This window comes from Clostridium hominis, from assembly GCF_014287825.1.
Lineage (GTDB): Bacteria > Bacillota > Clostridia > Clostridiales > Clostridiaceae > Clostridium > Clostridium hominis.
This window is the reverse complement of the sequence record NZ_JACOOO010000025.1, coordinates 115,343-173,013: the sequence shown is the minus strand read 5'-3', so window position 1 is coordinate 173,013 and position 57,671 is coordinate 115,343. Positions and strand designations below refer to the sequence as shown.

Genomic DNA, 57,671 nt, shown 5'->3' with positions numbered 1-57,671 from the left:
AATCTACGATTTAGTTATATTAACTTACTTATAGAAATATAGAGAATAGTAAGTTTACTATCACCTTCAGATAAGCATCTCCAGGATGTCCTTCAATATTTCTTTTCTCATAGGCTCTCACCAACCCTACTCGCTTTGGATACTTAGTAAATATCTACTCTTCCCTTCAAAGATTTTAATTTTATATACATATTACACTTATCAAAATAAATTGTCAAACCATTTTTTAATATTTGTAATTTTTTTATATCATCTGTTTTTTATAGTTTAATAACAAAATAAAAAAAGTAGCTAATTATAAGCTACTTCGACTTTGGAGCGGGTAGTGGGAATCGAACCCACCTTTCCAGCTTGGAAGGCTGGAGTATTACCGATATACGATACCCGCAAATTATGGTGGAAACAACAGGGATCGAACCTGTGACCCTCTGCTTGTAAGGCAGATGCTCTCCCAGCTGAGCTATGCTTCCATTTTAAGTTATACTTTGGTGACTCACCGGGGAATCGAACCCCGGACACCTTGATTAAAAGTCAAGTGCTCTACCGACTGAGCTAGTGAATCACAGTGGTGCGTGTTAAGAGATTCGAACTCCTGGCCCACGCCTTAGAAGGGCGTTGCTCTATCCAGCTGAGCTAAACACGCATCATAAATCTTTTGTGCTTTTCCCAAGCACAAATAGTATGATATCTCATTTTTCCTAAATGGTCAACACTTTTTTATATGTAATTTTTACCACATGTTAAATTGCTATAAATTCGGCCATATAAGATACAGATTATAGTAGCCCAATTGTTATGAAAAAAGTAATAAACTAACTGTAATAACTACCATACCAGCTGCCATTCCATCAATAGATAAATTATGCCACCATCCTCTCTAGCAGCCGGCAATAATTCATCTAATGATATAAATACCATTATTCCTGCCGCCATTGAAAATACTATTCCCGACACTTCATCATTAATAAAAGAACGTAATATTATATAGCCAACAATCGCTCCTAAAGATTCTGTTAATCTTGAAGCAAAAGAATATACAAAAACTTTTTTTACTTTAGCTCCTGCAATAGTACAATTTATTAAATCCCAAAGAAGTTGTTTTCTTTTAATGACTATTTATAAATTCCTCTATATTATATCCATATTTAATTTTTTATTTATGTTTTATATTTTCATACAAAATAGAGTAGCAAAGCTCTTATTATACAAGATTTTTTGCTACTCATTTTAAATTTTTATTTTTATTGTATGTTATCATATAACCTACTTAACATAACCTTCTTAAGCTATAATTTTTACTGGATTTATTAAATGATTCTATTTCTAATTTTCTAAAATTTTTTAATCATACCTCATTTACTTAAAATTCCATCATCAAGATATAATATCTTATTGCTCTCTTTAGCAACATTAGCATCATGAGTAATCATTATTATAGTGTTTCCAGCTTTATTTAACTCTTTAAATAAAGATAAAATTTCTCTTCCAGTTGTTGAGTCTAACGCCCCTGTTGGCTCATCAGCTAAAAGTAATGCCGGTTTTGTAACAAGTGCACGAGCTATCGCTACTCTTTGTTGTTGCCCTCCTGAAAGTTCATTAGGCCTATGTTCTATTCTATCCTCTAATCCAACTCTTCTAAGATTTTCTTTTGCAATTTTCATAGCTTCATTACGCGACATACCTCTAATTAAGAGTGGCATCATTACATTTTGAAGAATATTATATTGAGGTATTAGATGATACTTTTGAAATATAAAGCCTATATTACTATTACGTACTTTAGCTAATTCATTGTCATCACATTGGTGTATTGCAATATCTTCAATAAAATATTCACCAGTATCAGTAGTATCCATACAACCAATAATATTCATTAAAGTAGATTTACCAGAACCTGATGCCCCAAGTATTGCAATAAAATCACCTTTTTCAACTGTAAAATTTATATCTTTAAGTACATGTAATGAATTTTCTCCTATGCTATAAGATTTATTTACGTCTTTTAAAGTAATAATATTATTCATATGTTTATTCCACAATCTCTACATTTGAAACTACAGGTGATTCTTTTGTGCCAGTTGCATATATTCTTATGACTGTTCCCTTTTTGATTGCGCTAAGTTTTGATTCACTAACTGTTCTTGAATCAAGTATTGTTGCCCCTGCTGAAATTGTGAATGTCTTAGTTTCTCCTGTATATTTTAATTCTAGTTTTGGAGTATTAGACTCAGGTAACTCTGCATTTCCGCCTCCACCATTTCCTCCACTATTTCCATCACCTTCATTTGGATCAAATAAAGCATCGTTAGGAGCCGTATCTGTTGCAGAAAGTCCTGCACCTAATTGTCCAGATATTTGTGCTTGTTTATCATCTTCCTCATTATTTCCATCTTGATTTTCTGCAAGCTCTAATTCAATTTCATTACCTACTATACTTTTTACCTTTCCAAAGTACATAATACGTTCTGAATTTTCATTACTTCCACCATTACTTGCATCATTACTTTCTACATTGTTATTTTGCTCTGCTTTTGGTGGATTATCGTTCTTTGAAGAACATCCTATAATTGTTACTGTCATTACTGCGCATATTACCATTGCTAAAACTTTTTTCATTTTAAAATCCTTCTTTCTTTTTCAATTTTTTTATTTATTCATAATTTAAAGCTTCAATTGGTTTCAATTGAGCTGCTTTGTATGCTGGATATAATCCAAATACTGTACCTGTAACAAGTGCGAAAGCTAATGCAATAATCTTCCCACTTAATGATGATGATACAGGTACATCTGTGTATTTCATAAGTGGCATCAGATAATTACTAATTAGCACACCTACAATTCCTCCAAATAAACTTATGATTACTGACTCTAAAAGAAACTGAAGCATTATATCTTTCTTTGAACTTCCAAGAGCCTTTAATATTCCTATTTCTTTCGTACGTTCTTTTACTGATACAAAGAGAACATTCATTATTCCAATTCCACCAACTACAAATACTATAGTTGCAACAGACATAAGTAATAAATTCATTGTTTTGGCAGATTTTGTAGCTGCCTCAATTCTGCTCCCTGCATCGCTTAATTCATACACACTACCATCTTCTAAAATATAATTAAGTGTATCTTTAATTTCTGTCATTCCTTTTTCGACTAAAGATATGTCTTTTGCAAGCGCTACAATCTGAGGAGTAATTCCTTGATCAAATATAAAAGCAGCTGCTGTTGAGAATGGAACAAATATACTATCGTCTGGACTTATACCTTGCATTCCATCTCCTGTTCTTTGAAGTACACCTATAATAAAGTAGGTTCTATTTTCTATTCTAATTTCACTTCCAATGGCATCTTCTGGTTTCATAAAATACTTACTAGCAAGTTCGCTTCCTATTACTACAGCATTAGTACCATCTTCAACGTCAATATCTGTTATATCTTCTCCATATTCAATCTTTAAATTTTATACTTCTGAATATGACTCAGTCACTCCTACAACTGAAAGTTGTTCTTTTCTACCATTTATCGTGGTCTCTTTATATGAATTCCCTCTGAGATAAATTGATGAAAGAGTGGTGCTTTCCTCTAGAATTTGCTTCATATTCTCAATTGTAAGTTTTGGTATATTATCCATATCAGTTTCAGCGCCTAAAGCAAAATTAGGATTTACATATATGGTTTCTGCACTTAATCCACTAAACTGTGACATTACCTCTTCTTCTCCACCACGTCCTATTGCAATTACCATTACAATAGTAACAGCCCCTACAATTATTCCAAGAGAAGTTAAAAGAACCTTTGCTTTTGTTTTCATTATATTAGTGTATACGATTCTTAAAATTTCAGAGAATCTCATATTATTATCCTCCAATAACTACAGTATCGCCTTCGTTTAAACCACCAGTAATTTCAGTATTTTTACCATCTGAAAAACCTGTTTGAATTTCTACTTCTGTAGTACTTCCGTCTTCATTTTTTAACTTTACAAATTGCTTTCCATCTTTTAAAACTATTGCTTTATTTGATAACATAATTACATCTTTTACTTCTTTTATAATGAATTGAGCTGATACAGTCATCCCCTCTAAAAGTTTATAATCAGTTGGTTCTAATTCTACAGTTGCAGAATATGTTGTTGAGTTACCTTGTGAATTAGATTTTAAATTTAAATAAGTAACTTTACCTTTGAATTTTTCATCTTGATATGTTGATACCTCTAAAGTTACCTCTTGCCCTACTTCAATATTTACAATATCATTTTGTGAAATAGTCAACTCTGCAGTAACCTTTGCAGATTCTCCTATATCTACGATTGAAACTCCAGCACTTATTTTATCCCCTACCTTAGCATTTATAGCAGAAACTATTCCATCAGTATTGGCATAAAGTATTGGTGATTCCTTTAATTTGTTAATTTTATTAATTTCCTCTTGAACTTTATTTACTTCCTCTTGTGCAGAAGCAATAGCTCCATCTAAACCATTTATGTTAATATTATTTATCTCGCTATTAGCTGTATATTCATTTGATTCAGATTCAAGTTGTTTTTGACGATCAGCTTCTAAATTACTTAATCTCTTATTGGCCGAATCTAGCTCTCCTTGAATAGAACTTTGTTCTGAAAGTAATGCAGATTCTTTTACCTTTAATTCTTCAATTTGAAGATTATTTTCTTCACCTTTTGCTGATAACTCATCTATTTGTTTTCTTACTTCCTCAAGTTGAGTATTAACATTCGCTAATCTATCATTTAAATTATTAATATTATCAACTAATCCTCTTTTCTGACTTTCATATTGTGATTTAGTTCCTTGTACTTTCTCATTCCATGCTTTATCATTGCTTAACACTGTTGATCTCTTACTACCTTCTGCTTGTTCAAGTGCTAATTGAGCTGTATTTAAATCCTTATTTAGCTCTTCAAGTTTTTCATCTAAATACTTTTCAGAAATACTTACTAACTTATCACCTTTTATAACATTTTGCCCATCCTTAACAAATACTTCTCCGATAATTACTTCCTCATCAAAGTTATGCTTTACTCCTTCAAACTTTAATGAACCATTACCCTTAACCCCTGCTGTTATATTTCCTCTTGTTACTTTATACTCTCTTTCTCTTGTTTCAAATTGATTCGCTTCATTTTTCTCTTTATAAGAATTAACTCCTACATATATGGTCCCTGCTACTATTACTAATCCGGCTAAGATAATGCTAATCGTTTTTTTTGATAACATCTTACCTTTCTTAAACATCTTCATACTATCTCTACTCCTCCATACAGCATTTCTATAACTAACTGTCCTGTTGTTTATGTTTCAATCTTACATAAACTCTGGTTAAGAAATGGTTAAGAAAATTAAAATATAAAAAAAGAGTCAGTGTAAAGTAATTCACCAACTCCTTTTTATAGCTATTTATTTCTTAAATGTAAATCTTATTACTAATATGTTTTTAATTTATTAAAGGTAATGTTATTTCAAATATACTTCCACCTTCTTCATTCGGGAAATATCTTATTTCTCCACCATGCCTATTAACAATATCTTTAGTTATTGCAAGACCCAATCCTGCCCCTGCTATTTTACGTGAACGAGATTGATCTACACGATAAAAAGCATCGAAAATATGCTCTACTTTATCTTCCGAAATACCAATTCCATTATCTCTAACTCGTATTATACATCTACCATTATCCTCTTCTGTAGATATAAATACATTTCCATATTCATTATTATACTTAATGGCATTTTGTATAATATTACCTAATGCATGAGTAATCATAGTATAGTTTCCCTGTATCGAAATATTATTTTTACTTAAAGAAATACTTATATTCTTATCCTTTATTTCCCCTTCTAGATCTCCTATAATTTCTTCAATCATAATATCTAAGTTTACTATGTCGTTAAATTCATATTCTTTTTGTGCTGATAAAATAAATAAGTTATTTACTAAACTTATCATTCTTTCAGTTTGTTTTCTAAATATTGCTACTGTTCGTTTATAATCATCATCACTAGGTTCTTCATCTATACTTAAAATATCTAAATTAGTTTTTAAGGCTGTTAAAGGTGTCTTAAGTTCATGAGCAGCATCTGATGAAAATCGCTTCTGACTTTCAAATGCTTTATCTAATCTATCTAACATAGTATTAAATGAATGTGCTAATTCACCAATTTCATCCCCACTATTAACTCCAGATACTCTTTGTGAAAGCTTATTTTCATTTATTATTCCAACTTGACTGCTTAATTCTTTTACTGGCTTTAAAATTTTCCCCAAAATTAAATATATAAATATTGAACCTATAATAATAATTATTACCATATATACAATTGCAGTTGCTTTAAACATATCTACGGCCTTAACTGTTTCTGTCACACCTTCAGTAGGTATTTTACCTACATCACCCCTATTATTAAATGGGCTTATTAATGAACTTCCCCAATCATAAGGATTTTTGACTCCAATCTCACCATTACCATCATTTATTACTTTATCTTCTGCCATATCTTCTGATCCATAACTAGAATCATAAGTTAAATTATCAGTCCTAGCCATTATTCTACTAAAACCTACGTTTGCATTAAACACTGATACTACTGTTAATACTACAGATATAACAATCATAATTATAGTTGTTATAAAAGTAAGCTTAATCCTTAATGATATATTTTTAAAGGTCATTATCTTCCACCTCATTTATTATATAGCCTGCTCCTCTTATATTAGAAATAATATCACTATCTGAATACTCACTTAACTTTTTTCTTAAATTACTTACATGTACCTTTATAGAATTTGAAAACATACTGGCATCTTCTCCCCAAATATGTTCTATAAGCTCCTCGGTACTTACTGCTCTTCCCTTATTAGCAATTAAATACTCAAATATGGCAAACTCCTTAGGTGCTAAATCTAACCTTTCATTTTTATCTGAATATACAGCTCTAGCAGAAGTATCAATAATCATATTTCCACATTTAATCTTAGATGTACTTTGAGTAAATGACCTCCTTAACAAAGCTCTTACTCTCGCTACTAACTCCCCAAAATCAAAAGGCTTCACAAGATAATCATTAGCTCCCATATCTAATCCCTTAATGCGATCTATATACTCAGAACGAGCTGATAAAATTAATATCTTTATTTCTTCATTATCTTTACGTATTCTAGAAAGTATATCTAACCCATCTATAGAAGGAAGATTTAAATCAAGAATTACTAAATCATAATTATTAATATATACAAGTTCTAAACCTTCTTCTCCATCACTAGCAGTATCTACTACATATCCAAGCTTTCTAAAACCATAATCTAATGCATTTAATATATCTTCTTCATCTTCTATTATTAATAACCTCATATATATCACCTTCATTATCTAATATTCACATAATATCATATCATTATTAAGGTTAAGGATTAGTTAAATTCTCTAAAAAGTATATTTGCCAAAAGGTAAAATTTATATTTGATAATAATAATTATTAACTATATAATATTATTAAATAATCTTACTGAAAGGATATGAAAAGATGGAAAGAAAAGATTTAAAAGATAAAAAAGAAACTGTTGAGGTTCAAGCACCTCAAAAAATTAAATATCAATGCTTGCATACAGAAGAAGCTAGAGAGTGTACCTGCATAAGAAGTAAGGGATTAGTTTTAAAAAAATAAACCTTCCTTAAATAAATATTCATTTTATTCAATAATCACTCTAAAATGTAAGGTGTGGATTTATCCACACTTTACATTTATGTAGTCCCTATTTATTAACTATAAACATTTTATATCTATAAAAAAAGTATAGTTTAAACAAAAACTATACTTTCATATACTAATCCTGACGTACTAAATAGCTATTTTCATCTTGATCATGGAACGTAAACATACTTCCGTATGGCATCTTCATTATATCCGTAACTTTAACTCCATTATCTTTTAGTTCTTTATATGTAGCATCTATATCATTAGTACTTAATATAATTGATGGATGACCTAAATTAGCATTAGGAGCTTCCTCTTGATTATTTACATATATAGTTATCTTCCCTATTTTGTTTATCATAACATTGCCTCCTATTTTTATTAAATATAGATTACTAAATTTATATTTAATATTTTAATATATTGCTTGGTATTTTCATAATAATATTCTTTAAACTTTTTTACTACAATTATTTTATTATATAAAATTTGAGGATATCATATAGACACCCTCGATATACATAATTGTATTTAATTATTACTGAGCTGACTTTGCAGCTTGAATTACTGCATTAATATATCCAACAGTATCTGCAAGAGTTGCTCCTGATACAGCATCTGTTACTTCTTCATTTGTCTTAGAAGTTGTTTCTTCTAGTTCTGTTAAAGTCTTTCCATCTACAAACTCTTGAATAGCATTTAAGTTATCTGCAAACTTTACAGTTGATCCAGCTTTTTCAGCCATTGTAGCCGAATACTTATCGCTATTTTGACGTTTTGAAGCTAAAACTTTACCTTCTACTACGTTTTCTGCTAACCCTTCTGTACTATTTGCAACACCAGTAGTTCCATCTGCAGCCATGAATTGATATTCATCTATGTATGATAATATAACTTTATCTTTATCAGTTAATGCTGAAGCTACAGCAAATGATTTTGTTCCATGAGCTGCAAAATATGTTTGAGATAATTTTAAATCTTCAACATTTCCATCAAATTCAACTCCTGTTGTTCCTTCCGCTTGCTTTGCAGCTTCTAAAATTGCTTTAATATATCCTGAAGTATCAACTAATGTTGCTCCTGTTACGGCATCTGTTACCTCTTCATTTGTCTTATTGTTTACTAAGTCTTCTAATTCAGAAATTTTCTTTCCTTTAACAAAATCTTGAATAGCTGCAAAGTTATCAGCATACATAACAGTTGACCCAGCTTTTTCAGCTATAGTTTTAGAGTATGACTCATTATTTTCAATCTTTGAAGCTAAAACTTTACCTTCTACAATATTATCAGCCATTCCCTCACTATTTACTACTCCTTGAGCTGAATCTGCATTCATGTATTGGAATTCATCAAGATACGCATCTACTATTTCATCTCCACTAACTACTGCTGTTACTAAAGCAAAAGCCTTTGTTCCATGTGCTGCAAAGTTAGTTTGTCCAATCTTCAAAGTAACCTTTTCTGATGGTGTTTCTGTTTGAACATTGCTAGTTGCATCATTTTTAGAACCGTTGCTTTGACAACCAACCATTCCAATTACTAAAGCAGCAGCTAAACATAGTCCAATAATCTTTTTTGCCTTCATTTGTAAATCCCCCTAAAATATAATCATTATATTTTTTATTAATTCTTACTACCAAATTATACGACTCTAACATTTATTAGTCAATAACCGCTATTACTTAACTATAATTTTCCACTAATCTTTGATATTTTTTATTAAATGATTTGTTTAGTAATGTTGGATAAGTTAGTGCAATAAGTAGCGTCGAAACTCCCCAACACAAAGGATTAGTATATGTCATACCTGTAAATCCTAATGGATAAATTAGATAATAAGCCGCAAGTGCTCTAATAAAAACTTCTAAAATACCTACTCCTAGAGGAACAATCGCTTGTCCAACTCCTGTTAAAACAAATCTAATTACAAAGTTCACACCTAAAATAATATAGAAACAAGAGGTAAATCTTACATATTGAATACCTAGTCTTATAACTTCACTTTCATCTTTTCCGACAAATAAAATCATAAAAGTTTCACCAAAAAAATAAACTATTAAGGCTGTAATTATACTAATCGTAATAGTAATTTTTAGACAGCTTTTAGCGCCTTGTTTCACCCTATCAAAATCATTACTACCATAATTTTGTGCAGTAAAAGTAGATATAGAAGTACCAAATGCTGATAATATTTGTAGCATTAAAGTATCCATCTTATAAGCAGCTGTATATGCAGCCACTTCATTATTGCCAAGAGTATTTAAAGCTGATTGTACAAATAAGAAACTTATTGATAAAAGTGATTGAAAGAATGCCATAGGCATACCAACTCTAATTTGCTCTTTAATTAATGACATATCTAATTTATAATCATCTTTTTCAAAAGTTAATACATCAAAAGACTTACGCATATAGAAATAGCACAGTATACAGGATATGAATTGTGCTAATACAGTTGCTATCCCAACCCCTGCAATACCTAAACCTAAAGACACTACAAAGAAAATATCTAATACTACATTTAATACTGATGAAATAATTAGAAATACTAAAGGAATAAAACTATTTCCAAAAGCTCTAAGAACTGCTACTTCATAATTATAAATTGCAGTAGTAATAGCTCCAATAAATAAAATACTAGAATAAACTAATGCACCATCTATAATATCCTCTGCAGTATTGATAAGTTCAAATAATGCCCTATTTAACAATAAACCAAGAACAGTAATTATAATAGAAATAGCAATTGTTAAATATAATCCGTTTATAATGCTTTTTCTAGTGAGCTTTTTTGCTCCAGCTCCAAACTTTTGAGCAACTACTACAGATAATCCACCAGTTAATCCAACTATTAATCCAATCAATAATTGAACAACAGGGCTTGTGGCTCCCACGGCTGCAAGAGCATTAGTTCCTATAAATCTCCCAACAACCATTGTATCAACCATGCTATATAGCTGTTGAAAAACATTTCCAATCATTAATGGTATTGCAAAAGCAATTATAACCTTATATGGCTTACCTTTAGTCATATCCATTGTTGATGAATTAGTAAACCTATTTTTTATTGTACTTATCATTTTATAATTCCCTCCTATTTATGGAATTCTTCAATTTAATTGAAGCACTATTATTACCATGCTATAATTAGGATAAACTTGATAGTTAACTATCAGTCAACACAAATTTAAAGTGAGGAAAATTAAAAATGTATTATACAGTAAACGATATTGCTAAAAGAACAGGACTAACGCCTTATACTATTAGGTTTTATGCGAAAGAAGGTTTATTCCCTAATATAAATAGGAACGAAAATGGAGTTAGATTATTCGGTAGCAGGGAACTTCACTGGATTTATTTAATAGAGCACTTAAAAAGAACAGGTATGACTATTAAAGAAATAAAACAATATATTGATTGGGTTACAGAAGGTAATAAAACTATATCTAATCGTCTTGACTTCTTTAAAGAAAAACGTTTAGAAGTAGAACAACAAATCCAAGAGTTAAATAAAACTCTTAATTTCATTGTTTATAAAGAATGGGAATATACTAAAGCATATGAAGCTGGAACAACTGATGTAATCGAAGATATATCTGATGATATGATAACTGATGAACTACGTAAAATTAGAAATACTATTAATATTGAGCGTGAATATTTAGAAGATAAAGGAGCTATATAGATATGCCTCCTTTTCTACTCTTTACAAAGAAAATTTCTGACACTAATTATCCATTACAAATATTAAAATAACATTGTAATAATTTAACCTTCTATTTAAGTTACTTCTGTACAACTGATTCCCTAGTAAGTAATAACACATTAAAAAAATTTAAAAATTCAAACTACACTATTATAATTTCAACCAATACAATTATGTAAAAAAAGTGCAATCTCTCTAAAGAAATTGCACTTTTTATCTATCTTAACTACTTATATATTCACTTAAATAAACTTCCCCTCTCAGATAAGCTGACCCTTCATCTTTTCGAATGAAATCATAACTTAACCTCAGGTTAGCATAAACCTTTTGCTAGCAAACCTTCTCTTCACTTAACGAATCTTTATCATTTTTATCTACTTCATCTGAATCAACATCAAGCTCTGCTTTACCAGTATATAATTGATAGTATCTTCCGCCTTCTTCTAATAGTGAATCATGGTTTCCTCTCTCAATTATTTCACCTTGTTCAAGAACCATTATAGCTTTAGAGTTCTTAATAGTTGAAAGCCTGTGAGCTATAACAAATACAGTTCTTCCTTCCATTAATTTATCCATACCTTCTGCTATAAGTTTTTCTGTTCTTGTATCTATAGAGCTCGTAGCTTCATCCATTATTAAAACTGGTGGATTAGCAACTGCTGCTCTTGCAATAGCAAGTAATTGTCTTTGACCTTGAGATAATCCTTCACCATCACCAGTAATAACAGTATCATATCCATGTGGTAAATGTTTTATAAATGTATGGGCATTTGCAAGCCTAGCTGCTTCCTTAACTTGTTCATCAGTAGCTTTTAAATTACCATATCTAATATTATCAGCAATAGTTCCTGTAAATAAGTGTGTATCTTGAAGAACTATTCCTAATGATCTTCTTAAATCGTCTTTCTTAATATCTTTAACATCTATTCCATCATAAGTTATAGTTCCTGAATTGATTTCATAGAATCTATTTATTAAGTTAGTAATTGTAGTTTTACCTGCACCAGTTGAACCTACGAATGCAATCTTTTGACCTGGTTTTGCAAATAGACTTATATCCTTTAATACAGTCTTCTCTTCATTATATCCAAAGACTACATCTTTAAATCTAACATCACCAGTAAGCTCTCTAAGCTCAAATCCATTAGCCATAGTAGTTCTATAAATAGATTTTAAACTTCCATCAATATCAGCTGCCACTTCATTAACTGGAATCTTCCAAGCCCAGTGTCCTGTATATTCTTCTGACTCCTCTAAATTTCCGTTAGCATCAATTTTTACTCTAGCTAAAGTAACTTGGCCATTATCTACTTCTTCCTCTTCATCTAAAGCGGCAAATATTCTTTCGGCACCAGCAAGAGCTGCTAAAATCATATTTACTTGTTGAGAAACTTGAGCTATTGGGTTAGATACTTGCTTTGTATATTGAAGATAAGATACAAGTGAACCTATATCAAACATTCCTGCAATAGTAAGTAATCCACCAGCACAACAAGTTACTGCATAATTTGTATGAGAAAGGTTACCAAGCATAGGCATCATAAATCCAGCAAAAGTTTGAGCTCCAGTTGAAGCTTTTCTTAGTTCTTCATTATGCTTTTTAAAGTCTTCAATAGCTTTTTCTTCATGACAGAACACTTTAATAACTTTTTGACCTTCTATCATTTCTTCAACATAACCATTTAACTTACCTATATTCTTTTGTTGCATTCCAAAGTAATATCCACTCTTAGCTCCAACCTTTTTAACTAAAAATATCATCAATCCTAAGAATGTAGCTGTTATTATACACATTACCGGACTTAAAACTATCATCATAATTATAGTTCCTATAAAAGTAAGTCCTGAAGCCATAATATTGGTAAAACTATTATTTAAAGCTTCGTTAATATTATCAATATCATTAGTGTAAAGACTCATTAAATCTCCATGTGTATTTCTATCAAAATATTTTAATGGAAGACTTTGCATCTTATTAAATAAATCTGTTCTTATTTCACTTATAGTCTTTTGCGATATATGAACCATGATTCTAGCATATCCATAAGCTGCACCTGCTCCAATTAAGAAAATACTTCCTAGTAAAACTAACATCTTAGCAAGACCTGCAAAATCACCTGGTAATATATAATTATTAACAAGAGGCTTTAAGAAGTATGAGCCTGATACCATAGCAACTGAGTTCATAACTACAAGAATCATAACTAAGAATAATAATCCTTTATGTTTGCCTACATACTTTAATAAAGTTCCTATAGTCTTTTTCATATTTTTAGGCTTTGGTCCTCCTGGTACTTTACCTCCTGGCCCCATCTTTGGACCACCTTGTGGCATTTTATCCTTACTCACGTAAACCCACCCCTTCCTGTTGAGATTTGTATACATCTTTATAAATTTCACTATTTTCCATTAACTCATCATGAGTTCCAATAGCACTTATCTTACCATCATCTAAAACTATAATCTTATCTGCATCACATACAGATACAACTCTTTGTGCAATTATAATCTTTGTAGTATCTTTTAAATCCTCAGAGAATGCCTTTCTAATCTTAGCATCTGTAGCAGTATCTACAGCACTTGTACTATCATCTAAGATAAGTACCTTAGGGTTTTTAAGAAGAGCTCTTGCAATACAAAGTCTTTGCTTTTGACCACCAGATACATTAACTCCACCTTGTTCAATGTGCATTTCATATCTACCTGGTAATCTATCTATAAACTCACTTACACAAGATGATGTAGCTGCGACTTCTATCTCTGCTTCTGTAGCCTCTGCATTACCCCATCTTAAGTTTTCATTAATTGTTCCAGAGAATAAAGTGTTCTTTTGAAGTACCATCGCAACTTCATCTCTTAGAGTTTCAATATCATAATCCTTAACATTAACTCCACCTAAATAAACTTCACCTTCTGTAACATCATAAAGTCTTGGTATAAGCTGAACTAAGCTTGTCTTACCTGAACCTGTTGAACCAATTATACCAACAGTCTCACCTGCTTTAATAGTGATATTAATATTATCTAAATTGTTTTCTTCACTTTCATCTTCATACTTGAAGTTAACATTTCTAAATTCAATATCCCCATTTTTAACTTCCATTATTGGATTTTCTGGATTCTTTATATCTGGTTCTTCTTCTAAAACTTCTAATATACGCTCTGCTGATGCAACTGATCTTGAAATCATCATAAGGACCATTGCAATCATCATAAGAGACATTAATATTTGAAATGAATAAGTCATAAAGCTTGTAAGCCTACCTACTGTTAATGTGCCTTCATTAACCATGTGCCCACCAAACCAAAGAATACCTATGATACTAGAAAATACAACAATTTGCATTATTGGCATGTTTAAAACTACTAATCCAAAAGCACCTTCAGCTGATTTAATCAGATCATCATTAGCATTCTTAAACTTTTCTTTTTCTTTCTTAGCTCTAACAAAAGATTTAACAACTCTAATACCAATTAAATTTTCTTGAACTATAGTATTCATGTTATCAATTTTCTTTTGCATAGCTTCAAATCTAGGTCTAACTGCTTTTATAATAAGGGCTATTGATATAGCTAAAATTGGCATAGATACTAAGAATATCATTGCAAGTTTAGGACTTATTGTAACCGATAATATACAAGCACATATAAGCATCATAGGCGCTCTAACTAAAAGCTTAATTCCCATTGTTACTGAGTTCTGTATAGTGGTTACATCCGTTGTTAAACGAGTAATAAGTGATGCTGTACTAAACTTTTCAATATTCTTAAAAGAATAACTTTGAATCTTTATATATTCAGCTTCTCTTAACTCAGCACCAAATCCTTGTCCAGCTTCTGCTGCAAACTTAGATAGTCCTAATCCAAAGCATAGTGATACTAAAGCCATTCCTACCATAAGTAATCCCATCTTAATTGTGTACCAGCTATCACCAGAAGATATACCAATATCGACTATATTTGCCATTACTAATGGAATTAATAATTCGAATATAGATTCTAATGCTGCACACATTACTCCTAAAATTAAAGGAGTTTTATACTTCTTCATATACGGAAGTAATTTCTTAATCATTTAATTCACCTCTTCTTTACTAACTTTTAGACTCCACCATTAACTTTATTTATTATTAAATATTATTGCTACCTTTAAGCTTAAAATCCTCCTTCTTAAATCTCTATATCAGTGAAGTCTTTTATAATAGGAGATTTTATACTTTAATATAAAATCTTTATAATAACAAGCTAACAATACATAGCAAGCTATGTATTCAAGTAAAAATATAAAGTTACTCATCCATATTATTAATAACTTTATTTAAAAGAGTCCTTAAAGTATTTAATTCGTCTTCAGTCATATTTTTAGTTAATTTCTTTTCAATATAATTAACTCCAAAATCCATGCATTCATGAATAATTCCTAATCCTTTATCTGTTAATGTCAGACTTTTATATCTTGCATCTTGAGAACTTGGGATTCTTGTAATCATTTCTTTTTCTTCTAACCTTTTAACTATTCCTGTCACTGTTGGATTACTTAAATCTAATTCCTTTTCAATATCCTTTTGAAAAATGTCTTTTCCGTTATCTTGCCAACGAAAAATAATCCATAGTACCTTTTCTTGAGTTGCTGTTAAGTTAAATCTAATAAGATTTTTGTTAATATCTTTTATTATTTTATTGTCTATTAGCTTAATAAGAAATCCTATATCATTTCTTCTTTTACACTTTCCCATAAGAATCCTCCAAGAATACATAGCATACTATGTATTTTATATCACTATATTATTAAAGTCAACGGATAATGTTACTCCAAATTATTAACAATTTGATAACTATTTTCTAAACGCTTTTGCTATATCCAACAGTAAACTTTTACACTCCTTTTTAATTTTAATTTGTATTTTTTATAATATACCCTTTATTCTAATGAACAAAAATATTAAATTCTAATTAAATAAAAACTCCATTAATTAATAAAATTAACTGGAGCTTTTCTCTTTCTTAATATACGCTTAATAAACAAATAAATAAATTCCAAACCAATGAAGTATAGCACCTATCATAACAAAAAAATGCCAAATAAAGTGAGAATATTTTTTATCTCTTGTAAATGGAATCATTCCAATTGTATAAATAACTCCTCCAATCAAAATCATCCACAATAATGGCATATTATTTTTAAACCAATCTGGTAGAAATATTAAGCCACTCCACCCAATTATGAAGTATAAAGAAAAATGTAACCATTTAAATCTTCCTGGTCCAAAAATACTAAGCATTGTAATGCCCCAAATAATTAATGCCCATTCTATACAAAAAATTACTATACCAAGTGCATTTCCCCAATATACTAAATATAACGGCGCAAAAGTACCTCCTATCAAAAGATAAATAGAAGAGTAATCAAACCTTCTCCATAAACGTTTTACAGTAGAACCACTTTTAAACGCATGATATAAAGTACTCATTAACATTAAAATAATTAAACTAATTCCGTAAAAGCAAGTTGCCATAATCTTAAGTCCGGTATCCGATTTTAATAAAAGCAAAATGAATCCTGCTATAGCTAGCCCTGCTCCTACACCATGAACTACTGCATTACCAACTTCCTCTAATATTGTAAGCTTTGGTGGCTCATTTAGTGTTTTTATATATTCCTTTCTATTTTCTTTCTCTTTATTCATCCACATATTCTTCTCCCTACATCATATTGAATATTACATATATAGCTATTTAAGCTTAACTCTACCTAAATTATATACAATTACAATTTTATTATGAATAAAAAATATACCTTCCATTATTTAATTTACAACTTGTAATAACATTAATTATAAATTATAATAATATTTCTTAATTAATAAATTTGGCATAGTAAAATACTTTACTATGCCAAATTCTTATATAATTATTTATTACATTTTATAATTTAAAAAATCATCTATATTTTTATCTTTGTAATAAGCACCTACAATAATGAAGGTTATAATTAAAATTACCGTTACAATAATTCCACCTTCAGGTCCAAAAGTTCCTCCATTAAAGAAACTATTACCTATGTTATCCAACTGGTATATTCCCATAACATCGTTTCCGCTTACCTGAAATCCTAATACATATCCTTGGAAGTAATTCCATGTAATATGGAAGCCTATAGGCATCCATACATTACCCGATTTCATAAACATATATCCAAAAAGAATTCCTACTAAAAATAGATTTATTAAAGCTAAAAGACTTATCCCACTATTACCCAAATGCATTGCTGCAAATATTACTGCTGATCCCCCTAAAATTATATATTTATTTCTTGCTTGTTTTAATACTGACATACAGTAAGCTCTCCCAAATATCTCTTCACCAAAACCTACTGCAATAAAAGCTATTAACCCACTGAATAATTCATATGAAATATTAGGCTTTGATAAAGAATTTACTAACCTTACCTCACCTATTAAAAGCAAAACAACACCTACAATAGTTATTGTAACAGCCCCTAATAATAATCCAACTCCAAGTTCCTTATAACCTTCTTTTAAATTTGTTAACCCCATAAAAGTAATCCTCTTCTTTTCAAAAGCTTTCCATATAATCATACTAGATGCTATTAAAGCAAGATTTTGCAATATTATAGCTATAGAAAAGAATAATGGACTATTTTCAATAGCAGATAATTCTACTATGTCGCCCTTTGTTGATACTACTATCCCAAGTATTATCCCTACAAAAATAGATACTACATTCATCAAAGCAAACATTAGTATTAATGTTAACGATATTTTCCATCCACTTCGTACTTCTCCGTACTTATTTTTAAACATTCTCATATAACCACCTCTTTTTATCTATAACTCTTATTATGAACCTTTCATAATAATAATTTTACTATATTTACCAATAAATTGGTATAGTTTTAGATTTATTAATTCTAACGTCTACCCTTCTAATAACCCCCTATATACTACATCCAAATAATTCAAAAGGATGCTAATAACTTAGCATCCTTGATTTTTTAATATCATCTTTTTAATCTTTTATAAAATTTATTCGCTATAAAAATAATAACAACTAAAAATAATCCTATAAATATAAATTTGTTATTATCATTTTTCCCAGCATTTTCAACACTTTCACTTGCTATAGTATTACTTTGCTCATCCTCAATTATATTTTCTTCTATATCTTTCTCATAAGCAATAACTACTTCGTCATTATCCTCATTAATAATATCTAAATCATTCTTATAATTTTCTTCATCATTTATATTGTTTTTATTATAAATGTCTACCTCTTCTATTTTTTCAGATTTATATGAATTATCTAAGTATAATAACTCTATACTTTTTTCTTTTTTCTCTTCACTTATTTCTTTTTCTGTAATATTTTCATTTATATCTCTATTATCTTTTAAATTTTCTTCAGTAGAACTATCTAATTTTAAAGTTTCGTCTTCTGCATATAAATTTACTTCATTATTCTTAACTATAACTTTACATGAAGCAGTTTTATCTAAAATAGTTGCAGTAATGATTGATTCTCCTTCTTTAACAGCCATAACTTCTCCATTATCAACTATAGCTACTTCATTATTAGAACTTTCCCATAAAACTTCTGAATCATTTATGTAGTCTTTTGGATAATAAACTAGATTTAATTTGTACTTTTCTCCAATTTCTAAAGTTATTTCATCTTTATCAATTAATATATTTTCTAAAGAAACTTTAGGTAAAGCTAAAGCCATATTTGGTACTCCACTACCAAAGAACCAATCTACTCCTTTTTCTCCTATATCAATAGAATATTCTTTTATAAAATTTTCAATTTCAACCGGCTTCAAATCTGGATTATTTAGTTTTAACATGGCAGCTATTACTGAAATATGTGGTGCTGCCATAGATGTTCCATTTTTATACACATAACTTCCACCTGGTGCTGCACTATATATCCCTACCCCTGGTGCTGCTACATCTATATTAGGTCCATAATTAGATGTATATGCTTTATTATTATTATTGTCTATAGATGATACTATTATTGCTTTGTCTATATGAGAAGGACATGAGTTTATTGTATTAGCATTATAATTTCCTGCAGCATTTACAACTGTAACTCCTGCATCAACAGCCTCTACAATCATTTCTTCTATAAGCTTTGAGTGAACTCCTGTAATAAATCCTAAGCTTAAATTTATTATATCTACACCAGAGTCAATTGCATATTTTATACTATTTCCTACACTTGATATAGTGCCTCTCCCAATATAATTTAACGCTTTTAAAGGCATAATCTTAATATTACTTATATTTCTTGTAGCATCAGCTATTATACCAGCAACATGTGTTCCATGTCCTTGAAAATCATCATCATATGGATCATCATCATTATTTACAAAATCATAGCCTGTGGTTAATAGCTTGTCCTTAAAAATTGGATGGTTATAATCTATACCACTATCAATTACAGCTATAGTTATTATATTTTCCTTATTTTCTTCTTTAATATACTTACTATATTTATCAATAGCTAAATATTCTATCCCCCACGAGTTATATGTATTATTTTCTTCTTCCCTACCTTCAATTATGTTGTCTTCACTTATATCTATGTACATATCTGGCTCTACAAATTCGATATATTCTTTATCCTTTAACTGCTCATAACAATCAATGGCTTTATCTATTGAATCAAAATGTAAAGTTACTATTTCATCATCAATATAACTTGAATCTATAACACCATAGTCATTAAAATTTATCAATTCATCTGTTTTAACTATTAATGACTTACTTTTAAAGTCATCATAACTATAAATATGATTATGATGACTCTCACTTTCTATTGCTTTAACATTTATTGTTGGAAAAAGCATAAATATAAACATAATTGAAAGTAAAAAAATACCGCCCCTTGTCCACCTTGTCATAATTTTCACCTGATTCCTTATTTTATAAGTATATTTTAATAAAATAACTCATTTAATGTCAAATAAAAAGAAGATCTACTTAGATCCTCTTTTCTTTATTCACACTATTCCTTTAATTTCGCTCATAAATGACCTTATCCATTATAATGAGTTACAGCATCAAAACTTTTTATAAATTTCCAACCATTATAAATATCATTGCTTTCGAATAAAGCTTTCTTGTTAGAACCTTCTCCTTGTCCTAAAGTTAATTTATAAACTCCCTCTTCAAAAACTACAGAATCTATTTTACTTAAATATTGTACATCATCAGTCATAGTATCCCATTGAATATTTATCTCTTGCCATGTTTCCCCTCTATCAATAGTAGCATATAGAATTGGATTATTAGACTCAGAACCTCCATCAAGGGAGACTATTCCTTTTTCAATATCTACAAACTTCAATCCTGTTAAAGTATTACTTGTATTCTGCAGTGGCATATCTTGTTTAGTCCAAGTAGCTCCACCGTCACTTGTAACATATAAAACTTTTCCTTCTCCAGTTCCCATGCTCCAGTCAGTTCCAAAAGCCATATATCCCTCACTATTGTTGATAAATCCAATACATCTTCTTGTAATAGGCTTTTCTAAATCCAGAGTAAAGTCAATATTTCTCCAGTTAGCTCCATCATCTTGAGAAAATAAAATTTTAGGATCCTTACCATAGATAAAAGCAATAATTCCACCTATATCATCAGAAATATAAAAACTATCTTCTGGTATTTCTATTCCCATTCTATAGAAGTCTAATGTCTCATTAATATCTTCTTCTGACAGAGGTATCTCAATCCAATTCTCTCCATAATCACGACTTACTTTTACATTAGGTCCATTAATATAATAATCCTTTTTCATATAATTATTTTTATTACCATATAGATCTTCTGAATTAGCAGGAGAGCAACTATACATAATTCTGTTGCCACCTAAGTATAAGTCAACACCATCAGATAATGTAAATATTACTGCTGTATGGCCATCACTTATTCCACCTTTTCCTGATTTATATTCATTAAAAGTCAATATAGGAAAAACTTGATTATTTCCTTCTTTTATAATAGGTTCTCCTTCATCAGGTTTTGTATTAGCACTATAGCTTACTTCATATTGTGGAAAGTCTAATTTTGAAATTTCCTGGGAAATAGGCAGTTTTTTTAGTTCTTTATCAAGATAAGAAATTTCAGAGTTTTCGTTGAATGTTTGTGGTAATGTAGTACTTATACCTGAAGCTAGGCCTGCATAATTAACTACCTTCCTTTTCGAATCATATGTAAACCTATATGTCCCAATATATTCCTTTGATTCATCATATCCATAAATTAGAAGATTAAAATCATCAAGAATACCTTCCTTAGATACACTCCCCTCAAAACTTTCTATAGATAATGTACTAGGTAAAACAGTATGTTCTCTAAACATCTCTTCTAAACCTCTAAATCCTTGTTTTTGCAAATTATAATCTTTTATCTTAAACTTATTATCTCCTTCGACAAAGGTTTTATCTTTATTTCCACAAGAAACAAAGCCTAATAATAAAATACTTAAAGTCAAAATTCCAAGGTATCTAAAATAACTTCTCATTCCAATCCCTCCTTTATAATTTGGTATCATTGAAGAAGTCAATCTTCTTTCATCACACTAGCGCCTTTTTCCTATTTACGTAAACAAATCCTTTCCTCTGCTATCATGCACTCTTCGTCATTTACGAGGTGAATCCTTTCACTTTTGCTCATTAAACTTATCCAGTGCTTCTATAACTTGCTTTTGTCTTTCCTTTGCTTCTTCATAATGTTCTCCAAGTGCATATGAACTTGGCGCTTGTGGAAGCCCTGCAAGTAATGTACTTTGTTCATAATCTAAATCTATAGGCTCTATACCAAAATAATTATTACTAGCTTCCCTTATTCCATAATTATTATCACCATAATAAATAATATTTACATAAAGCTCTAAAATATCATCCTTACTATAGTTTTCTTCTAAAGCAAAAGCTAGAAACATCTCTGCTATCTTCTTTAAAAAGTTTTGATCGTTATCAAAATATAGATTCTTTGCAACTTGTTGAGTTATGGTGCTTCCACCTTGAAGTAATTCTTTTTCTTTAAGATTAACTAATACAGCCCTTAACAACGATTTAAATTCTATAGCTCCATGATCATAAAACCTTATATCTTCTATTGCAACTATGGCATCCTTAAAAGTATTGCTTATATTATCAATATTTACATAGGTTTCTGAACTCCTAACTTCATTAACCTTATCAACTAAACTTATATCTCCTATAGCTTGTTTGTATTTGCCATATCCTGCTCCTACTATCATAGCTCCTATTAAAATTATCACCGTTAATATAATTCCTATTAAAAAACTTATAAATTTCTTCATACTTATCTCCATATAACCCATTTTTTATCTCTATTTTACCATATTTTTTGTTTTAATAATATTATAGCTATTTATAGCTTTACTTATCTTGGCTATAAGTTCTTTTGCTTCCTCTCCGCCATCTATCAGAGGTATCTCTTCTCCACATTCTACACCTTCTAAGTTTTCACTTAGCTTTCCTATATCTTTTGTTAAAACTACTAAGATATAAGGATTTTTCTCATATATAATTCCTCCATCATGAAAGTATCTATAATAGTTACCAAACTTATGAGCTATAATTTCTCGTTCTAAATACTTATCTATCCTATCATGACAACAGCTTTCTTTAAGCAAATCAATTATTAATGAATACTTATCATCTGAATAGAGCTTATAATAAATTTCCCCTTGCTCTCTTGCTGTAGTTAAATTTCCAACGGTTATATCTTCTCCTGTTAATCTAGATATGTATTCATTAATATCATAACCACAAACTCTATTCAACATATTATTAGCTATATTATCTGAATATCTTAAAGATAACTCTAACGCTTCCCTTACTGTTACTCCGCCTATTTCTTCATTATATTTTAATATTCCTGTACCCTCTTCATAATCTTCCTCGCAATATTCTATGACATCATATAAATTAATTTCTCCCTTATTAACCTTATCTATTACCTCCATAGCTTGTGGAACCTTCGTTAGACTTGCAGCTATAAATCTTTTATCATTGTTAAAATAATATTCTTTACTTCCATCCAACTTACAATAATATATAGCAATATTGTTCTTATAATCACCTGCTATCTCTTCCACCATATTTTCTATATCCTTATTAAAATTTTCAACTTCTATTTCATAATTAATATTAAAACCACTTAAATTTAAACAAAAAAATAATGGGCATAATAACAATTTAAATAACATAATATTACCTCACTTATATTATTTATATAATTATTATTCCCATCTTATTTTACAATACATCATTTAAAGTATATTTTGAAAACTCTTCTATAAAATTTTTAAGTGCTCCTGCGGATATAGCCTTAAGCTTACATCCTGATTGCATAAATGGACATAGTTCCGGTTTATTGAAACATTCAACTATATTTAAGTTATCTTCCGTGAATTTTAAAACTTCTCCAAGATTAATATCTACTGGTTCTAATCCTAATTGAAGTCCACCACCTCTACCTTTTGAAGATATAATATACTCTGTTTTAGCTAACTTATGTATTACTTTTTTAATATGATGCTCAGATGCGTTTAGTTCTTGAGCCAATTCTTCTACAGTACATAATTTACTTCTGTTATTTGCTAAATATATCAATGCCCTAAAAGCATAATCAGTAAATTTTGATAATTGCATTTTTATCTCCTCTTCCTTTGCTATTTCTTCATATTATATCATATAAATTTTTTTATAATTCTATTTACTTAAATTAAAATAAAAAAAGCTATATGTATTCTAAATTAAATTCCACACAGCTTTTTTATCTATAATGCTAACTTTGATATTCCAAAACCATTATGTCTTGACATATATCTTATAGCAATATCTTCTACATAAACTTTTATATTTTCACTTACTTTAACATAATAACCCAACTTTGATTTCTCCATAGATAAAGATTTTTCACTATTATATTATTGCTATGTAGATATATTTGTGATTCAAAGATTTAAGTTAACATATCATATTCATACTGACTTTATTAAAATCTAACTCTTGTATTTTAGCTTATCACATGGCCTTTTTCATCTTATCAGTTTTTACCTTATTTCTCTTCTTATACATCATTCTTTTTTTATGCTTCCATAAGAAACGCTGAAAAATAATCCTTACCCTTTCTGCCATATCTATATCTCCCCTTTTACTATCGATATAAAAATTTATTAATATATCTTAGTATCTATATAAAGTTATTATACTACATTTTGTAAATATTTTCCATATAATATTAATTTTTTATTTCCACCTTATAAGATCCTAGATTTTACTAATTATTTTTCACATCGTATGTAAAAGCTACACTAATCCAAATTAATTATCACTATATTTCAAAAAAATAATTATTAATTTGCTTTTTACATATAAATATTATAGTATACAACTATAAATAAATTTACAAACAATAGAAGGAGTGTTTACTATGTCAGTACATTTAATTACTTATTATATGCAACAAACTCATACTCATCACCATGATGATAACTGTGATTGTAGCGAAAGTCACGATCATAGCAATAGCTGTAGCTGTGGTGAAGATCATACTCACGATCATAATGAAAGCTGTGGTTGCGGTGAAGAGCATCATGAACATGATGAAAACTGTGGCTGTGGTGGAGATCCAGATTTTGATTTAGTTTGTACTATAGAAACTTTAGGAAAATGGGCTCAATTTACACCTACTGGATTCTTAGTAGTTTCAGACTTAAATTCTGACCAAATCTTAGAAAAACTAAGCCCAACTGTAGGTGCTAGAGATATAATATTTGTAACAAAAGTAGATCCTCACGATGTAGCTACAACAATTCCACAATGTAAAGAATGGATACTTTCAGTTACTGAATAATTATAAATAATCCTTCGGTTATTATTTTTAACCGAAGGATTTATTAAAGTTAACTTAAAACTAATAATGACTTCGGTAGTATTACTTTTCCACCAAAGTCATCTCTTTCTCTTTACTTATACAATTTTAATCTAATCCTTTTTTACTCCAATAATTAAACGCCTCTTCTTCTAACTGTTTAAGTCGTGTATAATAATCTGGAAATTCCTTTAAATGTGCTAAAGCTATTTTTCCTGTCAGTATTGGATCATTTTTAGTTACGTTACATTCAGAATACTTTGTTCCATGTTCTAACTCAATATTAACGCCAACTGTAAATTCATCTAAATCAAACTTTTCTTTAGTAAAATCAATCTTCAAAGCTCTAGCTATAAGTGCTGCATCTTCCTTAGTAAATGATGGCTCATTATTAGATTCTCTTTCATACTTTAAGGTATATGATATCTTTTTTCTAATCTTTTTTACTTCAGACTTAGTTTTACTCATTTTAAATCCTAATTAAAATTTCTTATCATTACATCATATTCCTATAAAATACTATTGGTACATTATTCCTAAAATAACAACTTCACTTATTTAAACCTTTATCTTATCACTAATTAACTCCTCTTTTATTGATCCCAAACAATATGTTCTTAATATAAACATTATCTCACTATAATTTTTACGCTTTGCATAAATTGTTTTATTCCCTTTTTCCATCTCTAACTCAATCTTTATTGATAATTTTAAAAATGCCTGCTTTAGTGTAACACCTTTTATCTCATTAAACTCAATAACTTCCCCATCACTTAATAAAATTCCTTCTGATGAAATCCTAGGTTTTAATATAATCTTAGCTATTATTTGTATAAAAAGTCCAACAAATATAATTAAACCTAAATAGTTAATAAATCTCTCATCACGGCTAAGGCTATTAAGATAATCAAAATAATTATTTATCTGCGATTCTTCTAAATAATATTGATAGTACTTTTGTTGTTTATAATTAGAAATGCTAGACATTATAAAAGTTCCAATACATATTATTTCATTATATATAGGTTCTCTCCTTAGGTTTATATAATTTGAATTTATTAATTTACTATTATCAATCCATCTAATAATGTTCTTCATAAATATCATGCCTAAAGCAATAACAGCACATATCCCAGCAAAAAAACTATATGTGCTATTATAACTCCCAAACATTATTAATACACATACTATTAAAATTCCATACAATACCATATATCTTTTATTCATACTACCTCTCACACTAAATTAAATTTCTGATCTACATATAGAATCTTCCTCAATATAAACACAGGAATTTGTCACTAGTATATTTCTTATCTCTGCATATTTCTCTTTTGTGCTTTTTACTATCCTATACCCTTTATCAAAATATATTTTAATCTTTCTTGTATTCCCTATCATAGATGATTCAACTTCAATTTTTTCTATTCTATCAAAAGTAACTAACATACCTTCAGTAAATAATATTCCCTCTGATGATATCTTTGATGGACAAATAAACTTACTTATAATCCCAAATACTATAATTAAAATCATAACAACTATAAAGAGTAATATAATTATAGACAAGACATTTATATTGCTAATAAAATAAATAAAACTATCTAATCCTTCTTTTCCTGTTTCTCTATATATAAAAGCTTTCTCAAGAGAATATAAACTTAAAACGCCCCATCCTAATACAAGAAAAAGAATTATATCTACAGCCATATTTTTCTTTAACTTAATATATCTATCCCCTATAATTTTATTATTTTGAACCCATCTTATTCTATCCTTTACTAAGATTCCAATAAGAATAATAGTGGAAATAATTATAAAAGCAGCTTTTATTTTTTCATTTTTAATATACCCTACACTCATTCCTACAGCTGCTCCTAGTAACCCATAAATAACCCTTTTAACCTTTTCTCTCATAATAATTTTCTCCTATTTATACCTCTATACCATTATTTTCTGAGTATGACTTAATGTTATTTCTGTTTCTATAATATCCCCATTTAACAGCTATAACAATAAAAACTAATAAGATTAAAATTGCTCCCCCACATATCATAAATAATTCCTCTGGAAGAGCAATTATAATTGGGTCAATCCTAGGATCAAAAATCCAATAATCATTTCTAAAAAATATCTTATGAAACATTGTAAATGCCCACGAAAAATCTATAAAATAAAGAACTACTATTCCTATAAAGAATATTATTAATAGATTTGCACTATTATTAAAGTTCTTTAGTAACCCTCTAATATTTATCGAACCCTTTTTATATTTATTAAAAATAAACCATCCAGCTAATGCAATTATAAAAATAGCGACAATTATCATTAAAGCTATAAATATCTTCTTAACTTCATAAAAATGAACTTCGCCATAGGTACTCATAGCAAAATTGTCAAACCTAAGCTTGTCTACAAATGGATTTTGAAGATAATTAATCAATCCCCTATATTCCCTCATCAAAGCTTGTTCACTTAATCCTGTTATAGTAGTTAAATCATACTTTTTAACTACTAACTTATATATCCATGTAGAATTTATAATTGTTATTGCAGCTATACATATAGCTGCAATACTTGAATATATTATCCAAGCAAATTTCGCCAAGTTTTTTATAATACTTTTTTCTTTTTTTATTATATTAACATTTGATTTTTCCATACTATCTCCCTATACTTCTTTCATCTGTTAACATAATTATATCACACTTACCACCTTAATCCATTTTTTCTTTAATGATAACATTTACATTTGCCTTGATTATAAATTTTTAATATCCTGGATATTTCATCCACCAATCTCCATCATCAGAATATCCTGTTAACAAATCATCTGCAACTTTAGTTATGACATCATATAATTCTAACTTACTAGTCCATTTTCTAGGAATTTTATTTAAACCTAAATGTGCACCTACAATATTTCCTGTCATAGCTCCTGTACTATCACTATCTCCACTATGATTAACTGCTGCCATTATTGCTCCTTCAAAATCATCCTTATATCTCAATGCGCAAAAAACTGCTATGGCTATTGCCTCTTCAGCTATCCAACCTTGTCCTAATTCTTTTATGCACACTTCGTTACTTTTTTTGCCCATAGATAAATTAATAGCTTTTTTTAACAAATCTACCATTTCCTCACTGTTATAATATTTAGAAAGTTCAATTAATGTATCTTCGACCGAATGAGCTATATCCATTCCAGACATTATACTAGCTATAATATAAGCAAAAGCTCCTGCTGATAAGTGTCCTATAATATGTCCATGTGTTATTGCTGAACACTCCATTCCTTTATTAAAAGCAAACTGTGGTCTATAAAATAGTCCTACTGGTGCTACTCTCATTACACACCCACATCCTTTGCTGTCATTTAAAGGATTATCAACCGTTCCCATTTCCCTATTTCTTAATGCTGTTAAACAGGTCATCCCTGGCGCTCTTTTTACATATAACTCTTTTTGCTTAATTAAATAACCATCATATATATTTAAAGTATCATCTGCTGGATCACCTTGAGTATATAGCCACCTTAAATAGGCATTATATACACATTTTCCAGTTTCACTTACACCTTTGTTATATCCTCTAGTTTCACCTCTTAACAAACCTTCCGCAGTAAATAAAGTCATCTGAGTATCATCAGTTACTTCTGCCCTTCCTCTTCTTCCTATGACCAGAGAACTTATTCCTCTATTCCCATACTTACTTTTTATCTCTTCTAAGGACATAAATTCAACAGGCCATCCTAAAGCATCGCCTATTGCTCCTCCGATTAAACATCCTCTATAATATACCTTTGTTTTTCGCACTAGATTTTCCTCCTTTTTTTATTGAGAGTTTATTAATATGTACTTATATGTCATCTACAGTGAAGAGAAATATCTAACTTTATTTAAGGAAATTATTTCTCTTCACTTTTAAAACTAATTAATTTTTTCAAAAAACCTTTTAATATATGGATATGGAACAAACTCTCCTTTTGTTATCATTTTAAAAATTTCTTTTTTGGTAGCCCATTTAATTTCACTAACTTCTTCTACTTGAAGTACACATTCATTTAAATCTACCTCTTGATGAACTAACCAAACATCACAAAAATTATCACCTCTATCTAAGGTAAACATAACTTTTCCATAATCCATATTAGGTTCTATTCCAAGTTCTTCACCAACTTCCCTTACACATGTTCTATAACTATCTTCCCCTGTTATTGAGGCTCCACTTGTTAAAGACCACTTGTTAGGGTTGTACAACACTGTACTAGCTCTTTTTTGAATTAAAAATTGTCCTTTACTATTCATTATCCAAACATGTACTGCTAAATAATATTCTCCTGGGGTAAGCTTATCTCCTTTTAGTACGGTTCTTCCTAACTTTCTTCTATCTTTGTCATAAACATCCGCATATTCCATTAACAAGCCCCCTTTTTAGTATTATTATTCAGTATAGTTTCAAATATTTCCTATTATTAATCCAAAAACTTAATTTAATAACTTAATTATCTATTTATCCGAAATTCTATACATTAAAATAATAAAATAGAAATGCCTTCAGCATAGATATCAATCTATGCTGAAGGCATTTTTTATATTTCATCTATAATATTATTTGCTAATAGTCGTTTCTCCATCACATTCCCAATGAAGTTGATATTTACATTTTTCGCAAGTTATTATTCCTTCTGATTTAACCTCGGCTCCCTCTGTTACTATCTCATTACATTTTGGGCATATTACTTTATCCATAAACTATTTCTCCTTTTATATACATAACTTTTTTCTTTAGCTTAATTATTGTCCACATTTAATTAATTCTATACTAAGTATATAGAATTAATAGTTTTTATCTTTATAAGGTAAATCTATAATGTCCTGTAATTGGTTGCCATAAGGTATATTTCACAAGCATGTTTTCCTCCCTAACCGGTTGCCCCCCATTATGAATTATGTATGGTACACCATCTTTATTTCTTTTATCAGAAATTATTGCTATATGAACATATTGTTCACCATAAATAACTATGTCTCCTGGTTGCCACTCTTCAATATCATAAGGATCTAAAGTTAAAGCTTCAGCATATCTATCAAAAAACACTTTTAAGTTAGGTACTCTTCTAAAGTCTATATTTTTATCTGGAACACCTTCAACTCTTGGATATAATTCAACATTATCCTCAATATCTTTATCAACCATGTCTTTTAAAGAGTAACCAGCATTTTTGAATGCTCTCCATATAACATCAGTACATACCCCCTCTTCATCAGGTGGATATCCACCCTCATAATATGCACTATGATATTTAGGTTTATTTTTAGCATCAATTCTTGCACCTGTAACTATATCTGTGTAATCATCAATACCATTCCTATTATAATCATTATTACTTTTTATAGTCTCTATACTAAAATCTTCAGCTGTATAACTTTTTTGAGGCAATAAGTTCAAAAAATATAATACTCCTAATATAATAATAGAAATAATAAATATAATCGTAATTGTGACATATTTTATAATTTTCTTCACATTTAAAGTAATAGCTCTCTCCTCCCATGAATTGTTATAACTTTCCTTATTTACATTATATATTAAAATAACGCTTTTTAACGTTACAGAATTATTACAATTTATTAGTTAACAAATTTGCTTATTTTTGAGTATATTTTATTACTAGAAAGTGTTTTAATTAATTATTCATTTGTAGTTTAGTTTACCTTTATCTATTATGTTTTTAATGTTTCTTTTGCTATTTGTAAGTTAAATTTCACTATGTTATAATAAATTAATTTATTTTTAAGGGGGAATTTTTCTAAATGGACGGTAGCCCGAGTGGTAACTTTATTCTTATTTTTATCTTAGTTATGATCAATGCATTTTTCGCATCTGCTGAAATGGCAATCGTATCTATTAACAAAACCAAAATAACTTTATTAGCTGAAGATGGCAATAAAAAGGCCAAGCTATTATTAGGTCTTTTGAAAGAACCTAGTAATTTTTTAGCTACAATTCAAGTTGGTATTACTTTTGCAGGCTTCTTTGCATCTGCATCTGCTGCAACTTCAATCTCATCTAGACTTGCTGATTTTTTATCTAGCCTAGGTGTGCCGTATAGCTCAAATATAGCAATTTTATTAATTACTTTATTGATTTCTTATATCACATTAGTTCTTGGTGAATTACTACCTAAACGAATAGCGCTTCAAAATGCTGAAAAAGTTGCTATGTTTACTGTAATGCCTGTTATCTTTATTTCAAAGCTTACTAGACCATTTGTGTGGTTCTTATCTGCATCAACAAATTTACTTTTAAAAATTTTAGGTGTCAAAACCGAAGGCCTTGAAGAAAAGGTATCAAGAGAAGAAATCAAGAGTTTAATCGAGCTTGGTGAAGAGCAAGGAGCTTTAAATGAAACTGAAAGAAATATGATTGATGGAATAATTCAATTTGATGATATATTAGCAAAAGAAGTTATGACTCCAAGAACAGAAACATTCTGTCTTGAAGTTAAGTCAAGTATTAAAGATAATATAAATACTATTTTAGAAGAAAGCTACTCTAGAATTCCTATATATGAAAATGATATAGACAATATAGTTGGTATATTATATATGAAAGATATATTTTCTAATGTAGTTAATAATGGAATCGAAAATTTATCTATAGAATCTATAATGAGAAAACCTTATATGGTACCTGAAACTAAAAATATAGATCATTTACTTAAAGAATTAAAATCAACAAAAAATCATATGGCTATATTAATTGATGAATATGGTGGTTTCTCTGGAATTGTTACTTTAGAAGACTTAATAGAAGAAGTTATAGGTGAAATTTCAGATGAGTATGATGATAATTATTCAAGGATAAAAAAACTTGACGATAAAAACTATATAGTAGATGGACTAGTTACCATCTCTGATATAAACAAGTATTTAGATCTTAATTTAGAATCTGAAATTATAGATACAGTAGGTGGATTAGTTCTTGAAAGTCTAGGTGTAGTTCCAAATGGTTTTATAGATAAAGAAATAACTATTGACTCTATAATATTTAAAATACTATCTCTAGACCATAAAAGAATTGATAAAATTCAAATTACACTATCATAAAAATTAGAAGTTGCCTTTAAAGCAACTTCTTTTTAATTCATATTACTATTTTTCCTTACTTATAAAATAACCTATAGAAATTAAAAACCACAAAGTTTTAAACAATTTTCACTGTTAAACCTTTGTGGTTAAGACTTTTACCTACTTCTATTAAACAAGCTTTACGCTTATAAATTAATTGTAATCCCTATATTATCATATGTCAATATTAATTATCTTTTATTTTTTTATCAATAAAGTTAACTAGACTTTCAACTTCTCTATCTGTTCTAGTAGAAACCCTAAATATATTAGAATTTTTATTTATACTCATAGTATCCTCAACAACTTTTTCATCATTAAAATCAAAATATTCCATCATATCATACTTATTTAAGACTAATACATCACTTTCAGCAAATAACAGTGGGTATTTTTCAACTTTATCGTCTCCTTCTGGAATACTTAAAACAGCTATCTTTAGATTTTCTCCAATATCAAATTCTGCTGGACAAATAAGGTTACCTATATTCTCAACAAATATAATATCAATATCATCTAAATCAAAATAGTCTAGAATCTCTTTTATTGATAATGGTGCTATATGACATGCCCCACCTAGATTTAATTGAACTACAGCTATACCAAGTTTATCAATTTTCTCTGCATCCACTTGACCAGCTATATCCCCTTCAATAACTGCTATTTTATACTTTTCTCTTAACTTTTCGATTAACCCTATTATTAAACTGGTTTTTCCTGTTCCGGGAGACCCCATAACATTTATTAAATATATTTTTTTCTCTTTTAATATGTCTTTAATCTCATCTGCGCATTCTTCCGTATAATCTATCCCTTGATGTACAACTCTTATATTCATATATATCTCTCCAATGCAATATAATAACCTCGTGGTTATATTTTACTTTAATTCCATAATATTATATACTATTATATAGCCTTATATTTATAAAAACAACTAAATTATTACATAGTAATTATATCTTCTATTCTTAACTTTTTATGGAGGTACTATAATGATCGTTGCTATACTTGATACAAATGGTGCTGGCTTAGGGCAAAGTATAATAAAAAAAATCAAACAAGAAATATGCGCTGATATTAATATAATAGCCTTAGGCACAAATACCTTTGCCACATCTAAAATGGTCAAGAGCGGTGCACATGTAGGAATTAGTGGAGAGAAGGCTATCTGCGCTTTCTGTAAAAAAAATACTGCTGATTGTATAATAGCTCCCATAGGTATTTTATGTAATGGCGAAAAAGATATGGAGCTTTGTCCTTGTATATGTAAAGCAGTTATAAATATGGACTGTACTAAGTATATCCTTCCCTTACAAAGATATAATTTATATATACCTGGTACTCGAGAACTTTCAATAAAAGATATTGTAGATGAAATAATAGACGATATAAAAAGTAAGTTATAATATTATAGACTGTATCAAAGCTAATTACTATTTGATACAGTCTATTTATTTAACTCTTATCTAATATATCCTACCATGTTCATTGCTTTCATTTCTTTCAGATTAAATGATTTATAAAACTTATTATCTACTACATCATCTATATCTGTTATAACCATAAACATTCTTACGTTAGAATATTTTTGCATAATTGTTTTAAAAAGATATGTTCCAATACCCTTCTGTTGATATTCTGGATCAATAATCAAATCTTGTACAAGCAGCACATGTTCTCCATCACCAACACATCTTATAAAACCAATTAATTTATAGTCATCAAAAGCTCCAAGAAAATATAAAGAATTATCAAAAGCTCGTACTAATTTTTCATCATCTTTTAAGTAAGAATTCCAAGATTCTCTTTTATATATTTCCTTTATTTCTTTAATCATTGTTGCGTCAATTTCTTTATAGTTAATCATTCCGCTCCCTCCTTACCAAATCAACTACACCATTTGTAACATAGATAAACTAATTACAGCACTTCCACAAAGTAATACAAGATCACTTAAATGATATCTCTTATGCACAAAGTAAAGTGTTGCTATAGCTAAAATCATAAGAAGTAATGATATAATACCAGCTATTCCTAACCCTGCAGTTACCTTCATACCTTCTATCATCATACTTAACGATGTTGATAGAAGCATACCACATACAACAGGCAATATAAATTGTTTTACCATAATAAGTGCTCTTGAATCTTTTAATGCATCATACCCAAGTAATACTACTATTGAAACTATACAACAAGCTCCTACTGCTACAGACATTGCAAATATAGCTAATAGCCATCCATATAATACTCCACTTAAGCTTCCACCTAAAATAAAACCTACACCTGCTGCTATCTTAACTAGTATAGGTCCAGGAAGTGCATTTGCTATCGCAACCACTTTATTATAAAAGTCTCCAGCATTAACCATTCCACTTTGTACAAATATTCCATCTGCTACTGAAACATAAGCTTCTCCGCCCCCAAATGATGTAACTGTTGATATAGCAACATCCCCTGCAAAAGTTCCTATATTCCCACCTGAAGGAGCTAAAAACATTAATACACTAAATAACACAACTGGTATAACTATAAACAATGCAATTGCAATATATGCTTGTTTGCTTATTTTAAACTTTGATTTTTCTTTTTTTTCAATTTTATTATTATCTCTTACTATTGCATAGCAGGCAAAAATCGCCATAGCTACTATAAGTATCTTTGATATCATACCACTATTAGTAATAAATCCGTTTTTACCATTTATAAATGCAAAAACTAACGAAATACTTGTCCCAATTATTATTGAAGCTTTAGTTCTTATTAATCCTACAAAAAGAATCATAAAAAATGATATTATCATCAAATTTATAGTTGATATATCGAATAGGATAAAGTTAAGTCTTCCTAAATCTTGTCCTAAAAATGATGATATAAGCTGTCTTATTTCTTTTCCACCAGTCAAAATGAACGCCACTATACAAATCATAATATAGTAATTTTTTATACCTTCTTTTTCACCTGTTTTAATTACTTTCAATATGTAAATCAAAAGTAAATTTATTATAAATACAGATATCCCTACTGAAGCAAACTCTATATAATGAGCAATCTTCTCACCTGCTATTGAAAAAAGCGTTAAGAGTACTAAAGTTAATATTACTCCTGGCAGTGTAACTGCATACGCGCCTAATATACTTCCTACACCTCCGCACCTTTCATATCCGGCAACTGCTCCAAGTTTTACCGGAAGTGCTCCTGGTGTAATATTAGCTATAACTGTATGTTTAAGATAATCCTCTTCATTAAACCATCCTTTATCTTCAACTATCTCTTTCTCAACTACTGGTATTAAAGCACTACCCCCTCCAAAGCCAATTATACCAATCTTAAAAAAAGACGCAAAAATGCCGATTAATTTCTTTAACATTTTAGCAACCATCTCCTCTGCAAATAAATCCTCACTCAATCCTTCTCCAATTATATTTTAATATATTTACTATTTTTAGAATTTCATAATATTAGGTTTTATTGTTAATATATTAGGAATTTACAGAATAAAAGTGAAAAGTCGACTTCGTCGAGGTGAAAAAGCTACTATGTAGCGGGGAAAAGTTAACTACGTTAAGGGGAAAATGCTACTATAGTAGCAGAAAAAAGCATTTCATCTCGTTAGAGATCTTTTCCCTATTTCCATAGGCAATGTTTTCTCCTCAACTTTAGTTGTCTTTTCCTCTTTGACGAAGTCAAACTTTTCACCAAAGTGCTTCACACTTTATTTATTTTAGATATCTAGCCTTCATATCTTCTAAAGTAACCTTTTCTATTTTAGGAGAATATCCTACTGACCCAAAGTGTACAGTAAGACTTCCTAATATCTCTTTAACTCCTCTTTCCATAAGTTCAACTATTGTCTTAACATCATCACTTGGAATTTCTCCACTTGTCATAGTTTCCATTATTGGAGTTAAATACCCCCTTGGATCAAACCCGCTTGGTTTTTCAGTTAATATTTGATATATCTCTTGTAAATACTCTACTTCTCGCTTTTCAGGATTATTATAAAAGTATTCTCTTATATTTCTTGTTACCGCAAGTCTTATATCAGTATCAACATTAATCTTAGCTATTCCACAAGGTATAACCTTTTTTATTTCATCTACAGAAATACCTCCAGCATTTTTAATATCTCCACCATACTTATTAACTTCATCAACTATATATTTAGGAACTGTTGATGAACCATGTGAAACTAAAGCTCCTATAATTCCTTCGTGTCTTAAATTTTCCATAGATGCTATAGCTATTTCTTTTCTTAGCTTAACATTCTTTCCTTTATTAGCACCATGCATAGTCCCATAAGATATAGCTAAAGAGTCTACTCCTGTTCTTTTGAAGAATTCAACAACCTTTAATGGATTAGTATAAGTTGATTCAGCTGAAAATACATTATCTTCTACTCCAGCTAATACTCCAAGTTCTCCTTCAACTGTTACTCCTCTTTCATGAGCATAGTCAACCACTTTCTTTGTAAGAGCAACATTTTTCTCAAAATCTAAGTGAGAACCATCTATCATAACAGAAGTATATCCTGCATCTATAGCTACTTTAACAGAGTCAAAATCCTTACCGTGATCTAAATGAATAACTATTGGAATCGGAGAATTTTCTCCATATTTTTTCACTGCATCAACTACTCTCTTTGCTCCTCTTGCTTTATCCTCTAAAGTAGAGTTAAGAAAGTCACATCTCCCCCCCATAAAGCCATTTGCAAAATCAGCTCCTTGAATTATAAGAGGTGACCTTAAAATTTCATGAATTTCTATAGCAGCTTTTATTTGGTGTACTGAATTCACATTATATGCTCCTTGAGCATATCCGTTTTTAATACAGCTTTCTAAGACTGGTCTTAATGGCATTATTGGCATAACTTATATTTCCTCCTCTTTCATAGCAAGATGAACTGCTGCTGTTTTAAATGTTAATGGAAGTGCCAAAATATTGGGGTTATCTCCAACATATTTTCTTGCATCTCTTAAAGCTTCTTCAAAGGTAGCCCTAGTCTTCATTCCCATTCCTCTAGCATATCCAGGCTCTTGAGCACCTACTATATATATTGCTGATGTATTCATTTCTGCAATATGTCCACAAGATATCATTGAAAATGCATGGAAAGGATGGTATGCATAAGCATATCTATATTTATCTATATATTCTTTTTTAGTTGCTAAATACTCACCGTATTGATTTAAATCTGGTAATGTATTTGCATAGTTTTTTTGGAACATTTCATAAACTTCTCTATATGCTGGGAATTCTTCATCATGGAAATATCCATTACAAGTTGAAGAACATATAACAACACAGTTATCGCTAAGTATCCTCTTATGTCTTATAATTTGAGCTGATATTGCTTGCATCATAAGAATTGGATTAGTTCCCATACCATTACCATAGTGGAAGAACTGAGGCATACCAAAGACTAGAACATCATATTTCTTTTCTGCCCAATGCACATAAGTACGTTTATTAGCAACCTCCCAAGATAACTTTTGAATTTCCTTTGCATATCCTGTAAATACATCTATTTGTCTTGAATTACTATCTAAAACTGCATCACAAGTAAAGAACTTTTTACCCATACACTTTTCCATATGTTGTCCAATTTCATCAAACTTAGTTCTCATTAAACTCTTATTGCTAACCGGAGTAAAATCACTTCCATGCATTACATCTGGTACATGATGAGATGCTATACTTCTCCAATGAGTTATCCCAGTTGAGCAGTGTTTATATCCTCCTGAATATCCTCCATATGGGTTGCCTTGAGCATGTCCAATTAACACTGCTAAATCTGCATCAAAAACTTCTTTATTCATTATTACCTTATCACCACGCTCTGTGCATCCAAGATCAACTAAATTATCATAATTTTCACTATCGTGATTAACTATTTGTCCACTATACCAAAAAGCATTAAATACTTTATCTCCTAAAATCCCCCTTATTTCTTCCTTAGTATTTTTTCTATGAAGGCCATTACTGCAAATAAGCTTTATATCTCTCTTTTCAACTCCAGCCTTTAAGCATTCATCTATAATTATTGGAATAGATACCTTTCTATGAGCATCTTCCTGAGTTCCGCCCTTAACTCTATCAGGGAAAACTATAACAACCTTTGAACCTTTTTTTACTTGCTCACTTATTGGTTCGATTCCTATAGGATTTAAAATTGATTCCCTAGTTCTTTCTTCTATATTATCCATTGGTTCAGGATCCTTAACTGTAACTCCTGGTATAAATACATCAGTACTATCTGGTAAATTTGCTTCCATAACTCCATGACCATATTCAAATTGTAACTTCATAAATTCTCCTCCTAAACTTTATCCATAATTATATTTAAATTTATTTTTAACCCTTACTTAAATACTTCTCAATTGACAAATTCAATTTTATCACTTGCTAGAGGCACTTTCCCCATAAACTCTGCTGGCTAATTATATTTATCTATAATAACTCTTAAATCTTCAACACTAAATCCTATGTCTCCAGTAAACTTAGTAAGTGCCACTAGTCCACCATCTATAGTTTCTATCTCAGATATCATCTTTGCATTTTCTTCTTTTAATCCTCCACCATAGACTACAGCTAGCTCTTTTCCTAAAATCTCTCTTGTAACCTTTTTTATATATGATGAAACAAAAGCTATATAATCGCTATCTGGCGGAATTTTTCCTGGTCCTATTGCCCATATAGGCTCATAAGCAATAACTATATTAGTACTATCTAAATAATCTTTAACTCCGACTAATCCTCTTTCAAGTTGACCTTTTAGTACTTTTTCAACATTAGGCTTAACTTCTTCTAAAGAACCTAACCCTCTCTGCTGAGCAGTTTCACCTATACAAAGTAATACATGCATATTTCTCTTTAAAGCAGCTAGAACTTCTTTATTTATCAAACTATCTACTGCATTAGCTAACTTTTCCCTTAAAACTTCATTTCTAGTTATATTAGATTCGAATGCTTCTATTATCTCTTGCTTATCTCTTCTCTCTTCACAGTGTCCTATTATTACTCCTTTACATCCTATATTAGCCGCAGCCGCTGCTGGTAAATGAGTTGTTAGCGCTCCAAAGTTACCATCCTTTTCTACATCAGTTCTATAAACACCTTGAACTCCTATACCTAATGTTCTTATTCTTTCATCAGGATATCTTTTTAATCTATCAATAGCTGGTATTATATAAGCTTCCGGCAACATATATACAACCATCATATCCTCTAAAGTACCTAATCCAAGTTCTACACTTTTATCCACTATCTCCTCAATCCAAGCCTTTGGATTATCCACATTACAAACACCACCTAAATCCTTAGGTACATCAAACCTTTTAAGATTTACGAATATTTCTCTCATATCTTCTTCCTCCTTTAAATTTTTTCTTTCCTTGCTCCTAAATTAAAGTCTGTAAACTCTTGTATTCCTCTACCTATAAGAGGCTTACACCAGTCTATAAATCCTTCAGTTACATAGTTACCTCTTTCATTTATAAACTCTTTAGGCAACGCTTTTTCATACATCATAACTTCATTTATAGGAATTAATGATGTCTCACACTTATACGGTTCTGTTGAAATTCTATTAAGCCCTACCATATACCCTGTCTTTCCTTCTACTGCTGCTTTTACTGCAGCCCTTCCTGCTTCTATTGCCTCATTAACATCTACTTCTGACTGCATAGTTATTGATGCTCTTCCTAAAATTCCTGGTTTTTCACTTCTAGCTTTTATTCCTAACTCTTTTATAACCAAAGTGGCAAGATGAGTTCCTACATCGCCAAAATAAGTTGCCCTTTCAGTTTTAAATATAGGCTCAACTATAGGATTACCATTTTCATCTTTTAATCCCTCACTAGCAACTACAACTACTCCTCCATATTTCTCATGTAATCTCTTTACATCTGCTAAAAACTCTTCTTTTACAAATGGTCTTTCTGGTAAATAGATAAGATGTGGGGCATCTCCTTCTTTCTTTCTAGCTAAAGCTGATGATGCTGTTATCCATCCTGCATTTCTTCCCATAGCTTCTATAATTGAAACATGTATAGGTAACGACTTAACATCTTCACCAACTTCCTTCACTGATGTTGCCATATATCTAGCAGCACTACCAAAGCCAGGAGAATGATCTGTAATTGATATATCATTATCTATTGTCTTAGGAATACCTATAACGTTTATTCCTGATTCCTTTGCTACTTCGTATATCTTTCCACATGTATCCATGGATCCATTGCCACCATTAAATAAAACATATTTAATGTCATATTTCTTAAACACTTCTAACATTCTTGCATACTCTTTTTCATACAATGGAAATCTTGAAGTACCCAATGCTGATGCTGGTGTTTTAGGTAATAAATTTATTTCCTCTTGTGATTCATCCCTAAAATTTATAAAATTCTCTTCTAATATTCCGCTACTTCCTCCAATTGCACCGTATATAGCACCTATCTCATCATACTTCTTAGCCTCTTCTATTGCTCCATACAGTGATGCATTAATAACTGCTGTAGGTCCTCCTCCATGAGCTATAAGCATATTACCCTTCATATTTAATCTCCCTTCTACCATCTATATATTAGATTATTTTCTCACCTCTATACTGTAGGTGAATAACAATTAATAATCTTTAAATTCTCCCCTTCTAATGCAAAACTTCTGTTATATTCTGGTATGAAAATTTCATCACCTTTTTCTAAAATCATATCTTTATCTAAATAAGTTAATTTACCTTTACCATCAATAACTGTAGCTATACAAAACTTATCTTTCTCTATATAAACCTTCTTATTTATTTCAAGCTTTTCCATAGTAAAGTACTCTTTATATTTATCTCCTATTAATTCAATCTTTTTAAAGTTTTCTTCTAAGGTTATTTTTTCTTTCAAAAAATATCTAACTCTTAGTTCATACTCATTTATCTCTTCATAATTAAAACAATCTAACATTTTTTCAATGCCCAATCCATTATGAATCATCTCTTCTGAAATTTTCATACCATCTAATCTCTGTCTTTCAACTCTCATTGTAAAATCCGTTGGTTCTTGAATTTCTATAACAAGACATCCTCCACCTAAAGCATGAGGTACTCCACCAGGAATAAAAATTGTATCTCCCTTATTTACATAAATTTTATGCATCATACTAATCATTCCTTCTATATCTTGTTCTAGAAACGCTTGTCTCCATTTCTCTCTTGTTACTCCTTCTTTGAACCCTAAATATATATAAGCCCTATCCTTTATATCTTCTCTTATATCAAGTATGTGCCAAGCTTCGGTCTTTCCAAAATCTGAATTTAAATACTTTTGGGCATAATCTTTATTAGGATGAACTTGAATTAAAAGCCTACTAAAAGAATCAATAAACTTTACCAAAACAGCCATTTCTACTCCGAAGCTCTTTATATGCTTTTCACCTAAAAACTCCTTAGGATATTTATTTATTAAATCTTTTAAAAGATAATCCTTATCATTAATAACACACTTACTTAATCCATAATTACTATCTTTTTTATCATTAAAAACTTTAGTTGTAGATGCAATCCACGATTCTGACATATATCCATCTCTTGGACTTTTTACTAATTGCAGCTTATCTAAAAGGAATCCTCCCTTAAAAGGTCTTTCTATTCTATTATGCTTTAACTTTATAGGTTCAATAGACAACATCTTTATTCACCTCTATGCATTTTCAAATAAATGCTCTATATTTAACTCTCTTATTTGTTTTACTATTTCCTTAGTTCTACTTAGTCCAAACTTCTTTAACAAACTTTTTATTTGAGTTTTTACAGTTACAACTTCAACACATCTTATCTTTGCTATCTCATCTATTTTCTTATTTTTTAAGAATAATTTAATTAACTCTCTTTCAGCAGGAGTAAGCTTTGATATATTATTTATAAAAAATAACAAACTCTTTTCAGTTCTACTTAATCTAAAAAGTTCATCTCTCATTTTAGTTTGTATTCTAGCTTCTAAAATCGGCTCTCCTTCATAAGCTTTTCTTATATGCTTCAAAATAGTATCGTACTCAGCAGACTTAACAACATAATCTACAGCTCCACTAGCCATAGCAGTTACAATCATCTCATCAGTATCATGAGCAGTTAAAAAAATTACAGGAATCTCTGGATCAAACTTATGTATTTCCTCTGTAGCTAAGATACCTGAGTTTAAAGCATCCATCTCGATATCCATAAGTATAATATCTGAACTAACCTCTTTAGCTAATTTAACTATTTCAGCCTTTGTATCAGCAGTGCCTACTATTTCCATATCATCTTGACTTTCTATAAGTTCACAAAAATCATCTCTTATGATTTCAAAATCTTCTGCAAGTAATATCTTAATTTTAGACTCCATATTTCCCCCTCCAGATCTTATCTACCATACTTTGGAAGCATAATATAAAATGATGTTCCTTCACCTATTTTGCTTTCCACCCTTGTAAATCCAAAATGATACTTAGCTATTTTTCTTACATAATACAATCCCATCCCCCAATTTTGATTAGTATTTTTATCTGTAAAAAATGGTTCAAATATCTTCCTTTTTAATTTATTATCTATACCTATACCATTATCTTTTATAACAATAACGTTATATAACCTTTCAGATTGAATTATAATCTTAAGCTCTTTTCTCCTATCATCTTCACACCTTAGAAGTGCCTCATAGCCATTAACCATTAAGTTATAAACTGCCTCACTTAAATGATTAATATCTGCTAATATTGTATTATTAGCCTCATATTTAACTTCAACATCTTCTGTTGGATATTTTTGCGCAAACTTTCCATATGACCTATTAATTACCTCCTCTATTTCAATAGGACATAAGTTTATACTCTTAGACTTAAAAGATTTATGAAGTTCTTCCATTCTCTCTGTCATCTGCTCTGTTAAAGAAGATAGTTTTCTTGAGTTATCTCTTAACTTTTCAATATCTATGTCATTTATATCCTCTACATTAACTAAATTATTTATATTTCTACTTAAAACCTTAAGGGCTATAAGTTGATTTTTAATCCCATGTATAAAAATACTAACTACTTCACCTGCAGTATTTACTTTTCTTTTCATAAGCTTGTCTTCATCTTTATCATCATAATTAATATGAGTATTAACTAAGTTTATAGCTCCGAAAATTAATAATGCAGTAACTATACTAGAAATTATTATCCAAATTGCAAAGGGTATTCTCGGATTAATATAGCTATATTTTCCCCAAAGATACTGATATCCATAAGGTTGATAAATATATACTGGACTATCTATCGCAAATAATATATAAAATATAGTTATACTTATTTGAGCTATAACTATATAAGCAAACTTACGCTTTATGAATCCTATAGTTATTTTTCTATACTCATGTATAAATAAAAATAATGCTATCCCTATATATATAAATATCCAAAACAAAGTTAAATCATTTAAAAATTTTTGTAGCTGTAAATGGCCTTTAAACCATACCCTATAGTTAGCTGGATAAAATATAATAAGAAAAAATATTGATGGCAATGTAGCTAATTTGTAAATATACCTATTACTTCTAACCCATTCAATCATTGAATAATTAATAGCTATTAATAGTAAGAATAATGGAAAAAGACACCTTCCTAATACTACTAAATATCCGATTGTATCTAATGATATCGCAGTAAATCTTAATCTATGTTGAATAGCTTTAGTTATAAACAGAAATATTTGCTGGTAACTAGATAGTCCTCCTGATTTTGCAAAAAATAAAATTAATCCTATAAACATCAAAATGCAGCTTATATATAATCCTGCTATAAGAAAATATAATTTATTTCTATCTAATATAATAATTGATACAGAAATTATTGCTAAAAGCATTAAAATTATAATTAACATACACAATACCCCATATTATTCCAAATTATATAATATATTGTAACATCTTTCTAAAGGTTTTCATATGTTAGTTATAAATTTAGCACTTTATGTATTAATATAGAGTATGGCTATTAACCACACTCCATATTTAAATATTATTTATTAATTTAATCCTTCATAAGCTTCAATCATTATGCTTGAATCAAAGTAATCTGTTACTGGAACTTCTTTTTCAAGCTTTCCATCTTTTATGAATAAGTCTTGTTGTGCTTTATACCATTTTTCAACTTGCCCATCTTTACATCCATCATATACTTCTTTAGAAGTTAACCAATTACCTTCTCCAGTAGCTGCAAGAATAGTAGCCTCTTCTACATCAATTAATTTTGCAACAAGCTTAGCGCTTTCTTCTACATTACCATTTCTATAATCCATAGCTTTTAATAAGCCTTTAGTAAATCTAACTAAAAGATCTCTGTTTTCACTAGCATACTTTTCAGTAACAACCCAACTCGATGGGAATACAAAGCTTTCTATAAAGTCTGCATTACCAGCAAGTCTTATTATATTATCAGCACCTAATTCATCCCTAACTGTAATAGTATATGGTGACCATATAGATACAGCATCAACTTGTTTAGATACGAATGCAGTAACAGCACCTGCCATTTCCATATTAACTACATTAACATCATCCCTAGTTAAACCTACTGACTCAAGTGCCAAGTTAAGAATAACTTCTCCTGATGTACCTAATTGTGTTGCTATAGTCTTTCCTTTTAAATCTTCGATTTTTGTAATTCCTGACTCCTTATTAACTAATAATTCATCAGCTAAACTTGTACAATCTAAGGCAAACAACTTAACTTGGCCTTGACAAGCTAAAAGATGGGCACCATGTCCAATATATCCAACATCTATATCACCTGAAACCATAGCTGAAACTTCTGGTGGCCCTGCTGTAAATTTAACTAACTCGATATCAATTCCCTGCTCTTCAAAATATCCTTTTTCAATACCTGTAGTAATTGCAGAAGCTCCTCCCATATTGGGATGGTAAGCAACCTTCATAGTAACTTTTTCTAATGGTTTTTCTGCTTCTACTTCACCATTGGTTTCTTGATTTTCTTCTGTTGATGGCTTTTCTGTACTTTCTCCACTCTCTTTATTAGAGCTTGAACATCCTGCAAATAACCCTGTTGCAATTACCCCTACCGCTAATAAACTTAATAGCTTTTTAATTTTCATTCTCCTTTTCCCCCTTAAAATACTCTTTGTTTTTTTATTTAGCATACTCAAGATACTCATGGTATACTTGAGCCCAAATTTCATTTTTTAATTCAATAAATTCTGGCGTCATCTTTGTTTCTTGATTTCTTGGGTATGGAATGTTTACATCAATTACAGACTTTATACGTCCTGGTCTTGCACTCATAACTATTACCTTAGTTGCTAATATTATGGCTTCTTCAACATCATGAGTTATAAAGAAACATGTCTTTTGTTCTTTTTCCCAAGTATCTAATAACTCTTGTTGAAGTTGAGTCCTTGTTTGTGCATCAAGAGCTCCAAAAGGTTCATCCATAAGTAAAACCTCTGGATTAACTGCATAAGCTCTTGCTATTGCAACTCTCTGTCTCATCCCCCCTGATAACTCTTTTGGATATGAGTTAGCAAAATCCTTAAGACCAACTATATCTAAATATCTTGCTACAGTTTCATTTATTTCTTTCTCTGGTAATCCTTTTAGCTTTAATCCAAAAGCTATATTTTTTTCAACTGTTAGCCATGGGAATAATGCATACTGTTGGAATACAACTCCTCTTTCAGGACCTGGCCCCTCAACTAGGTTACCATCTACATAAACTTCACCTGAAGTTGGAGTATCCAAACCTGCCAATATATTTAAAAGAGTGGATTTCCCACAGCCTGATGGTCCAACCACACATATGAATTCGTTTTCCTTTATTTCAAAAGAAACTCCATTTAATGCAACTACTTCTCCTCTTCTTGTGTTAAATACCTTTTTAACATTATCTATTTTAACTTTTACGCTTGGTGTGTTTCCTGCCATCCTGTTAGTCTCCTTTCTAAGAATTTAACGAACTTTTCTAAAGTAATCCCAATTACTCCTATTATAACTATTCCAAGTAAAACTATATCCATTTGGAAATATAAACTTGCTTCTTGAATCATTGTTCCAAGTCCAGCTTGAGCTCCAGTAAGCTCTGATGCTACTAAAGTTGTTAATGCTGCTGCTAGTCCTAATCTTATTCCTACTAAGATAAAAGGAAGAGATGCAGGAACAACTACTTTTAAGAATATAGTTGAGTCTTTAGCCCCTAAAACTCTTGCAGCCTTTATAAGTGTTGCATCAACATTTCTAACACCTTGATAAATTGATACAACCATTACTAAAAACGAAGCAATAAATATAACTATTATCTTTGATGATTCACCAATACCAGCTCCAACAATTACCAATGGTATATATGCTATTGGTGGGATAGTTCTTATAAACTGTATCCAAGGTTCCACTATATTTCTAAATACTTTGTACCATCCCATTAAGAATGCTACCGGAATTGCTGCTATAAGCCCAAAAGAAAATCCACCTAAAACTCTAAATAAACTTTTACCGATATGTGTCCATATCTTTCCTTTTTGCATTTGAGTAATTAATGCACTAATTACTTCTGTTGGTGATGCAAATATAACTCCTCCTGCTTCAGTCATTGAGATAAGTTGCCAAACTAATATTGCTAATAAGAAAGATATAAGCACCCAAATCCTATCATCGATCTTATTTATAATTGTTGAAAATTTGTTTTCTGAGCTTTTACTCTTTTTAACTGTCATATCCATAACTATCCTCCCTTTTAATTATACTGACCCCTTTTGTAAACATTTACCTTATGGTTTAATTTTACAATTGCATACCATTTGGGACAAGTATGATATTTTATCATACTTTCTCCCCTAAGCTATTTTCCTAATCTTTCAAACATTCTCTTCTTATAATTTTCTACTCCCATCTGATCAAAAGGATTAACTCCAAGAAGCTTGCCAGATGCATAACAGCTTATTTCAAACCAATAGAATAATTGTCCTAAAGAGTATGCATTTAATTTTGAAATATTAATGTTAACTATGGAAACTCCGCCATCTTTATGAGCTTCAATAGTTCCTTCATATGCACATCTATTAATACCATCTACTGTAAATGAATTAAGGTAGTCAAATTTATCCTCTATATTACTTTTAGGAACATCTATATCAACATTATTTTCTATAACATCAATAAATGTTTCCATTAAATTTCTCTTTCCAGATTGAATATATTGCCCCATAGCATGAAGGTCTTCTGAATAATTACATGAACTTGGGAATAGTCCTTTATTATCCTTTCCTTCACTTTCTCCAAATAACTGAACCCACCACTTTCCAAAATATCTTAGACCATGCTCAAAATATGATAATATCTCTATATCTACATCTCTCTCACTTAGATAATTCCTTAATGTTGCATATATAAAAGCTTCATTTTTATCGTAAGATATACTCTCAAAATGCTCTTTTAAAGCTTTTGCCCCACTTAACATTTCTCTAATACTAATACCGCTAACTGCAATAGGCATAAGTCCTACAGAGCTTAAAACAGAATATCTCCCACCAACCTCTACTGGAAAAGGTAAAAAAGTATATCCTTCTTCTATGCTAAGCTTATAAAGTCTTTCTCCTATTGTTCCAGTAGTTATTATTCTCTTTGACATTTCTTCTTTAGAATAAACACTTTCCATATAACTTCTAAGTATCCTAAAACCCAATCCTGGTTCTAAAGTTTCAAAGTTCTTTGCAATAACATTAATATAAATTGATTTGCCCTTGATTTTCTTTAACATATGATTTATATAGTTAGGTGATAAATTATTTCCCATATAAATAATCTTAGGATCCTCTCCTTTATATAGAGCTTCTATGGCAGCTCTTGAGCCACCATTTGAACCTCCTACACCAACAACTATAAAAACATCGGCGTTTTCTCTTATTTCTTTAGCTTTTGCTTCAATTTTCTTAATAAGTTCTTCCTCTTGAAGCTTATCAATATCCATCCATCCTAAAACCTTTTCTTTATCATCTTTATACGAACATATTATAGGTTCTAAAATCCCTTTACTCTCATTTAAATACTTTTCAAAGCTCTCACTACTAATTATTTCTTTAATATAGCTTGTATCTAATGAAATATTTATATTATCTCTCATATACAATTTTCCCCTTAACTACTGTACAAATTGGAGTTAACTTATTATCTAAAATAACAATATCCCCATCCTTACCTACAGCTATTTCTCCCTTATTATCTAAACCGAGTACATTAGCTTGATTTTTAGTTAAAAATCTAATTACATCTTCTAACTTTCTGCCTGTAAATTTAATTAGATTTATTAATGCTCTATCCATAGTTAATGTGCTTCCAGCCCTTGTTCCATCAGAAACTAGCTGAGCATCTCCTTCTTTAACAACTATGTCATTCACTCCTAGCTTATACTCCCCATCACTTAAGCCAGCTGCCATAATAGAATCAGTTATTGCTAATATTTTTTCATCACCCTTTACTTTAATAATAAGTCTAACTATTCCTGGATGAAGGTGGAATCCATCACATATTATTTCTGAGTAAATGTCAGATTCTAAAGCAGCTCCTATAGCTGATGGTCTATGTTGATGAAGTGTTCCCATTGCGTTAAACACATGAGTTGAACTTGTAACTCCAGCATTTATACAACTTAAGCACTTATTATAATCTGCTCCTGTATGTCCCATGGAAGCTACTATGTTATTTTCTCTTAAGTAAGCTACTAATTCCTCTACCCCTTTATTTTCTGGAGATATAGTCATATATTTAATATTATTTTTACTAGAATTTATATAATCCTTTATATTTTCGATAGATGAATCTTGAATTAAGTATTCTGGCATGGCACCTTTATATTGAACACATAAGAATGGCCCTTCCATATGTATTCCTAAAATCTCTGAGCCATCTGTACCTTCTTCCTTTGCATCAGCAATTTCACTTAATAATTTACACATAGTTTCATGAGTATCTGTCAAAATTGCTGGTAGAAAGCTTGTAACACCACAACTTGCAAAAAACTTACTTAACTTATTTAAATCGTCTTTTGATGCATGATTAATATCAATTCCATTTCCTCCATGAGTGTGAATATCAATAAATCCAGGAACTACAACTTGTCCATTAGCATCTATTACCTTTAATTTATTTCTATCAACTTGAAAATCACCAATTCTACTTATAGCTCCATTTATTATTTCTAAATTTCCTTCAACGTACTCTTTTCCTACTAATATTTTTCCATTCGTAATAATTAAACTACTCATAAATTCACCTCATTAAACTAGTATGGCATCTTTGCTGCATTTGAAGTTAGTGTTATTTCAACATCAGCATGATCTCGTAATAAAGATAATGGACACGCTGCTGTTCTTTCTCCAAATATCCCTTCCCTAACTATTGCTCCATGCCAATCTCTAAAGCAATATAGTTTAATCTTTCTTGCGCTTAAAATTTCCTTCATCCCTATTGTAATACACATCTTAGGCATATCTTGAATAGCTCCTCCTAAAGAGCCAACTGCATTAATTGTTCTAGTTTCTCTTGAAATATTTAATACTCTTGTAGTACGATTTTTAAACTCTTCAGCTGTACACACTTCATTTGGTTCTGGTGGTTCATTAAATGCTATATGTCCATTTATTCCTATTCCACCAAAACATATATCTACTCCACCTAACTTTTCGATTGTTTCCATAACTTTTTGCTCATTCCCTACCTCTGGGAAAATCCTTTGATTTTCTGGCATTACCAAATCCGAATCTATCTTTGAGTAAACTGACTTTTCCATAAATCCTCTAAAGCTTAATTCATGATCTTTCGAAATAGGAGTTTTTTCATCTATCATATACTCGTCCATATTTATAAACCACACATTTTTCAAACTTATCTTATTCTTATTTACCAATCTAACAAAGATCGGATATTGACCTGTAGGTCCTACTGGACATATAAATACCGTTCTTCTTCCTTCTTTATTATTTTTATTTATTTCCTCTATCATTTCTAATGCCATTTCATAAAACACTTCTCCAGCATCCCCTAAAACCTTTACATTAATAACATTATTATTTACTAACTCTTCAATAGTCTTCTTATACATAAATATCCCCTCCATAAAACTAAATATATCCTATAATAAAATTGTACTATAGTCTCATATTAATAAAAGTAGTAACTTTTTTCATACCTTTTTACAAAATAAAACAGACTAGCTTATACTATATTAGCTAGTCTGTTTTTTACAATATATTATATTTTTATGGAGTATTTCCCTCTGGTGGTATTGTATTATTATTTTGGTTTTCTCCTAAATTAGAGTTAGATTCTCCACCTTCATTATTTCCATTATTAGATGTACTACTATCTTCCGAACCATTAATATCCCCAGGATTATTTTCATCAACTGGAGGTACACTATCATCTGATGGTTCCTCTGGATTAGCTGGTAATTCCGGCTGTACTACTTCCTCTTCAACTGGCTCATCTATTACTGGTTCATAATATTCTTCTTCATAGTAATAACTCTCATCATAACTAGTACCAAAACCATCATATTCGAAATAAATACTTTCATCTTTTTCTGTAGATCTATTTAGTATAAAATCTGGTAAATAATCTTCAAAAATGAAATCATTAAGTATTACAGCATTTTGGTATCTATCCATTTTTATAACCCAACCTATTCCTTCAATCTTCTCATCAGAAGATAGTTCTGGAACTGGTATACTTAATTGTTCTGTAACTAAGCTTGGGAACTTAAATACCGTATAGGCTAAATCAAGACATTCATAAATATCGATATTCGTTCTAATGTAATTAAGCATCTTACTTGCTATACCAAAATATTTAATTGGATTTGTTTTCTGTAGCTTTTCAGCAACTTTAAAAAGAACTTCTCTCTGCCTTTCTGTTCTTTCAAAATCATCTCCAACACCTTTTCTTATTCTCGCATAAGATAATGCTTGCTTACCATTTAATATCTGAAGTCCCGTTTCAGTTACTGGGCAATCATTACCTCCAGTAGCTTCTCCTATGTATTTGTTTAATTCATGTAATTGATATTGCTGAACATCAACCTCTATTCCACCAATTTGATCTATAATAGCTTCAAATCCTACAAAGTTAATCATTACATATTTTTCTATATTAATGTCATAATTATACTTTATAGTCTCCATTACAAGCTCAGGTCCACCTAATGAAAAAGATGAGTTCATTTTATTTTCTCCATAACCTGGTATATAAACTAAAGCATCTCTATAAAGTGATGTTAACTTAACTTTTTTATTGTTGCTATCTAATGTTGCTATTATCATTGAATCTGACCTTTGATCTCCTGAATCAAAATCTAATCCATCAACTCCTATTAATAAAACATTAGTAATCCCATCAACTGTCTTATACTCAACAGTTTCTTCTTTTTCAGGATTTTTATTTTCAGTCACAGCTGACTTTTCAACGGGCTTAGTAGCCCTATATATCTTGCTTCTTACATAAAAATATCCTGAAGCAACAAACACTATTAAGGCTAATAATGCTGAAAAAACACCTATTATAACCTTTTTTCTATTACTTAACTTCCTTTTCTTTTTTCTCTTACTATCCTTTGTTTCTTCTGAATCCAAAGTACCCCACACCTCCACATTTCATATACCTTCCATTTTATACTAACTTTATATAAATATACAATATTTTTTTTTAAATTTCAAATTTAATTCACATAATAAATAATTTGTTCGCTACGCTCATAAAGGGAGATATTGCCTTTGTTAAGAGAAATATTTACTTACACAAGAATAAATACCTACGGCATAGATACTAATCTGCCGTAGGCATATTTCTTTAAAATAAATATTAACCTTCATCTGTCCGAAGGACATATTTCTCTACATTTGAAAATATACATTTCTTCGCTGTAGCATATTTCTCTTAGCCTTAGCTAAAATTTCTCTTGTAAACAACGGGAACAATATTTTTCTACTCTGTTCTTAATGCTTCAACCGGATCTTTTTTTGCTGCAATTTTAGATGGAATTAATCCTGCTATTACAGTTAATACCATACTTATAACAACAAGTATAACGCCTCCTTCAACTGGAAGTTTAGAAACATCTGATATATTAGCAACTGACTTTATAATCATATTTATAGGTATGTTTAACAGAACTGTTACAAGGATACCCATTGCTCCTGCTGCAAATCCAACTATTAATGTTTCTGCATTAAACACTCTTGAGATATCTTTCTTTGATGCACCTATACTTCTAAGAATACCAATCTCTTTAGTTCTTTCTAATACTGAAATATAAGTTATTATACCTATCATTATAGATGATACTATTAATGAAATAGCAACAAAAGCTATAAGTACATAACTTATTATATCTATAATAGAGGTAACAGAAGACATCATAAGTCCAACCATATCATTATAAGTTACTACATATTCATCTTTACCTTGGTCAATCTTTTCTTCGTTATAATCTGATATTATATCTTCTATAGACTCTTTAGCTTCAAAATCTTTAGAATATATATTTATAGTTGACGGGTTGCTTAAATCTACACAACCTAATAAAGATAGATTATCTTCATATGTTGCTTTAGTTGAATTATTTTGTTGTTTCATAAGCGCTGATAATTCTTCTTGAGAAAGGCTTGCTAAGTATGCTTTCTCTTCGTCTGTTAATGTAGACATATCTATTTGTGAATTTGTAGAATCATTTTCATCTGTTTCAAACTTTAATCCAGTAAATACATTTACTTCTGGGTTATCTTTTTGCTCTTTTACTATCTCACTATCATTTATATTATTAACAACATATTCTGTTAAATCGCTTGTATATGCTATAGCTCCATTTATTGATGCTGAAACAGCTTCTTCTGAAGGCTTAACTATCCCAACGACCTTTAGTTCTAAAGCATTATCTAAAAGTTTTTTCATATATATAGAGTTTTCACTTTTATCTACCCATATATTATTATCCTTCTCATAATAATCACTATTTAAAACAAGTTTATAAGTAAGATTTAAAATATCTTCATAACTGTAACTAGATACTTCAGTAGTTTCTTCGACTGCTTCTCCATTTTGTATCTTATTCATCTTATTTTCTAACTCAGAATCATCTAATAAACCAATTGAATAAAGATAAGCATCACTGATTTCATTATTTTTGTCTACAACTAAAAGTATTTCATCATAATTTTTTGGCCATGTACCTGCTACAACATCATATTGAGATTCTAAAAGAGTTTGATTTCCTAAAAGCTCTGTCCATACTTTAAATCCACCTGTTGCTCCAGACATTGGTGAATTACTCATACCTCCAAAACCTAGCTTATCATAAACGCTTTCAGGACTAACCTTAACTATACCGTTACTTGTATCTCCCTTATAAATTTGTAATCCTAAATCATAACCATATTGAATTACATTTGCATAATCATCTATATTAGTATTTCCAGTTTCTAAATATTCCTTAAAAGATTTTAAATCATTTTTGCTCATTTGAGCACTCATAGATTCAATCATTCCAGTCATAATATTTCTTGAATATACCTTATCTAAATCATTATTCTCTTCTTCTCTTCCCATCCCCATCATATTTTCCATCATACTTGTCATATCTACAGTCTGACTTTCTATAGATACCGGATAAGATGAAAGCGTATCTTCTTGAACCTTTGCTATATAACTTTTAACACCACTTGATAAAGATAATATAAGAGCAATGCCTATAATTCCAATGCTCCCTGCGAAAGCTGTCATTAATGTTCTTGCCTTTTTAGTTTTTAAATTATTTAAACTTAAAGATAATGCTGTCCCAAAAGACATAGAAGTTTTAGAAAGCTTTCTTTCTCCTCTTTCTTTATTTACCTGAAGTTCCTCAATCCTACAAGGATTAGAATCATCTACTATATTCCCATCTCTTAATTTTATGATTCTATTAGCATACTCTTCTGCAAGCTCTGGATTATGAGTTACCATTATTATAAGTTTATCTTTAGATATTTCTTTTAATAAATCCATAATTTGAACACTTGTCTCTGAATCTAATGCTCCCGTAGGTTCATCTGCTAGTAATATATCTGGATCATTTATAAGAGCTCTAGCTATTGCAACTCTTTGCATTTGCCCACCTGACATTTGACTTGGTCTTTTATGGAGTTGTTTTCCTAATCCAACTCTTTCAAGAACTTCCTTAGCTCTCTTTCTTCTCTCAGTTTTTGATACCCCTGATAATGTTAGTGCAAGCTCTACGTTAGATAAAACTGTTTGATGAGGAATTAGGTTATAACTTTGGAATACAAATCCTATAGAGTGATTTCTGTAAGCATCCCAATCTCTATCTTTAAACTCTTTAGTTGATTTTCCATTAATGATTAAATCACCTTTATCATATTGGTCAAGACCACCAATAATATTAAGCATAGTTGTTTTACCTGAACCACTTTGCCCTAAAATAGCTACGAATTCGCTTTCTCTAAAATTTAAACTTACTCCATCTAATGCTGTTTGCTTTAAATCGCCTGTTTCATATACTTTGTATATGTTTTTTAATTGCAACATCTTTTACTACTCCTCCTACTATTAATTTCTATTTTAAATACTAAAACAGTAAAATAAACTGAAGATAAACTAAAGTGTATTTTTAAATATTATCTATTAATAATTATTAACCAATTATTATTAGTTTATTTTTATATGTTATTTTGCTTATGATATAATAAACTTACTTTTATTTTGGAGGTAATCTATGTTTCATATATTAATAGTTGAGGATGATAAAAATACAAGAAAGCTTATGAACGCTATTATTAGTAATGAAGGGTATAAAACTTTTACTACTGAAAACGGAAAGGATGCCCTTGATATATTAGATAAAGAGCATATAGATTTAATAGTTTTAGATATTATGATGCCACAAATGGATGGATATGAATTTACAAAGACTCTTCGCTCCTGCAATAATAACCTTCCTATACTTATGGTATCAGCAAAACAGCTACCTGAAGATAAGAAAAAAGGGTTCTTAGTAGGTACTGATGATTATATGACAAAACCAGTAGATGAAGAAGAAATGCTTCTTAGAATAAAAGCGCTTCTTAGAAGGTCCTCTATAGTTAATGAAAGGAGATTAACTATAGCATCAGTTGTTCTAGATTATGATACATTAACAGTCAGTCGTAGTAATGATGTACAAGTTCTTCCTCAAAAAGAGTTCTATTTATTATATAAACTTTTATCTTACCCTAATAAAATATTTACAAGGTTACAGCTTATGGATGAAATATGGGGAATGGATTCAGAAACCTCTGATACTACATTAAATGTACATATAAATAGGCTTCGTAAAAGATTTAAAGATTACTCAGAATTTAGCTTAATTGCAGTTCGTGGATTAGGATATAAGGCGGTAAGAAATGATGAAGTGTAAAAATAAACCTAGCTATGGTGGTCTTAGCTTAATATTAACAAGCATAGTATTTATAATAATTTTTTCCACTATGTGCATTATTGGATTAATTATATCCTTTTTATATAACAATAATCTATTTTCACCTATAGATGGACCAAAGCCATTATATATATTAATCTTTATAGCAATCTTAAGTATCATTATTGGTTCTGTTCTAACCTTTATTTTTAGTAAGATACCATTAAAGCCTATAAATAAATTAATAACTGCTACAAAAGAGCTTTCAAACGGTAATTTTGATATAAGAATAAACTTTGACCATCCTAAAGAACTAAAAGAATTATCAAATAGCTTTAATAATATGGCTAAGGAACTTGGTAGCGTTGAATTATTAAGAAATGATTTTGTAAATAATTTCTCCCATGAATTTAAAACTCCAATAGTATCTCTTCGTGGATTTGCGAAACTACTTAAAAATGATAATTTAACTAAAGAAGAAAGAGATGAATATCTAGATATTATTATAAGTGAATCAGATAGACTAGCTCTACTTGCAACAAACATACTTAATCTATCGAACATTGAAAATAAAACTATAAATACTTCTAAAAGTAATTTTGATTTATCTGAACAAATAAGACACTCTATTTTACTATTAGAGTCAAAATGGTCAAGTAAAAATATTGAAATAAATATTGATTTAGATGAAACCAAGTATATTGGTAACGAAGAACTACTAAAACAAGTTTGGGTAAACTTAATTGAGAACGCTATAAAATTTACTAATAAAGAAGGAAAGATAGATATACAGCTTATGTCATTTGAAGATAGTAAAGTCTTTAAAATAAGAGATACTGGCATAGGTATGAGTCAAAAAACTAAGAAGCATATATTTGATAAATTTTATCAAGGTGATACTTCTCATACAATTGAAGGTAACGGCCTAGGCTTAACCATGGTAAAGAAAATAATAGACCTGCATAATGGAATAATTGAAGTTAAAAGTCAACTTAATAAAGGTACTATAATTACAGTTACTCTTCCATTAGATTAATAATAAATTCATATTAGTATTAATAAAAGGATTCAAAATAGACATCCTTTTATTAATATATTTATTATTTAATCATCATCATTATTTTCTATACTCTTTAGTTCATAAAGCACACTAAACATATCTTCTAAATCACTTTTCGAGATATTATCAAAATCATCCAATCTATATTTTATATCATCAATTACTTCCCTTTTATAAGATTTATCTTTTTCTCTAACTATATCTTTTCTTAAAAAATAGCTTGAAATTGTCCCTGTTAATACCCCAAAAAAACTTATTCCAGCAAGCATAAGTATTATAGCAACTATTCTTCCCAAATCTGTAGTAGGGGCAATATCTCCATATCCAACAGTAGTTGCAGTTACCAAACTCCACCAAAGAGCATCTTTAAAGTTTATATTTTCAAAAATAGACATAAAAGTTGCAGATGAAAATATCAATATTACAGTAATAAATACAACAAAATAAAAAACATTAGTTTTAAGTACTCTCCAAATCTTCTTTGCAAAATTATTTATGTAAACAGTAGCCCTTAAAGCCTTGATAGCTTTTAAAAACTCTGTTACTCTCAAAAATCTTAATATTCTAAGGGACATAAAAAGTTTACTAAAAGGTATTATTGTAATTAAATCTATTTTGTTACTCTTTATAAAATCTAATTTTTTTTTGCTTATTATAAGCCTAGTAAAATAA

The 57,671-nt window shown here is 29.7% G+C and carries 54 protein-coding genes, 4 tRNA genes and 1 pseudogene (1 of these 59 cut by a window edge); 7 read left to right on the top strand and 52 right to left on the bottom strand.

What is annotated here, in order from left to right; all coding sequences use genetic code 11:
* Positions 1-314 precede the first annotated feature (314 nt).
* The 12 genes and pseudogenes from H8S20_RS12355 to H8S20_RS12305 all read right to left on the bottom strand — a co-directional run bounded on the left by H8S20_RS12355 (position 315) and on the right by H8S20_RS12305 (position 7,363).
* Positions 315-388 (bottom strand) — tRNA-Gly (locus H8S20_RS12355).
* Between the two features lie 6 nt (positions 389-394).
* Positions 395-470, bottom strand: a tRNA-Val gene (locus H8S20_RS12350).
* A gap of 16 nt (positions 471-486) precedes the next feature.
* Positions 487-562 (bottom strand) — tRNA-Lys (locus H8S20_RS12345).
* A 4-nt stretch (positions 563-566) separates the two neighbouring features.
* A tRNA-Arg gene (locus H8S20_RS12340) sits at positions 567-643 on the bottom strand.
* A 182-nt stretch (positions 644-825) separates the two neighbouring features.
* Complete coding sequence (locus tag H8S20_RS12335; RefSeq protein WP_366456212.1) at positions 826-1,068, bottom strand: ZIP family metal transporter; 243 nt, start codon at positions 1,066-1,068, stop codon at positions 826-828.
* A 284-nt stretch (positions 1,069-1,352) separates the two neighbouring features.
* Complete coding sequence (locus tag H8S20_RS12330; RefSeq protein WP_186860315.1) at positions 1,353-2,024, bottom strand: ABC transporter ATP-binding protein; 672 nt, start codon at positions 2,022-2,024, stop codon at positions 1,353-1,355.
* Positions 2,025-2,028: 4 nt separating this feature from the next.
* Positions 2,029-2,616 carry a hypothetical protein gene (locus H8S20_RS12325; protein ID WP_186860314.1) on the bottom strand — a complete coding sequence of 196 codons (588 nt, stop codon included), beginning with the start codon at positions 2,614-2,616 and terminating at the stop codon, positions 2,029-2,031.
* A gap of 34 nt (positions 2,617-2,650) precedes the next feature.
* Entirely contained in the window at positions 2,651-2,971 is a 321-nt protein-coding gene (locus tag H8S20_RS20500; RefSeq protein ID WP_279288182.1) for an ABC transporter permease, read from the bottom strand.
* Between the two features lie 165 nt (positions 2,972-3,136).
* Positions 3,137-3,808: pseudogene (locus H8S20_RS20495) on the bottom strand (ABC transporter permease); the annotation flags it as partial.
* Positions 3,809-3,854: 46 nt separating this feature from the next.
* On the bottom strand, positions 3,855-5,255 hold the full coding sequence (locus H8S20_RS12315) for an efflux RND transporter periplasmic adaptor subunit (RefSeq protein WP_186860313.1): 1,401 nt from the start codon (positions 5,253-5,255) through the stop codon (positions 3,855-3,857).
* Positions 5,256-5,448: 193 nt separating this feature from the next.
* Positions 5,449-6,684, bottom strand: coding sequence for a HAMP domain-containing sensor histidine kinase (locus H8S20_RS12310; protein WP_186860312.1), 1,236 nt, complete (start codon positions 6,682-6,684; stop codon positions 5,449-5,451).
* Positions 6,674-7,363 carry a response regulator transcription factor gene (locus H8S20_RS12305; RefSeq protein ID WP_032119447.1) on the bottom strand — a complete coding sequence of 230 codons (690 nt, stop codon included), beginning with the start codon at positions 7,361-7,363 and terminating at the stop codon, positions 6,674-6,676. The genes H8S20_RS12310 and H8S20_RS12305 overlap by 11 nt, the downstream gene beginning before the upstream one ends.
* Positions 7,364-7,535: 172 nt before the next feature.
* On the opposite strand from H8S20_RS12305, the gene H8S20_RS12300 reads away from it, so the two are divergent.
* Positions 7,536-7,676, top strand: a complete 141-nt coding sequence (locus H8S20_RS12300; RefSeq protein ID WP_186860311.1) for a hypothetical protein — start codon at positions 7,536-7,538, stop codon at positions 7,674-7,676.
* 160 nt (positions 7,677-7,836) lie between these two features.
* On the opposite strand, the gene H8S20_RS12295 is transcribed toward H8S20_RS12300, so the two are convergent.
* From H8S20_RS12295 to H8S20_RS12285, 3 genes are all read right to left on the bottom strand, one after another.
* The gene (locus tag H8S20_RS12295) at positions 7,837-8,067 is read right to left on the bottom strand and encodes a VOC family protein (RefSeq protein WP_186860310.1); all 231 of its coding nucleotides are present in this window, start codon (positions 8,065-8,067) and stop codon (positions 7,837-7,839) included.
* Between the two features lie 177 nt (positions 8,068-8,244).
* Positions 8,245-9,291 (bottom strand): hypothetical protein, encoded by a 1,047-nt coding sequence (locus H8S20_RS12290; RefSeq protein ID WP_051986935.1) that lies wholly within the window; start codon positions 9,289-9,291, stop codon positions 8,245-8,247.
* A gap of 97 nt (positions 9,292-9,388) precedes the next feature.
* Positions 9,389-10,786: an MATE family efflux transporter gene (locus H8S20_RS12285; RefSeq protein ID WP_186860309.1), complete on the bottom strand. Its 1,398-nt coding sequence runs from the start codon at positions 10,784-10,786 to the stop codon at positions 9,389-9,391.
* 128 nt (positions 10,787-10,914) lie between these two features.
* Between H8S20_RS12285 and H8S20_RS12280 the strand changes: the two genes are divergently transcribed.
* Entirely contained in the window at positions 10,915-11,391 is a 477-nt protein-coding gene (locus H8S20_RS12280; RefSeq protein ID WP_186860308.1) for a MerR family transcriptional regulator, read from the top strand.
* Between the two features lie 351 nt (positions 11,392-11,742).
* Here H8S20_RS12280 and H8S20_RS12275 read toward each other — a convergent pair whose 3' ends face one another.
* The 10 genes from H8S20_RS12275 to H8S20_RS12230 all read right to left on the bottom strand — a co-directional run bounded on the left by H8S20_RS12275 (position 11,743) and on the right by H8S20_RS12230 (position 24,121).
* On the bottom strand, positions 11,743-13,746 hold the full coding sequence (locus tag H8S20_RS12275) for an ABC transporter ATP-binding protein (protein ID WP_436231599.1): 2,004 nt from the start codon (positions 13,744-13,746) through the stop codon (positions 11,743-11,745).
* 7 nt (positions 13,747-13,753) lie between these two features.
* Positions 13,754-15,487: an ABC transporter ATP-binding protein gene (locus H8S20_RS12270; RefSeq protein WP_032119450.1), complete on the bottom strand. Its 1,734-nt coding sequence runs from the start codon at positions 15,485-15,487 to the stop codon at positions 13,754-13,756.
* 214 nt (positions 15,488-15,701) lie between these two features.
* Entirely contained in the window at positions 15,702-16,148 is a 447-nt protein-coding gene (locus tag H8S20_RS12265; RefSeq protein WP_032119451.1) for a MarR family winged helix-turn-helix transcriptional regulator, read from the bottom strand.
* A gap of 279 nt (positions 16,149-16,427) precedes the next feature.
* On the bottom strand, positions 16,428-17,105 hold the full coding sequence (gene trhA / locus H8S20_RS12260; protein ID WP_243177653.1) for a PAQR family membrane homeostasis protein TrhA: 678 nt from the start codon (positions 17,103-17,105) through the stop codon (positions 16,428-16,430).
* A 225-nt stretch (positions 17,106-17,330) separates the two neighbouring features.
* Positions 17,331-18,242 (bottom strand): CPBP family intramembrane glutamic endopeptidase, encoded by a 912-nt coding sequence (locus tag H8S20_RS12255; RefSeq protein WP_032119452.1) that lies wholly within the window; start codon positions 18,240-18,242, stop codon positions 17,331-17,333.
* 191 nt (positions 18,243-18,433) lie between these two features.
* Positions 18,434-20,338: a S8 family serine peptidase gene (locus H8S20_RS12250; RefSeq protein WP_186860307.1), complete on the bottom strand. Its 1,905-nt coding sequence runs from the start codon at positions 20,336-20,338 to the stop codon at positions 18,434-18,436.
* A 134-nt stretch (positions 20,339-20,472) separates the two neighbouring features.
* Complete coding sequence (locus H8S20_RS12245; RefSeq protein ID WP_186860306.1) at positions 20,473-21,960, bottom strand: WD40/YVTN/BNR-like repeat-containing protein; 1,488 nt, start codon at positions 21,958-21,960, stop codon at positions 20,473-20,475.
* 138 nt (positions 21,961-22,098) lie between these two features.
* Positions 22,099-22,764, bottom strand: a complete 666-nt coding sequence (locus tag H8S20_RS12240) for a biosynthetic peptidoglycan transglycosylase (RefSeq protein WP_186860305.1) — start codon at positions 22,762-22,764, stop codon at positions 22,099-22,101.
* Between the two features lie 30 nt (positions 22,765-22,794).
* Positions 22,795-23,676, bottom strand: a complete 882-nt coding sequence (locus H8S20_RS12235) for a serine hydrolase (protein ID WP_186860304.1) — start codon at positions 23,674-23,676, stop codon at positions 22,795-22,797.
* A gap of 49 nt (positions 23,677-23,725) precedes the next feature.
* On the bottom strand, positions 23,726-24,121 hold the full coding sequence (locus tag H8S20_RS12230) for an RrF2 family transcriptional regulator (RefSeq protein ID WP_032119455.1): 396 nt from the start codon (positions 24,119-24,121) through the stop codon (positions 23,726-23,728).
* A 784-nt stretch (positions 24,122-24,905) separates the two neighbouring features.
* On the opposite strand from H8S20_RS12230, the gene H8S20_RS12225 reads away from it, so the two are divergent.
* Positions 24,906-25,328 (top strand): urease accessory protein UreE, encoded by a 423-nt coding sequence (locus H8S20_RS12225; RefSeq protein ID WP_051986938.1) that lies wholly within the window; start codon positions 24,906-24,908, stop codon positions 25,326-25,328.
* 126 nt (positions 25,329-25,454) lie between these two features.
* On the opposite strand, the gene H8S20_RS12220 is transcribed toward H8S20_RS12225, so the two are convergent.
* The 8 genes from H8S20_RS12220 to H8S20_RS12185 all read right to left on the bottom strand — a co-directional run bounded on the left by H8S20_RS12220 (position 25,455) and on the right by H8S20_RS12185 (position 30,797).
* Positions 25,455-25,814, bottom strand: coding sequence for a DUF5661 family protein (locus H8S20_RS12220; protein ID WP_243177651.1), 360 nt, complete (start codon positions 25,812-25,814; stop codon positions 25,455-25,457).
* A gap of 90 nt (positions 25,815-25,904) precedes the next feature.
* A complete protein-coding gene (locus H8S20_RS12215; RefSeq protein ID WP_186860303.1) occupies positions 25,905-26,573 on the bottom strand; it encodes a hypothetical protein in 669 nt (222 codons plus the stop codon).
* Between the two features lie 18 nt (positions 26,574-26,591).
* Entirely contained in the window at positions 26,592-27,263 is a 672-nt protein-coding gene (locus tag H8S20_RS12210; RefSeq protein ID WP_186860302.1) for a hypothetical protein, read from the bottom strand.
* Between the two features lie 16 nt (positions 27,264-27,279).
* The gene (locus tag H8S20_RS12205) at positions 27,280-28,008 is read right to left on the bottom strand and encodes a TIGR01906 family membrane protein (protein WP_051986939.1); all 729 of its coding nucleotides are present in this window, start codon (positions 28,006-28,008) and stop codon (positions 27,280-27,282) included.
* Between the two features lie 109 nt (positions 28,009-28,117).
* On the bottom strand, positions 28,118-29,161 hold the full coding sequence (locus H8S20_RS12200; protein WP_186860301.1) for an ADP-ribosylglycohydrolase family protein: 1,044 nt from the start codon (positions 29,159-29,161) through the stop codon (positions 28,118-28,120).
* A gap of 114 nt (positions 29,162-29,275) precedes the next feature.
* Positions 29,276-29,764, bottom strand: a complete 489-nt coding sequence (locus tag H8S20_RS12195; RefSeq protein ID WP_032119459.1) for an NUDIX hydrolase — start codon at positions 29,762-29,764, stop codon at positions 29,276-29,278.
* A 192-nt stretch (positions 29,765-29,956) separates the two neighbouring features.
* Complete coding sequence (locus H8S20_RS12190; RefSeq protein ID WP_186860300.1) at positions 29,957-30,097, bottom strand: hypothetical protein; 141 nt, start codon at positions 30,095-30,097, stop codon at positions 29,957-29,959.
* Between the two features lie 103 nt (positions 30,098-30,200).
* Positions 30,201-30,797, bottom strand: coding sequence for a DUF1287 domain-containing protein (locus H8S20_RS12185; RefSeq protein ID WP_207725320.1), 597 nt, complete (start codon positions 30,795-30,797; stop codon positions 30,201-30,203).
* A gap of 365 nt (positions 30,798-31,162) precedes the next feature.
* Between H8S20_RS12185 and H8S20_RS12180 the strand changes: the two genes are divergently transcribed.
* Positions 31,163-32,458 carry a hemolysin family protein gene (locus H8S20_RS12180; RefSeq protein ID WP_186860299.1) on the top strand — a complete coding sequence of 432 codons (1,296 nt, stop codon included), beginning with the start codon at positions 31,163-31,165 and terminating at the stop codon, positions 32,456-32,458.
* Between the two features lie 208 nt (positions 32,459-32,666).
* Here the strand turns inward: H8S20_RS12180 and hypB are convergent, their stop codons facing one another.
* Positions 32,667-33,317, bottom strand: coding sequence for a hydrogenase nickel incorporation protein HypB (gene hypB, locus H8S20_RS12175; RefSeq protein WP_032119462.1), 651 nt, complete (start codon positions 33,315-33,317; stop codon positions 32,667-32,669).
* Positions 33,318-33,474: 157 nt separating this feature from the next.
* On the opposite strand from hypB, the gene H8S20_RS12170 reads away from it, so the two are divergent.
* A complete protein-coding gene (locus H8S20_RS12170) occupies positions 33,475-33,888 on the top strand; it encodes a DUF3842 family protein (protein WP_032119463.1) in 414 nt (137 codons plus the stop codon).
* A 56-nt stretch (positions 33,889-33,944) separates the two neighbouring features.
* Here the strand turns inward: H8S20_RS12170 and H8S20_RS12165 are convergent, their stop codons facing one another.
* From H8S20_RS12165 to H8S20_RS12085, 17 genes are all read right to left on the bottom strand, one after another.
* Positions 33,945-34,349, bottom strand: coding sequence for a GNAT family N-acetyltransferase (locus tag H8S20_RS12165; protein ID WP_186860298.1), 405 nt, complete (start codon positions 34,347-34,349; stop codon positions 33,945-33,947).
* A gap of 24 nt (positions 34,350-34,373) precedes the next feature.
* Entirely contained in the window at positions 34,374-35,891 is a 1,518-nt protein-coding gene (locus tag H8S20_RS12160) for a chromate transporter (protein ID WP_186860297.1), read from the bottom strand.
* Between the two features lie 310 nt (positions 35,892-36,201).
* The gene (locus tag H8S20_RS12155) at positions 36,202-37,350 is read right to left on the bottom strand and encodes a class II fructose-bisphosphate aldolase (protein WP_032119465.1); all 1,149 of its coding nucleotides are present in this window, start codon (positions 37,348-37,350) and stop codon (positions 36,202-36,204) included.
* Between the two features lie 3 nt (positions 37,351-37,353).
* Positions 37,354-38,790, bottom strand: coding sequence for a lactate racemase domain-containing protein (locus H8S20_RS12150; RefSeq protein WP_186860296.1), 1,437 nt, complete (start codon positions 38,788-38,790; stop codon positions 37,354-37,356).
* 128 nt (positions 38,791-38,918) lie between these two features.
* Positions 38,919-39,845, bottom strand: a complete 927-nt coding sequence (locus tag H8S20_RS12145; protein ID WP_186860295.1) for a triose-phosphate isomerase — start codon at positions 39,843-39,845, stop codon at positions 38,919-38,921.
* A 14-nt stretch (positions 39,846-39,859) separates the two neighbouring features.
* Positions 39,860-41,041: a 6-phosphofructokinase gene (locus tag H8S20_RS12140; RefSeq protein ID WP_186860294.1), complete on the bottom strand. Its 1,182-nt coding sequence runs from the start codon at positions 41,039-41,041 to the stop codon at positions 39,860-39,862.
* 47 nt (positions 41,042-41,088) lie between these two features.
* The gene (locus tag H8S20_RS12135; RefSeq protein WP_186860293.1) at positions 41,089-42,162 is read right to left on the bottom strand and encodes a type I phosphomannose isomerase catalytic subunit; all 1,074 of its coding nucleotides are present in this window, start codon (positions 42,160-42,162) and stop codon (positions 41,089-41,091) included.
* 12 nt (positions 42,163-42,174) lie between these two features.
* Positions 42,175-42,858 (bottom strand): response regulator transcription factor, encoded by a 684-nt coding sequence (locus tag H8S20_RS12130; RefSeq protein ID WP_186860292.1) that lies wholly within the window; start codon positions 42,856-42,858, stop codon positions 42,175-42,177.
* Between the two features lie 17 nt (positions 42,859-42,875).
* Positions 42,876-44,375, bottom strand: a complete 1,500-nt coding sequence (locus tag H8S20_RS12125) for a sensor histidine kinase (RefSeq protein WP_032119471.1) — start codon at positions 44,373-44,375, stop codon at positions 42,876-42,878.
* 144 nt (positions 44,376-44,519) lie between these two features.
* Positions 44,520-45,605: an aliphatic sulfonate ABC transporter substrate-binding protein gene (locus tag H8S20_RS12120; RefSeq protein WP_186860291.1), complete on the bottom strand. Its 1,086-nt coding sequence runs from the start codon at positions 45,603-45,605 to the stop codon at positions 44,520-44,522.
* Between the two features lie 34 nt (positions 45,606-45,639).
* On the bottom strand, positions 45,640-46,431 hold the full coding sequence (locus H8S20_RS12115) for an ABC transporter ATP-binding protein (protein ID WP_186860290.1): 792 nt from the start codon (positions 46,429-46,431) through the stop codon (positions 45,640-45,642).
* Positions 46,407-47,222, bottom strand: a complete 816-nt coding sequence (locus tag H8S20_RS12110; protein WP_243177649.1) for an ABC transporter permease — start codon at positions 47,220-47,222, stop codon at positions 46,407-46,409. The genes H8S20_RS12115 and H8S20_RS12110 overlap by 25 nt, the downstream gene beginning before the upstream one ends.
* Positions 47,223-47,341: 119 nt before the next feature.
* Positions 47,342-48,622: a phosphoglucose isomerase-related protein gene (locus tag H8S20_RS12105; protein ID WP_081921782.1), complete on the bottom strand. Its 1,281-nt coding sequence runs from the start codon at positions 48,620-48,622 to the stop codon at positions 47,342-47,344.
* Positions 48,612-49,763 (bottom strand): N-acetylglucosamine-6-phosphate deacetylase, encoded by a 1,152-nt coding sequence (nagA, locus tag H8S20_RS12100; protein ID WP_186860289.1) that lies wholly within the window; start codon positions 49,761-49,763, stop codon positions 48,612-48,614. Before nagA ends, H8S20_RS12105 begins: the two co-directional genes overlap by 11 nt.
* A gap of 17 nt (positions 49,764-49,780) precedes the next feature.
* The gene (locus tag H8S20_RS12095; RefSeq protein WP_243177647.1) at positions 49,781-50,599 is read right to left on the bottom strand and encodes a sugar phosphate isomerase family; all 819 of its coding nucleotides are present in this window, start codon (positions 50,597-50,599) and stop codon (positions 49,781-49,783) included.
* Between the two features lie 157 nt (positions 50,600-50,756).
* Positions 50,757-52,124: an LCP family protein gene (locus H8S20_RS12090; protein ID WP_032119476.1), complete on the bottom strand. Its 1,368-nt coding sequence runs from the start codon at positions 52,122-52,124 to the stop codon at positions 50,757-50,759.
* Positions 52,125-52,476: 352 nt separating this feature from the next.
* Complete coding sequence (locus H8S20_RS12085) at positions 52,477-55,071, bottom strand: ABC transporter ATP-binding protein/permease (protein WP_186860287.1); 2,595 nt, start codon at positions 55,069-55,071, stop codon at positions 52,477-52,479.
* A 187-nt stretch (positions 55,072-55,258) separates the two neighbouring features.
* On the opposite strand from H8S20_RS12085, the gene H8S20_RS12080 reads away from it, so the two are divergent.
* Positions 55,259-55,939: a response regulator transcription factor gene (locus H8S20_RS12080; protein ID WP_186860286.1), complete on the top strand. Its 681-nt coding sequence runs from the start codon at positions 55,259-55,261 to the stop codon at positions 55,937-55,939.
* Entirely contained in the window at positions 55,926-56,975 is a 1,050-nt protein-coding gene (locus tag H8S20_RS12075; RefSeq protein WP_186860285.1) for a HAMP domain-containing sensor histidine kinase, read from the top strand. The genes H8S20_RS12080 and H8S20_RS12075 overlap by 14 nt, the downstream gene beginning before the upstream one ends.
* Positions 56,976-57,043: 68 nt before the next feature.
* Here the strand turns inward: H8S20_RS12075 and H8S20_RS12070 are convergent, their stop codons facing one another.
* A protein-coding gene (locus H8S20_RS12070) for a potassium channel family protein (protein WP_186860284.1) crosses the window boundary here: on the bottom strand, positions 57,044-57,671 show its 3' portion. Its footprint extends 164 nt past the window's final position; 628 of the gene's 792 nt are visible here — the last part of the coding sequence; its start codon lies beyond the right edge, outside the window — the gene reads right to left on this strand; it ends in the stop codon at positions 57,044-57,046.

What these genes read in the sequence shown, in the direction of transcription:
- nagA (WP_186860289.1), bottom strand. Translation starts at nt 49,763, where the DNA reads ATGAGTAGTTTAATTATTACGAATGGAAAAATATTAGTAGGAAAAGAG.
- H8S20_RS12285 (WP_186860309.1), bottom strand. Translation starts at nt 10,786, where the DNA reads ATGATAAGTACAATAAAAAATAGGTTTACTAATTCATCAACAATGGAT.
- H8S20_RS12165 (WP_186860298.1), bottom strand. Translation starts at nt 34,349, where the DNA reads ATGATTAACTATAAAGAAATTGACGCAACAATGATTAAAGAAATAAAG.
- H8S20_RS12230 (WP_032119455.1), bottom strand. Translation starts at nt 24,121, where the DNA reads ATGCAATTATCAAAATTTACTGATTATGCTTTTAGGGCATTGATATAT.
- H8S20_RS12295 (WP_186860310.1), bottom strand. Translation starts at nt 8,067, where the DNA reads ATGATAAACAAAATAGGGAAGATAACTATATATGTAAATAATCAAGAG.
- H8S20_RS12135 (WP_186860293.1), bottom strand. Translation starts at nt 42,162, where the DNA reads ATGTTGTCTATTGAACCTATAAAGTTAAAGCATAATAGAATAGAAAGA.
- H8S20_RS12095 (WP_243177647.1), bottom strand. Translation starts at nt 50,599, where the DNA reads ATGTATAAGAAGACTATTGAAGAGTTAGTAAATAATAATGTTATTAAT.
- H8S20_RS12290 (WP_051986935.1), bottom strand. Translation starts at nt 9,291, where the DNA reads ATGAAGGCAAAAAAGATTATTGGACTATGTTTAGCTGCTGCTTTAGTA.
- H8S20_RS12120 (WP_186860291.1), bottom strand. Translation starts at nt 45,605, where the DNA reads ATGAAAATTAAAAAGCTATTAAGTTTATTAGCGGTAGGGGTAATTGCA.
- H8S20_RS12220 (WP_243177651.1), bottom strand. Translation starts at nt 25,814, where the DNA reads ATGAGTAAAACTAAGTCTGAAGTAAAAAAGATTAGAAAAAAGATATCA.
- H8S20_RS12110 (WP_243177649.1), bottom strand. Translation starts at nt 47,222, where the DNA reads ATGGATATGACAGTTAAAAAGAGTAAAAGCTCAGAAAACAAATTTTCA.
- hypB (WP_032119462.1), bottom strand. Translation starts at nt 33,317, where the DNA reads ATGAATATAAGAGTTGTACATCAAGGGATAGATTATACGGAAGAATGC.
- H8S20_RS12150 (WP_186860296.1), bottom strand. Translation starts at nt 38,790, where the DNA reads ATGAAGTTACAATTTGAATATGGTCATGGAGTTATGGAAGCAAATTTA.
- H8S20_RS12265 (WP_032119451.1), bottom strand. Translation starts at nt 16,148, where the DNA reads ATGGGAAAGTGTAAAAGAAGAAATGATATAGGATTTCTTATTAAGCTA.
- H8S20_RS12145 (WP_186860295.1), bottom strand. Translation starts at nt 39,845, where the DNA reads ATGAGAGAAATATTCGTAAATCTTAAAAGGTTTGATGTACCTAAGGAT.
- H8S20_RS12255 (WP_032119452.1), bottom strand. Translation starts at nt 18,242, where the DNA reads ATGAGAATGTTTAAAAATAAGTACGGAGAAGTACGAAGTGGATGGAAA.
- H8S20_RS12325 (WP_186860314.1), bottom strand. Translation starts at nt 2,616, where the DNA reads ATGAAAAAAGTTTTAGCAATGGTAATATGCGCAGTAATGACAGTAACA.
- H8S20_RS12280 (WP_186860308.1), top strand. Translation starts at nt 10,915, where the DNA reads ATGTATTATACAGTAAACGATATTGCTAAAAGAACAGGACTAACGCCT.
- H8S20_RS12085 (WP_186860287.1), bottom strand. Translation starts at nt 55,071, where the DNA reads ATGTTGCAATTAAAAAACATATACAAAGTATATGAAACAGGCGATTTA.
- H8S20_RS12130 (WP_186860292.1), bottom strand. Translation starts at nt 42,858, where the DNA reads ATGGAGTCTAAAATTAAGATATTACTTGCAGAAGATTTTGAAATCATA.
- H8S20_RS12205 (WP_051986939.1), bottom strand. Translation starts at nt 28,008, where the DNA reads ATGGAAAAATCAAATGTTAATATAATAAAAAAAGAAAAAAGTATTATA.
- H8S20_RS12240 (WP_186860305.1), bottom strand. Translation starts at nt 22,764, where the DNA reads ATGAAGAAATTTATAAGTTTTTTAATAGGAATTATATTAACGGTGATA.
- H8S20_RS12225 (WP_051986938.1), top strand. Translation starts at nt 24,906, where the DNA reads ATGTCAGTACATTTAATTACTTATTATATGCAACAAACTCATACTCAT.
- H8S20_RS12080 (WP_186860286.1), top strand. Translation starts at nt 55,259, where the DNA reads ATGTTTCATATATTAATAGTTGAGGATGATAAAAATACAAGAAAGCTT.
- trhA (WP_243177653.1), bottom strand. Translation starts at nt 17,105, where the DNA reads ATGTGGATGAATAAAGAGAAAGAAAATAGAAAGGAATATATAAAAACA.
- H8S20_RS12190 (WP_186860300.1), bottom strand. Translation starts at nt 30,097, where the DNA reads ATGGATAAAGTAATATGCCCAAAATGTAATGAGATAGTAACAGAGGGA.
- H8S20_RS12275 (WP_436231599.1), bottom strand. Translation starts at nt 13,746, where the DNA reads ATGCCACAAGGTGGTCCAAAGATGGGGCCAGGAGGTAAAGTACCAGGA.
- H8S20_RS12305 (WP_032119447.1), bottom strand. Translation starts at nt 7,363, where the DNA reads ATGAGGTTATTAATAATAGAAGATGAAGAAGATATATTAAATGCATTA.
- H8S20_RS12195 (WP_032119459.1), bottom strand. Translation starts at nt 29,764, where the DNA reads ATGGAATATGCGGATGTTTATGACAAAGATAGAAGAAAGTTAGGAAGA.
- H8S20_RS12235 (WP_186860304.1), bottom strand. Translation starts at nt 23,676, where the DNA reads ATGTTATTTAAATTGTTATTATGCCCATTATTTTTTTGTTTAAATTTA.
- H8S20_RS12210 (WP_186860302.1), bottom strand. Translation starts at nt 27,263, where the DNA reads ATGAGAGAAAAGGTTAAAAGGGTTATTTATGGGTTACTAGGAGCAGCT.
- H8S20_RS12330 (WP_186860315.1), bottom strand. Translation starts at nt 2,024, where the DNA reads ATGAATAATATTATTACTTTAAAAGACGTAAATAAATCTTATAGCATA.
- H8S20_RS12315 (WP_186860313.1), bottom strand. Translation starts at nt 5,255, where the DNA reads ATGAAGATGTTTAAGAAAGGTAAGATGTTATCAAAAAAAACGATTAGC.
- H8S20_RS12140 (WP_186860294.1), bottom strand. Translation starts at nt 41,041, where the DNA reads ATGAAGGGTAATATGCTTATAGCTCATGGAGGAGGACCTACAGCAGTT.
- H8S20_RS12270 (WP_032119450.1), bottom strand. Translation starts at nt 15,487, where the DNA reads ATGATTAAGAAATTACTTCCGTATATGAAGAAGTATAAAACTCCTTTA.
- H8S20_RS12155 (WP_032119465.1), bottom strand. Translation starts at nt 37,350, where the DNA reads ATGCCAATAATGCCATTAAGACCAGTCTTAGAAAGCTGTATTAAAAAC.
- H8S20_RS12300 (WP_186860311.1), top strand. Translation starts at nt 7,536, where the DNA reads ATGGAAAGAAAAGATTTAAAAGATAAAAAAGAAACTGTTGAGGTTCAA.
- H8S20_RS12310 (WP_186860312.1), bottom strand. Translation starts at nt 6,684, where the DNA reads ATGACCTTTAAAAATATATCATTAAGGATTAAGCTTACTTTTATAACA.
- H8S20_RS12170 (WP_032119463.1), top strand. Translation starts at nt 33,475, where the DNA reads ATGATCGTTGCTATACTTGATACAAATGGTGCTGGCTTAGGGCAAAGT.
- H8S20_RS12125 (WP_032119471.1), bottom strand. Translation starts at nt 44,375, where the DNA reads ATGTTAATTATAATTTTAATGCTTTTAGCAATAATTTCTGTATCAATT.
- H8S20_RS20500 (WP_279288182.1), bottom strand. Translation starts at nt 2,971, where the DNA reads ATGAATGTTCTCTTTGTATCAGTAAAAGAACGTACGAAAGAAATAGGA.
- H8S20_RS12075 (WP_186860285.1), top strand. Translation starts at nt 55,926, where the DNA reads ATGATGAAGTGTAAAAATAAACCTAGCTATGGTGGTCTTAGCTTAATA.
- H8S20_RS12180 (WP_186860299.1), top strand. Translation starts at nt 31,163, where the DNA reads ATGGACGGTAGCCCGAGTGGTAACTTTATTCTTATTTTTATCTTAGTT.
- H8S20_RS12105 (WP_081921782.1), bottom strand. Translation starts at nt 48,622, where the DNA reads ATGAGAGATAATATAAATATTTCATTAGATACAAGCTATATTAAAGAA.
- H8S20_RS12245 (WP_186860306.1), bottom strand. Translation starts at nt 21,960, where the DNA reads ATGAGAAGTTATTTTAGATACCTTGGAATTTTGACTTTAAGTATTTTA.
- H8S20_RS12215 (WP_186860303.1), bottom strand. Translation starts at nt 26,573, where the DNA reads ATGAATAAAAGATATATGGTATTGTATGGAATTTTAATAGTATGTGTA.
- H8S20_RS12115 (WP_186860290.1), bottom strand. Translation starts at nt 46,431, where the DNA reads ATGGCAGGAAACACACCAAGCGTAAAAGTTAAAATAGATAATGTTAAA.
- H8S20_RS12250 (WP_186860307.1), bottom strand. Translation starts at nt 20,338, where the DNA reads ATGACAAGGTGGACAAGGGGCGGTATTTTTTTACTTTCAATTATGTTT.